We start from the raw sequence: 57,032 nt of genomic DNA on the forward strand, positions 1-57,032 counted from the left end.
GATGCTATGCTAAAATTTCCAAACAGCCTGATTTTATTGTGCTTTCAAGCTTCATCACAAAGTCCCAATGCATAATCCGGGTGGAATTTGCCTTGCGCCCCAAAATATCTATTCCGTAAAAAAGCTTAATTTCAGGGTTAAATTTTAAACTATGAAATCATTATTTACTGTTTTTCTTGCATTGGGATCATTTATCCTTTTGCATGCCCAAAGCGTTCAGCGCAGTTTCGATCACGACAATCTCAACCGGACCTACAGAATTTATGTGTCTGTCAATTATGATGCAAACAAACCGGTTCCACTGGTATTTGCTTTTCACGGTATGGGCGATCAGGCGGCAAATTTCCAGGGAATAGGCTTTAATCAATTGGCCGATCAGGATACTTTTATTGTGATATACCCACAGGCAGAAGTAGATCAGGATTTTAATGCCACTGCCTGGAATGCGGGAGTGGGTATTCCCGGTTTCTATTTAAACAGCGATATCAATGATGTGGATTTTGTTTCCAAATTGATTGATTCTTTATCCAATGAGTTTTCAATAGATACACAGCGGGTTTATGCCACGGGCTTTTCCCTGGGCGGCTATATGTCGCAGCGACTGGCATGTGAACTTGATGCGAGAATTGCTGCCATTGCATCCGTTGCCGGTTTGATTGGTAACGACATCAATTGCAATCCAGGTGCTCCGGTTCCGGTGCTGCATATGCATGGTACTGCCGACAGTACGATTACCTATGGAGGCGAGTTTCCTATTCCAAATTTTGGTTACACCAAAGTGGGACTTTCAGTTGATGAAATGGTGGCCAATTGGACGGGTATTAACAATTGTACTGAGCCGGTTGAGGAAGATTCCATTCCCGATACAGCCAATGACAACCTGACTATTGACCGTTTTACTTACCCCATGTGTGAGGCAGAAAGTGAAGTGATTCTGTACAAAATTAAACATGCGGGACACGAATGGATGAGCAGTCCCGGCAATGATATTGATGCTACCATTGCTATTTGGGAATTTTTCCAAAAGCATTCCCGAAAATCAACTTCAGTAGGTATCGCAAATGCTGAATTTGACAATACCATTCAGGTATATCCCAATCCCGTATCCAATACGCTTTTTGTTAAAATGCGGGAAGCTGCTGATAGAATAATGCTCACAAATCTTTTGGGGCAGGAGCTAAGCCGTATTGAAAATCCAATGAATTTAAATATTGCACTTTCGCTGGCGGATATAAACCCGGGCATGTATTTGCTTACTGTTCAGAAAGGAAGCGGGCAAAGCACTTTTAAGATTTTGAAGGAGTAAAATCTTTATTGTACTTCAAAAGTAGTGCCCAAGACAGGAGTCGAACCTGCACATCCTTTCGGACACATGAACCTGAATCATGCTTGTCTACCAATTCCAACACTTGGGCAAAATAGTTGCTTTGCTGCAACGGAGCACAAAGGTAATTAACTTGTAGGCTTTTTTTTAGAAAATTTTATTGTAAATCTTTTGAGCTGCAATCACAGAAGAAACTAAAATCAAAGAAACAATTTCCTAATCCCCGACATATGTTTTATTTCTTCAAAAGTGCTTGTCAATACAGGCTTTGATAAAAACTTCATCACAAAAGGATTGGTCTCGGCTTTCTTTTTATCAAATTCTGCAATAGAAGAGGTAAGCATAAAAACAAAGGTATTTTCAGGCACGGCAACTTCTTCCAGCTCATCGAGAAATTCCCAGCCGTTCATCACCGGCATATTGATATCGAGAAAGAGAATGTAGGAAGTGTCTTTGTTGTAGGCTTCTTTTAAATAATCGAGGGCAAGGCTACCGTTTTTGAAAACCAAAGGCGCAGTGTGAAACCCGGTTTTTTCAATCATTTTTTTTGACATAAAAATGAATATGTCATCGTCATCAATAAGTAAGAGTTCTGTCTTCATTAATTAGTGTTTGTCTATTAAGTCAGATGTCTGCTTCAGAATGTTCGAGTTCGAGCCCGCCCGAACGTGCCATTCGGTACGGGCGGGGCTTGCGTAGTCCTGAAAATCAAGAGTTTACTTATGTAAATGACTGTTTTCAGGGCAAGCGTAACGAAGAAATCGGACATTATGGACAGACACTAACCATATTCTTTTTTGATATTAAATTCCTTGGTCTTGTTTATCACATCCTTAATAATATCGTCCAATTCTTCTGAAGAGCTCAAGATATGATCGAGAAATTCTATTTTCTCGCCTTTTGAAAGATCAAGAACATCACTTTTAATCATGTTGGCCATACCGATGATTCTTGCCAATGGAGCGCGCACCACATGTGACTGGATCCAGGCTATTTCTCTCAGGCGACTGTTTTGATGTGTAATGGCATTGATATGCTGTATCCGTTCTGTAATATCATTGGCCAATACAATTTTGGCCTTTTTATTGTTATAATTAATGACATTGCTCTGAATGTCAACATCAATAATTTCCCCGAATTTTTTCTTGTGACGGAATTGGTTTTTGAAAAATTTTGCACTTTTGTCCTGTTTTTTTAAAACTTCTTCTAATTGCGGAATATCTTCTTCTGGGTGGATGCCTTTAATGGTCATTTCCCGAAATTCCTCCACCGAATAGCCGTAATGCTTTACCGCGGCATCGTTGACATCCAGAAACTGAAGCGTATCCATATCGTAAACCCACATGGGCTGTGGACTCAGGTGAAAAAGATCAGCATATTTTTGCTCCGATTCCTTGAGCTTAACAAGGTTTTTTTTCCTTTCTATATTATAGATAATGCTTTTGTACAAAATAGCAGCATTGAGTTCATCTTTGAGCAAATAATCGGCAATGCCCATTCCCAGCGACTGAATTGCAAAATCCACATCTGAATAGCCGGTGAGAATTATAATTGGTGTATTGCCTGATATTTCCAGCATTTCTTTTACAAGCGTATCGCCTTCTTTGTCAGGAAGTGTCAGGTCCAGTAAAATGGCATCGAAATCCGTTTTTCCTGCTTCTAAAATTTGTCTGGCATCTTCAAATTTACTGGCATGTATGACTTTGGGTGCATCAATTACATCTTCGAGATAATCCTGTACCAGGAAAAAATCCCCTTCATTGTCTTCTACTACCAGGAAATTGTATTTTCTATTATCTTTTTGCATATCTAAATTACTTGAGTGGCAATCGGGCCGTTTTCATCCAAAAATCTTCTATACTATTCACGACCTTTTCCAGATCATCGGCATCAACAGGCTTGGTGATGTAGCAATTTGCATTTTCCTTGTAAGAAAGGTTTATATCATTTTTTGAAGAAGAAGTAGTGAGTATTATGATGGGGATTTGTTTTACCGAAGCATCGTTTTTCAATACATGTAGTACTTCAAGCCCATTTTTTACCGGAAGGTTAATGTCCAGGAGAATTAAATCCGGTGTCAATGCTTTTTTGAAATTTCCTTTTTGAAACACAAAATCAATGGCTTCTTTACCATTGCGGGCAATGCTGATCTTGTATTTAAATTTACTTTCGCCAAAGGCTTCAGTTGTTAAAAAAATATCGCCCTCGTTGTCTTCCACAAGTAAAATATGTACTGACTTCATAGTTCAATATTTTTAGAAATTGTAAAATAAAATGTGCTGCCATTTTCAGGGTTTGACTCCACCCATATACGCCCATTCATGTGCTCAATTAATTTCTTTACAATGGACAGCCCCATCCCGGCACCTTTGTACTTATCTTCATTATGCAATCTTTGAAAGATAATAAATATTTTATCATGATATTCACTTTCAATGCCAATTCCATTGTCCCGGAAAGTAAACTGCCATTCACTTTCAGATTCTTTTGCCTCTATATTTATTTCAGGGTCAATACCTTCTCGCTTGAATTTAATGGCATTGTTCAGTAAATTTTGAAGCACCACTGTCAATGGTTTTTTGTAAGAATTAATTACAGGAACGCCACTGTAGTTGATGCTTAAATGTGCTTCTATTTTATTGTAATTCTTAAGCTCATTAATCAGTTCCTTTAAGTCAAATTGTTCTAATTCATATTCGTATTTATCAACCAAAGCAAAGTCAAGCAGGCTTAAAATTACACTGCGCATTTTTTTGGATCCTCCTACTGCAAAATCTATATATTTCAGTGCTTTTTCATCCAGTTGGTTTCCGTATTTTTTCTTCAATTGGGTTAGAAAACTTGAGATCATTCTCAATGGTTCCTGTAAATCATGAGAGGTGACATAAGCAAATTGTTCCAACTCCCTGTTTTTGATTTTAAGCGTTTTAAGTGATGTTTCAAGATTTTTTTGATTGACAGAAAGGGCTTCTTTCAATATGCGCTGTTCTTCAAGGCTTTTTTGCATGCCTCCGAACATTTTCGGGATCAATACGGAAAAAACGGCATTGAGAAATATCAGGTTGGTTGAAATGGCCGCCCACTCAATTATTTGCTGTGAATCTGATTGATGTATTTCGAATATTTCAAGATAAATCAATAAGCCATATGCGATACAGAATAGTATATTTATGAATACAGGAAGAAAAGCATACCTGTAGGGAAATATGATGACCATAAAAACAGATACTGCGAGCAGGTAGATCAATCCGGGGCCGTATGACCCCAATGCTGTGAGCATAACTATGGCCAATAAATAGACCATTATTGTAAAGAGTATTTTTCTGGTAAATATGCTGAACCAACTTGTGAATGAAATAACAGCAAGAAATACAGCTGCAAAAACATCAAAAATGGCAATGGAATAGAGCTTTCCTGTAATTGATACAATGACTCCCGGAATAAGTGCGAGCAAACTCAGCGGGACAATATACAGCAGTGTTATTATGAACAGATAATCTCTCCAATATGCTATGCCATCTTCAGGAGATCCCAATTCAGGGAAGCTGCTCATTACAAGGTTTTTGTATTTATTCCAGATTTGCATAGATTTTAGAATTCATAGTGATTTTTCAGAAATAGTGATTTCCCTTGAAATTTGCAGGGTTTAAATCCTGGAAAGCGGGGAGGGGTAATTTATTTTTTGGGTTTTTTTATGGTAAAATAAAATGTACTGCCTTTGCCCGGAGTGGATTTCACCCATATTTTTCCACCGAGGTTTTCTATCGTCTTTTTTACGATTGCAAGCCCCAGGCCGGTGCCACTGTATTCTGTTTTATCATGTAGTCTTTTAAAAATCACGAAGATTTTGTCAAGATTATTCTTCTCAATACCGATACCATTGTCTTTTACAGCTATTTTCCAATGATCCTTAAATTCCTCGCTGCTGATTTTTATTTTCGCTGCAATATTTTTTTTCCTGTACTTCAGCGCATTGTTAATCAAGTTGTGCAATACCTGGCGAAGTGGAGATCTGAATGATTTAACCGAATGGAGTTTTTTGAATTGAATTTCCGCTCCTGATTCCTCAATTGCCTTATCATGTAGCGCAGTTATATTTTTGATCATTTCACCCAATTGAATCTTTTCAAGATTGTCTTCGTGTTTACCCACTCTTGAAAACTCCAGCAAGTCAAGAATTATTTGCCGCATTCGCACAGCACCATCTACTGCAAAATGGATGTATTTGTTGCCTTTTTCGTCTAATTTATCGCTGTATTTTTTTTCAAGCTGGGTGAGGAAATTTGTGATCATCCTGAGTGGTTCCTGCAAATCATGCGAAGCTACATAGGCAAATTGCTCCAGCTCATAGTTGGATTGGGAAAGTGCCAGGGTTTGTTTCTGCAGACTTTCGTTGAGCTGCTTTAAAGAAGCTTCAAATTCTTTTTGGGCGCTAATGTCCGTAACTGCTCCAACCATTCTAATCGCCCTGTTTTTTTCATTGCGGATAATTATACCCCTGTCACTTACATAGGTATAGGAATTGTCGGCCTTTTTGTAGCGGTATTCAGCTTCCCACTTTTCGCAATTGGGGTTTTTAAGCGCTTTGTCTAAGCTGTCTGCTATCTTTTTATAATCTGCTTTGTGAATTTTTTTGCTCCAATTATCAATTGGTTGCTTTTTTTTATATATTTTATACCCAAACAAATCTGTGTATCCGCTGCCCCAATAGATTGTATCGTCCACAATATTATAATCCCAAATGGCATCGCGGGTAGCTTGCGCCACTTTTTCAAAGCGATTGTTACTCGCTTTCAGTTCTTTTTCGGCCTCTATTCGCTCTGTAATATCAATACCTATGCACTGAATTTCATTTGGATTGCCCTTGCCATCAAGGATACATATGAAATCCCAAAGTGTGGTTACTACTCCTCCATTTTTACTTGGTTTGTCAATTTCTATTTTAAAAACCTTTTCAGGTTCTTTCACACATTGCTCTACTGTTTCAAAAACTTTCAAGTGATCGTGTTCACAAATTGAGGTCAAGCTGTTTTTTCCGAGAATTTTACCGTCAGGATATAACCATCCAAAATCCTCTTCAAATTTCTTGTTGAAATAGGAGTAATTCCCTTCCATATCGGTGCGGATCACATAATTGGTCTGTGATTCGTAAAATCCACGATACCTCGATTCGCTTTCTTTGAGTTTTTCCTGTGTTTCAAAAATTTCAGTAATATCCACACTATTGAGTACAATGCCTTTTACTGCATAGTCATCAATCATATTTGTAGCAATGGTTTGTACCCATCTCCATCCGCCATTTTTGTGCTTAAAACGGTGCGGTGATGATTTTACACGGTTTTCTTTTTGAAGTAATTTAAATTCATCTTTTGTTTTCCTTAAATCATCTGGATGGATAAAGTCAAAGGGATTTTTTCCCATAAGTTCACTGTGTGTATAGCCTATATAATTCTTGTGGCTCGGGCTCACATATTTAAACAGGTTTTTTTTATCAAGTACTGAAATAAGGTCGGAACCGTCCTGAACCAGGGATCTGAACCTTTGCTCGCTGAATTTTATTTTTTGCCTTGAAATGATCTGGTCGATGCACATTACCAGGTTATTGGCCACTGAATCAACCATTTGGATTTCTTCTTTCAGAAATGATTCTTTCTCTTTTACTGCAGTTTTTTGTCGGTAGAACACTTCAATGCTCAGTTCTTTTCCATCCGTACTTTTTTTAGCCGATTTCGTAATCCACTTGCTTTTTCTGTGATTATCCGATTTGTAGATTTTTCCATCATAATGGATTTGTGCACTTGTTATGTCGGGATATTGAAATCCGTCAGGCAATAATTTTACTGCTTTACCCAATAATTCATCAATATCGTAATTGTAATTGCCAAGACTTGTGATTTTGTACAGGCAATTTTGCTCTTTGTTCCTTTCTTTAAGTGAATGAAGCACCTGGTCAAGTTCTCTTTGTGCTTGTTTTTGTTTGGTAATATCCCTTATGGAAGTAATCGTGAACTTCCTTCCATCTGCTCTGTGAATGAGCCTGGTCACAACTGCTACATCGATGGTTTTACCATTTTTACCAAGCACTTCATATTCGCCACTTATTTCCTTGCCATAATTTGTAAATGTTTCGTTTTTAATAGATGTCTGGTATTCTTCCAACATCTTTTTCTTCTGACCGGTAAGCACTATTTTGGTGAACTTTTCACCGATCAATTCAGCCTTTTTGTAGCCGTATATTTTGCAGTATTCATCATTTACATCTTCAAAAACTCCATTTTCATCAATAATGCATATGCCAACAGTAACGGCATTAAAAACAGTATTGACCAGTAATTCTGTTTCAATGAGCTTTGACAGGGCAATTTTAAGATCGCTGATATCCAACAAACCAATGGAAATGCCTGCCACACTTCCATCGCTGTAGCTTACGGGAGTATAACTTACCGAATACCAGCATTTTTGTCCTTTGCTATTGGTAAATTCTTTTTCATCCTGAAATTTTTTGCCTGCTACAGCCTTGTTAAAATCCTGCACGAAAGTTTCAATTTGTCCTGAAGGAAACAGGTCTATAATACTTTCTCCCTCAACAATTTCCCTGCTTTTCAGATGCTTAAAGGTTTCCAATGCCTTGGTATTGAATTTCAATATATTGTAGGAAGGATCGACCAGGATAAACGCCTGTAGATCGTTGTTGAGCAGAGCCTGGGTATTGGCCTGGATTTGTTGTAAGAGTTTATCTTTGTGTTGCAGCTCCTCATTTGCCACCCTGAGTTCTGTATAGGTAATTTGAATTTCCTCATTGGCACTTTGCAGTTCTTCATTGCTGGTTTCTAGCTCTTCATTGGTACTTTGCATTTCTTCGTTGGTACTTTGCAGCTCTTCATTCAGCGATTGCAATTCTTCATTGCTGGTTTCTATTTCTTCAATATAAGTCTGTAGGTGTTCTTTGGTTGTGCCCAGTTCATCTTCCAGTTCCTGGATGCGCATATTCACAAGGCCTTCCGTGTTTTCTGCTTTTCCGGTAGATACATATCTTTCTATATCCAACTTTTCGAAAATGACGATAAAGTAATTTTCTGTTGATTCCGTGTAAATAAGTGGTTGGGCAGTGATACGAACAAAATGTAAAGCATCGAAAAGCTTAAAGCGTTTGATATTGCTTTTTATGATATTGCGCTCTTTTATAGCTTTGGAAAGTACGGAACGCAGCTCAATCTGCAATTCAGGATTGGCCATTTTAATCAGGTTCACCTGTATGCTTCCCGGGCTCAGCGTCAGGAAAAGCCTTACATCTCCGTTGACTTCCTGGATGTCGTGGTTTTCGTCAACCACAACATAGGGATGCTCATAGGTATTGAAAAGGGTTTCTTTGACTTTCTCCTGCAGGCTCAGTTGGTTTTCCTCTTTAACTGTTTTTTTATCCGGGTAAATTTCTTGTTTTTGCGCTTTATAGTTTGATAATTTTATTTTGTGGAAACTGCGACCGCTTTTGCGCTTAAAAATTTTGTTTTTAGTGTCCACTGATGAGAAAAGATTATTGAATTGTCCTACTGTTTCTGATTTTCCGAGAAACAGGTAGCTTTCCGGATTTAAGGAATAGTGAAATACGGGAATGATTTGCTTTTGCAATGCCGTGTTGAAATAGATCAACAAATTGCGGCAGGAAATCAGGTCAATTTTAAGGAAGGGCGGGTTTTTGATAACATCATGCCTGGAAAACAACACCATTCCCCTGATTGCTTTGATCAGTTCAAATTCGTTGTTTTTCTTGATGAAATATTTTTCCCGAATGCTTTTGGATAAATTTTCGAGTGAAGCTTCGGGATATATTCCTTTTCGTGCTTTTGAAATGGCGCGTTCGTCAATATCAGTCGCGAAAATCTGGATTTTGTAGTCCTGAATTTTGTCTTTTAATATTTTACTGAGCAGAATGGCAATGGAGTAGGGTTCTTCACCCGTTGAGCAACCCGGCACCCATATTCTTATTGGCTCCTGTTTTCCTTTATTCTTGATGATTTTTTTCAGGTAAGTTTCCAGCGCCTTGAATGCTTCTTTATCCCTGAAAAATGTTGTTACACCAATCAGGATTGTTTTAAACATTTCATCGGCTTCACCCGGTTTTTTTTCTATCAAATTCAGATATTCCTTTATGGACTGAACGCCAAGTGCATTCATTCGCTTTTCCAGCCTGCGGCCAATGGTAGCAGATTTGTAATTTGAAAAATCTGCATCGCTGTATTTTCCGAGCAAATAGAGGATTTTATCTATAGCAGAGGTCTCTTTTTCAATGCTGTCTTTTTTTATTTTCTTTCGCATGTCCGTGTTGAGGTAGCGGTGAATTTCTTCACCCATTTTTTCGGGAGGAAGCACTGCATCCGTCATTCCTGTATTAATTGCGGAAATCGGCATTCCGTCATATTTAGCCGTTTCGGGTTCTTGCACAATGATGTAGCATTCTACCTCTTTTAATGCAGTTATTCCGGCAGCCCCGTCAGAACCTGTTCCCGAAAGCACAATAGCTATGACATTGCTGTTTTTATTTTGTGCCAGCGATTTGAACAGCACATCAACCGAAGGTTTTGGGCCAATTGCAGACCCCGGTTTTTGCAGTATTATTTTGTTGTTCTTCACAGCAATTTCCTTGCCGGGAGGGGTGATATAGACTTTATTGCTTTCTAAAGTCTTATTGTTTTCGGCTTCTGCGACACTTAATTTTGTCTTTTTGCTGAGCAATTGCACAAGCATACTCTTGTGCGTTGGACTTAGATGTTGCGCAACAATTACACAGGTGTTTTTCAGTTCGGGTAAGTGAGACAAAAATTTCTGGAGTGCTTCAAGTCCACCTGCGGAGGCTCCTATGGCAATGATGTGGAGTTTATGGGTGGGATTTGTATTCATGTAATTTCAAAAATCTGTACACTTAAAGGCAAAAAATATTTGTAAATCACAAGTTTTTATAAATGTACAGTACAAATTTTTTTACAAAGTTAAAACAAGTAAAGCGGAAATTTCACAGTACAAGTACCTATGCATTAAGGTACAACTTTTTACTTAGGGCTTAGCTAAGATAAAATACAAGGAAAAAGAGCAGATGTTCTAAAAAAGTTTGCATTTCAAAGAAGGATTATGGTGTATAACAAACATTGTATAGCGTTTTGAGGAAGCCCTACTTACTGCGTTGTTTTATAGACCATGTGAAGTAAAAACGGGCAACCTCTGTACCGTCAGGCATGGTGCCGATGGTTTCCATTTTTATCTGTTGTGCTTCGCCTGTTTCTTCAGCGCGTTTTATAGCCTCAAATAGCTTTGGTCCATCGTGGCAGGTAAAGGTGGTGAGTTGGTCTGCTTTTTTGGTAAATTCTGCTTCCATACCCACAACGAGCATGGCAAAAGCAGGTTTTTTTCCGGCAATGCCAAACATCACCAGGGCACCTGTAGAGAGCTCAGCGGCCATACTTTGCGCTGCAAAATAAATGGATTGAAAGGGATTTTGCGAGCGCCAGCCATAGGGTATGGTGGCTACGCATTCCTCAGGACTGAGTTTTTTCAGTTTTAAACCTGCAAACCAGCCCAGGGGCAATTTCCACAACAGAAAAAACCTGAACAAAAAGGGATTGCTCATTTGCTTGCGCATCTTTTGCTGTGCTGCATTAAGTGTGTAGGATGGAGCTGTACCTGGGGTTGACATGGGCTATACAATTTGAGTGCAAATATAGGGTTAATTGGAATTCTATAATCCATTTGTGGTTAAATTGAAAACGTCATACAGAACGTAGTGAAGGATCTGGTTAAATCAAAACCAGCAGGTAAATCCTTCCAAATTGCCACGGGCAAGGCCCTCGCAATGACGGGCATGATTTTAGGATTTCGGATTTTCTAACCCCCAACTCTAATTCAAACAAGCCACCCAATCCTTTGGGTCTAGTTTTTCTACATTTTTCCAGAGCTCAAAATTGAATTTGCTTTCATTTCCGGAAGCTATATTTCCAATTTCCTGGCTGGTACTGACAAGCGCACCTTTTATAAGTTCGGTATGGTCAATTCCGGCATAAACCGAGTAATAATCCCCGTGCTTGATGATAACAGCATAGCTAAAACGATCATGGTGCACCACAGACATTACTTCACCATTGTAAACAGAAACGATTTTACCTTTATCGGAAGTCAAGGGACAAGTCAGGGCGCCTTTTTCAATCGGGAAATTGTGTGCATCACTTTGCGACCAGGCCAAAGTTACCTGTATGCACAAGAAAAGAATAAGTATGGTTTTCATGGTATTGTGTTTTTGGTTAAAATGAATTTAAGAAATGATTTTGAATATTTCTTACTGTAAACTGATAACCTGAGCTCGAGAATTATTTAAGAGCTCAGGTTGATAAACTCAATCAGGGTTGTCATTGTGGTTCAGAAGATATGCCAAGCGGGAGAGTACCTGGTGGGACGGGTATGGCAAAACCAAATTTTTCTACACTTAAATCAGTAGCGAGGGCGCTACTGATAGGGGTGTTTACAAACAGATAAATTCAGTATTTTAGTTGAATGCTTGATAAATATAAAACTTAGAACACTTTCCATGCGTTACATAAGCTGCTAAGCTACAAGCAAATGGAATAATAGCTGTTTGATAATTTAGTATCTTTGATTTAAATTTAAATAATATGGATTTAGAAGCCAGAAAAATATCATTTGTACAGGAATTTTTAAGACTTCAAAATGAAGATATAATCAGCGGCCTTGAAAAACTTTTGCGCAAAAGAAAAGCTGAACTGATTGAGAAGAACTTAAAACCTATGACTGTAGAGGAGTACAACTCTGAAATAGACCAGGCTATGGATGATTCCAAAAATAAACGAATGATTAAGGCCAGCGATTTAAAAGATAAAATCCAAAAATGGAGTTAGAAGTTTATTGGTTGGAACTTGCAGAAAGCAAACTTGAAGACATCTATAGTTACCATTCAATCAAAGCAAGCAAACGTATTGCTAAAAAATTAATAATCGGAATAATTGACACTACAATTGGGCTCGGAAAACAGCCTGAAATTGGGCAAATTGAAAACAATTTAAACAGCAGAGATCAAGAATTTCGTTATTTAGTATATAAAAATTACAAAATTGTCTATTGGGTAAACTACAAGTTTGCCCGAATTGAAATAGCAAATATATTCGATACAAGGCAAGACCCCGAAAAACTCAAGGAAACTAAATAGCTATTCCATTAGATTGGATGCATTCTATAAGCTTTTGGTTTTGTTTTGGGTACTTATAATCATTAATTATCCGCTAATCAAAAAGCGTTCCCTGCGAACCACTTCCCTTGTTGCTGCTTTTCTTCTCCGTCTTTTTCTCCAAATCCCATTCAATGGAATCTCCACTTTTAAGTTTGTTGGATTTATCTTCTGGTTTTTCTTCGGGCTTTCTGGGCGGTAGCGGTTGCTTTTTAGGGGCTTCCTTTTCTTCGGCTTTTTCCTCCTTTGGTGCTAAATTTTCCTTGGAAGTTTCCTCAGGTGCTTTTTTATCATCTGGCTTTTGTTCCTCTGAACTTTCAGTACTTTCTGCTTCCGGGTTTTGAGTATCCTTAGCGCTTTCCCAATCTTCTTCATGTACCAATTTCAGCTTTCCTTTTACGGTGTTCAAGCTCAAGCGATTGCCCAGTGATTTCCAGCCTTTTACATCAATAAATTCCTCCAAATTAACGATTTCCGTTTCCTTGATCTTTGATTTGCCACGTTCGCTGGAAAATTCCACAGTAGGATTCTTCTTTGTAGAAGCAAAAACCATTTTGGAATTTCTTCCCTCGCTGATAAAACCCAAACGGTGGTTCAAAGAGGTAGTTTCGATTAAAAAACGCTTGACGAAATAATTTTTCTTTTCACTGTCGTAATGCACGACCGAAACAGGATGGTCTGGATTGAATTTCTCCAAAATTTCCACTTCTTCCAATTGATAGCGATTGGTCAATTCATAATTGGTCAATTCATAAGAGCCATCCTTATAAATCAGCAGGATTTTATCATCGCCCTTGAAATTTCCAAGATACTTACCGCGCTCATCCACATTCAATCTTCCCACAGATTCATCTATCCAAATATCAATTCCTCCAAGCGTACTTTCACCTTCGTGCTTAAATTTGATATTGCGCACGGGATATTTGGTCAAAGTATTTCCTTTAGAGCCCTTTCCCTTGATGTCTATTTCTGAAAAATCGAAGTCAAATTGTTTTTTGCGGGCGGAACAACCCTGAGTCAATTGCACTGAAATCACTTCTGCTTCTGCATTGGGGTTGGCACTGAGGTAGAGCACTTTGCTGCCTTTGGCACCGGTAGTCAGGTCGTATTCGCGATCGCGGGTTACGGATTTAACATTGAAGCGTTTTATATAAGTGCGTTTGGATTTTGCATCAAAGTAAACCATGTTATAGACCATCCGTTCATCGCCTCTGTTCCAGACTCCTGCATACAGGATATCTTTGCCAACAAATGCTTTATCATCTACTTTGGTAACCATAAATTTACCGTCCCGTCTGATGGCAATTACATCGTCAATATCGGAGCATTCCTGCACAAATTCATCCTTTTTCAATCCATAGCCCACAAAACCTTCAGCCCTGTTGACGTATAGTTTTTGGTTGTTGACTACCACTTGCTGGCGTTCAATGGTATCGAAAGTAGCAATGGTGGTTTTACGCTCGCGGCCTTTTCCAAATTTATCGATCAGCATTTGAAAATAGGCAATGGCATAATCCGTAAGGTGTGCCAAATCGTGTTTGATCTGTTCCAGGTCTTCTTCCAATTTTTTTATCAGCTCATCTGCTTTGAAAGCATCAAATTTGGAAATTCTCTTGATTTTGATTTCCGTCAATCGCACGATATCCTCTTCGGTAACTTCGCGCATCAATTGCTTTTTGAAGGGGTCCAGGCCTTTGTCAATTGCTTCTATAACTGCTTCCCAGGTTTCACATTCTTCAATATCGCGGTAGATGCGGTTTTCGATGAATATTTTTTCAAGCGATGAAAAATGCCATTTCTCTTCCAGTGCTTTTTTCTTGATCTCCAGTTCCATACGCAGCAACTCAAGCGTGTGCTCTGTAGATTGCTTAAGCACATCATCTACTGCCATAAAGTGGGGCTTGTCAGCAATGATCACGCAAACATTGGGAGAAATGGAAATTTCACAGTCCGTAAAGGCATAAAGTCCATCCACAGCAATATCCGGGGAAATTCCGGCAGGCAATTCAATGAGTATTTCAACATCTTTTGCCGTATTATCCGTAACTCGTTTTATTTTGATTTTGTTCTTGTCATTGGCTTTCAGAATGCTGTCAATCAAGCTGGTGGTAGTTGTTCCAAATGGAATATCCTTGATCACAAGCGTCTTGCGATCTTCGATATCTATTTTTGCGCGCACCTTTATTCTGCCTCCGCGCAAGCCCCCATTGTATTCACTAAAATCAGCTGTGCCACCGGTAGGGAAATCTGGCAAGAGTTTGGTTTTCTTTCCCTTTAATACATCTATAGAGCCTTTGCACAATTCGATAAAATTGTGGGGCATAATTTTAGTTGCCAGTCCAACTGCAATACCTTCCACGCCTTGTGCCAGCAATAAGGGGAATTTCATGGGCAAAGCAATGGGTTCTCTTTTTCTGCCATCATAGGAAAGTTGCCATTCGGTTAGGTCGGCATTGAAAGCTACTTCCAGCGCAAATTTAGAAAGGCGGGCTTCTATATATCTGGGTGCTGCTGCACTGTCTCCTGTACGGATATCCCCCCAGTTTCCCTGGGTTTCGATCATCAGTTCTTTTTGCCCCATATTCACAATGGCATCGCCAATAGCCGCATCTCCGTGTGGGTGGTACTGCATGGTCTGTCCAATGATATTGGCCACCTTGTTGAAACGGCCATCGTCCATTTCCTTCATGGCGTGCATAATCCTGCGCTGCACGGGTTTCAAGCCATCCTCATACTTGGGTACTGCACGCTCCAGGATCACATAGGAAGCATAGTCAATAAACCAATCCTGGTACATGCCAGAAACCGGTTTTTTGCTTTCCAGCCAGCCGCCATCGCCTTTGTCCTCTGGAGTTTGTCCGTTTTCTTTATTTGAATCTTCGGGTTCTTGTGCCATAGTTGGTAATGATTATTCTATACTTATATTCTATTGATATTAAGTGATTATTTAAAATTTGCCTTAGAATGCTATTGCTTTTGGAGTGCCTTATATTGCTTTCTTCTTTTCTTGAAATATTCGAGTACTTCTTTAGCAGATTTACCCTCTGTTTCTTTTGCAATCCTGTCTCTTTCTTTTCTAACTGATTCAACACAGTCGAATTTTTTACTGTTTTTTTCAGCATTCATAAGCTACAATTTCATTTGACCAAAACTCACTAATCAAACCTCCAAAACCTCTTCTTCTTTGTCTTCCTCAATTTTCAAATTTTCAATAATAAACTGCTGTCGTTCCATGGTATTTTTGCCCATAAAGTATTGCAGCAGGTTTTTGATCTTGGTGTCTTTTTGGATAATCACAGGTTCCAGCCTGATTTGTTCACCGATAAATCCGCTGAACTCGTCCGGTGAAATTTCACCCAATCCCTTAAAGCGGGTAATTTCTGGTTTTCCGCCCAGTTCTGTTATTGCATTTATCCTTTCCTCATCAGAATAGCAATAAATGGTTTTCTTTTTGTTGCGCACACGGAACAGAGGTGTTTCCAGAATATACAAATGTCTGGCTTTTACCAATTCGGGGAAAAACTGCAAAAAGAAAGTAAGCAGCAAAAGGCGAATGTGCATACCATCCACATCGGCATCGGTAGCTATTACCACTTTATTGTAGCGCAAACCCTCAATGCCTTCCTCAATATTCAAGGCGTGTTGCAGGAGGTTGAACTCCTCATTTTCATACACCACTTTTTTGGTCAATCCGAAAGAATTCAATGGCTTTCCGCGCAAACTAAATACCGCTTGCGTTTGCACATCACGTGCTTTGGTAATGGATCCACTTGCAGAATCCCCCTCGGTAATAAACAAGGTAGAATCGGCTCTTCTTTCATTGTGCTCCATTGAGAAATGTACCCTGCAATCGCGCAGTTTTTTATTGTGCAGGTTGGCTTTTTTCGCCCTTTGGTTGGCCAGCTTTTTAATACCGGCCATTTCCTTGCGTTCCCGCTCCGATTGCAGTATGCGTTTTTGCAAAGCTTCGGCAGTGTCGGGGTTTTTATGCAAATAATTGTCGAGCTCTGTCCTTAAAAAATCAAGGATAAAAGCTCTTACAGTTGGGCCATCCTGGCCTATGTTCTGTGAGCCGAGCTTGGTTTTGGTCTGCGATTCGAAAACCGGTTCCTGAACCCTGATGGCTACTGCTGCAATTACTGCAGTGCGAATGTCCGTAGCATCAAAATCTTTTTTGTAGAAATCGCGCAGCACTTTCACCAAACTTTCGCGAAAAGCACTGAGGTGTGTGCCGCCCTGTGTAGTGAATTGCCCGTTGACAAATGAATAATATTCTTCTCCGTATTGATTGCCGTGTGTTAGCGCTACCTCAATATCTTCACCGCGCAGGTGAACAATAGGGTAGCGGTTGTTTTCTACATCAGATTTGTTGAGTAAAAGGTCTTTAAGCCCATCATCGGAGTGGTATCTTTCTCCGTTGAATTTTATGGTCAACCCTGAATTCAGATAGGCATAATTCCACATCTGGTCTTCCAGGTAATCGGGAATGAATTTAAAACTCTTGAAAATGGAGGTGTCCGGCCTGAAAGTAATGCGGGTGCCATTGCGTTCATCGGTTTTTTCCAGTTTGGCATCTATTTTCAGCTCACCGCGCTCAAACTCTGCACGTTTTTTTTGTCCATCGCGAATGGATTCCACACAAAAAAAATATGACAGTGCATTTACCGCTTTTGTACCCACACCATTCAGCCCCACTGATTTTTGGAAAGCTTTGCTGTCGTATTTTCCACCGGTATTTATCTTTGAAACACAGTCGATTACTTTGCCCAGCGGAATGCCCCGCCCATAATCGCGGATCACAACCTCGTCATCGGTAATCTTTATTTCAATGCGCTTTCCAAAGCCCATCATGTGTTCGTCAATGGAGTTGTCCAATACTTCCTTTACCAGTACATAAATGCCATCATCCGGGCTGGAACCATCGCCCAGCTTCCCGATGTACATTCCCGGACGCAGACGGATGTGTTCTTTCCAGTCTAATGAGCGGATGTTTTCTTCCGTATAATTCAGTTCAGCCATAAATCTTTTGGGTTAAGAATAGATAAGCTCTTTACAATAATAATGATTCACTTTCCAAGCAAAAAATATTTGCAATAGAGCTTTTGAACAGTGGCGTGTGGATTGTTGGGGGAGAGTCTATCTAAATTCAACAAATCATTCAAAATGCTTTAGAACACAAGCCTGAAAGTAAAAAATTAGTTGTTTTCTAACCATTTATAAAAATACTCTAATGAATATCCCATTGTTTCTAAATTTGTCTTCAAATGAAAGGCAGGAATCTCTTTGTATTGGCTTCTGAAAGTAATTGTCCTGAAACAATTTGGACATTTCCAGTGCTCGTGGGAAGTACTGTTGTGCCTTTTCTTTACGCACTTATGCTTTTTAAGGAATTTAACCCACTTTTTTATTTTGACAGGTCTGATAATTAATCAATTTCAAGCTGGTGTTTCTATTGTAGTTTGAATTACATCTTCAGGGGAATCAAAATTTAATAAAACACCTTTTTCATCAACAGAAGCCTTTGAAAACTTTTTCTTGAAAAATGTATTTCTTTCCCATCCTAACTTTTTCAACTCTTTGTCTATCAAAGATTTATTTAACTCCATTATATCTTTGATAAATACTTTCAGGTTATATTCAGCATCTTCAGTGGATTCTTTAAATGTTTTCCCATAACCAGATACATTTAAAGATGGGAAATAACTCACAAAGTATTCCCCTTGTTTACCGGTAAACATTTTAAGATGTGCTTTAAATCTACTAGTGCCTATTTTTATAGATTCTTTATCCATGTTTATAAAACGCTATTTTATTCAAAAACAGTCTATGTGAAATTATAAAAAAGAAACAAAACAAAGAATGTTTACAAAAACTATCAAAAAATGATTCCGTACCATAATGGTATTCATTAATTGTAAGCATACATAGTTGTATAGTAGGATTTCCACAAATGATTAATTTACTTCAACCTCACCCCATTCTCCACTTTATGCTCAGGCTGTACCAAACTGATGCCTCCATCAGGATGATCAACTCCCAGCACCAATACCTGCGACATAAAATTGGCAATTTGCCTTTCGGTGAAATTGACGACTGCAAACACTTGTTTATTCTGTAAATCTTCAATACTGTAGTGTTCAGTAATCTGTGCAGAACTCTTTTTGATACCGATTTCCCCACCAAAATCAATCCAAAGTTTGTAGGCGGGTTTTTTGGCTTCATTAAAAACTTCGGCTTTAATGACCGTTCCTGTCCTGATGTCGATTTTTTGAAAATCCTCTAAAACAGCCATCTGGTTTATTTAAAAATAGCCTTTGTTTTTAAAAGTAAATCCTTGTGAATTTCCGGGCTCCCGCAAAGCAGTTCCTTTCCAAAAAGGTAATTGTCTTTCCCGGAAAAATCGCTGACTTTACCGCCAGCTTCTCTAATCAGAACGGCACCTGCTGCTACATCCCAGGGCTGCAAGCTGTATTCAAAAAATGCATCGAAGCGGCCGCTTGCCACATAAGCCATATCCAGTGCTGCCGAACCTATGCGCCTGATGCCCCTGCTATTTTGAATGAGTACTTTCAATAGTTCAAAATAAGCATCGCTGCGTGAAAAGTCATAATAGGGGAAACCGGTAGCCAGCAAACTTTCCTCAAGGTTTTTTCTCCTGGAAACCTGCACCTGCTTTCCATTGCAAAATGTGCCGCCACCTTTGTATGCCGAAAACATTTCCTTTTGTCCCAATTCATAGGTAATGCCAATGACCAGCTCATCGCGGTATTGCAGCGCTACACTTACACAATAGGAAGGGAGGCCATACAGAAAATTGGTAGTGCCATCCAGGGGGTCGATGATCCAGGTGAATTCTTTGATATCGTCCTGGATGGTGTCTTCTTCCGTAAGAAAGCCTGAATTTGGAAGTATTTCACCAAGCCCTTTCACCAACTGTTTTTCGGCTTCTTTATCTACAAAACTCACGAGGCTGTTCACCGATTTCTCCTCAACTTTCAATTGGTCAATTTCACTTGATTTTTCAAGTATAAAAGTTCCCGTTTTGCGAATGACTTTTTCAGCCTGTGATGTGATTTTACTCCAATTCATTTTTTGCTGTTTTTACCTTCAACTACCAACACAATTTCGCCTTTCCATTTCTTTTCAGCAAACTGTTCAGCAAGTTCGGCAACAGTTCCCCTGATTTTTTCTTCATACATTTTACTGAGTTCCCTGCAAATTACCGCATAGCGATCTGCACCGAAATATTCTGAGAGTTGTTTCAGGGTCTTATTCAGGCGGTGGGGTGATTCGAGAAACACAATAGTTCGGGGGTCTTCGGCCAGAAATTCAAGCCTTGTTTTGCGTCCTTTCTTGTGGGGTAAAAATCCCTCAAAAACAAACTTGTCGCAGGGCAAACCTGAAACCACCAGTGCGGGGATAATGGAGGTGGCACCGGGTAGGCATTCTACTTCCAGGCCATTTTCTATACAGCTGCGCACCATCAAAAAACCGGGATCGGAAATACCGGGAGTGCCGGCATCGGAGATCAAAGCTGCTTTTTCACCTGTCTTCAGCCGCGCTATTACCTGATCAACTTGTTTGTGCTCATTGAATTTGTGGTGGGCGTAAACCGGTTTGTCAATTTCAAAATGCTTGAGCAGTTTGCCTGAAGTTCTGGAATCTTCGGCCAGTATAAAATCTACGGCCTTCAATGCTTTAATGGCCCTGAAGCTCATATCGTCCAGGTTGCCAATGGGGGTCGGTACTACCACTAAAGCAGTGTCATCAAGCATTTGTTTTCATATTCTTATGAATTAGAGAGCAGGAATTTAACCAATCTCAATTCTCTGAAATTTCAAATTCGTAATATTCAATCACTGGGTTTGAAAGTATTTTTTTACAGGCCAGTTCTACTTTTTCATTGGCTTCTATTTCATTGCTTGCTTCTAATTCCAGGGTAATGTGTTTGCCAATACGCACATCTTTAATTTCGGATAGATCAAGGTTTTTCATTCCTGATGCCACTGCTTTTCCCTGTGGATCCAACAATTCTTTAAGCGGCATTACATTGATTTCTGCTTTAAATTTCATGGTGATAGCTTTTTTTAGTGCAGCAAAGATACAATTATGGAGCTTCAGTACATACCTATAATTGTGGTCGTTAAAAATATCCACTTAAATGTTGAAAAATTAAAGGGAAATTTTTTTATGATAGAATTATTATTGTAGATAATTATCAAAGTTTATTTATTTTCTAATGTTTTTTATCCATAGGTTTCAGGTAAACCTGAATAGATTTTTTTTATTTTGAAACAAGGCTTTATTATAAATCTATAATTGCTCGTTTTAATACTTAAGCATAAGTTTGTAATACTCAAATTGCTACTGAAAGCAAAATAACTTAAGTGATAATGTTTATTTTTGAAAGATCAGATTAAATGATGCAAATAATACGTTAACATATTTTTGAAGCAAGTAATCAAAAATTATAAAGACATTTGCACAACTATAAAATAACGCAAATGCTGAGTTCTAAAATAAGCCAAAAAAAGAGCAGCTATGAATAAAATGCTGGTCATAGATGATGATCCGATGATCCACAAAATGCTGGATTTTTCCCTTAAAGATCAGAAAGTCACTATTGAACATTGTAACAATGCCATTGAAGCGCAGGAGTTTTTAACAAAGAACGGACAGGAATTGAGCGCAATGGTGCTCGACTGGGAAATGCCGGGAATGACTGGGATTGAATTTCTCGAGTGGATAAAATCGGAAAAGCGCTATAAAGACATTCCGGTGATCATGCTCACAAGCAATGATCGAAAGGCAGATGTGAAACGCGGTATTGATGCAGGAGCTTATTATTACCTCATTAAGCCTTTCAATAAAGACCTTTTGATTTCTATTGTAAATGCTGCAATTTTTGATTTCAATAATGTCACTTCATTAAATCACAAGGTAAAAGAAGCACAGAATCCTTTTACCAATCTGGTGAATGGGAAATTTCTGATAAAGCATTTGGAAGATGCCGAGCGCATGTCTGTCTATATTGCCAATTCCTGCCCCAACCCTGAAGAGGCACTTATTATTTCAGAATTGCTGAACAATGCGATTGAACACGGCAACCTGGGGATAACTTATGATGAAAAATCCAAACTGATTGATGATGATAAATTGTTCAGCGAAATTGATCGCAGATTGAAACTAAAAGCATTTGCTGATAAATTTGCAGAAGTATTATACACCAAAAACGATGCGTATATTTTAGTCCGAATTGAGGATCAGGGCAAAGGTTTTGATTACCAAAAATACCTGCATTTTGATGAATCACGTGTGTTTGACAATCACGGCAGGGGTATTGCTATGGTCAATTCAGTGATGAATGTACAGTATCATGGCAAAGGAAATGTTGTAGAAGTGAAAATCCCCTTAAATAGTAAGGCTTAATCCCAATTTAAAATAAAGGGTTATCTTCCTCATCTGAATCGTTATTATTGTCACTTGGTGGTTCGGGGAAATCGTTCTTTTCTTCATTCATGCGCGAGCCCATAGTTTTGAAGTTTCCATCCGGCAGCCCGTCTGGTAAATTATTGGGCATGGAGAAATTTTCTTCATAATCCTCAAACTTGGTGTACATGCCAATAAATTTGGCTTTGATATCAGCAGTAGCTCCGTTTCTGTGTTTGGCTATCATAATTTCCGCCATATCCTTGGTAGGTGTACCGTCTTCAAATTCATCAAGCTTGTAATATTCTGGTCTGTAGAGGAAAATTACCATATCGGCATCCTGCTCGATCGCTCCGGACTCCCTCAAATCTGCCAATTGCGGGCGTTTGGCTCCTGCACGGGTCTCCACAGATCTGTTGAGCTGCGAAAGCCCGATTACTGGTACATTCAACTCTTTGGCTATACCTTTTAGTCCCCGAGAAATATTACTGATTTCTTGCTCTCTGTTGCCAAATTGTTTTCCATTTCCACCCTGTCCCGACATCAGTTGCAAATAATCAATTATTATGAGTTGAATATCGTGCTGAGATTTCAACCTTCTGCATTTGGCCCTCAGTTCAAAAATATTCAGTGCCGGAGAATCATCAATGAAAAGTTTGGCTTCGGAAAGCTTTTTTGTTTTGTGGTGCAGTTGCTGCCATTCGTGTTCTTCGAGGTCCCCTTTTCTTAACTTTTCGGAAGTGAGTTCTGCTTCGGATGAAATCAAACGCGTAGTGAGCTGAACAGCTGACATCTCCAAAGAGAAAAAGGCTACGGGCATATTGAAATCAACTGCTGCATTTCGGGCTACAGTAAGTACAAATGAAGTTTTTCCCATACCGGGACGAGCTGCCAGGATCACCAGGTCGGATTTTTGCCAGCCCGATGTAAGGCGGTCAAAACCACTGAAACCTGTGGGAATGCCGGTGAGCCCATCTTCTTTTTCCCTTAAATTTTGAATGGCCTCAATGGATTTACGCCAGAGGTCACTCATTTTCTTAGTAGAACTGCTCAGGTTTTGTTCGCCAATGGCAAAGAGGTTTTGCTCGGCTTTGTCCAGCAATTCAAACACATCAGTAGTTTCTTCATAAGAATCCTTGATAATAATATTTGAAACCCGGATCAATTCTCTTTGAATGTATTTTTGTGCAACAATGCGGGCGTGAAATTCCACATTGGCTGCTGAAGCAATTTTGCTTGTAAGCTGGGAAATATAATGAGCCCCCCCTGCTTCTTCCAGCACCCCTTGTTTTTTCAGGCGCTGAATTACAGTGAGGATATCTACCGGTTCGGTTTCGGAATAAAGTTCATAAGCTGCTGCGCATATCAACTGGTGTTTGGGCAGGTAAAAACTCTCGGATCTCAACACTTCTACAATGGCAGTAATGGCTTCCTTTTCGAGCATAATGGCACCGAGTACAGCCTCTTCCAGTTCAATGGCCTGTGGCGGTTTTTTGCCGATATCCATTTGTGTTAATTCATTACCGATTGGCATTCTCATTGCACGGCTGCGCAGCTTGTTGCTTAGATCTTTTTCTTCTGACATTGTTGGTCCCTTATTTATTTTGCCTCCACCCAAAAGACAATTTTTAATGATGAAATGGCTTCCAAAGATAGGTGCATGAAATTGGCTTTGAAAGGAAATGAGCGATTAAAAAAATCAACGAATCAATGTGTAAAACAACTTGCTGAAAGCCGCTAATAATTCCCTAAAAATAAATCTTGAAAAAGTATTCCACATTTTCTTAACATCGGGCATTTTAAATAAACTTATTAGCATGAATTAAAAATTATTTTAAGTAATTTTTTGTGTTCTTGAAATCCATTGCAGTGTTTGTTTTTTTTGTTTTAAAATAAAAAAAGGCAATGCCCTGAAAAACTATATTTTCAGCATTGCCTTTAAATTAAATGCAGTCTGCTATTTAGGACAGTACAACTACTGCATCGGGATCCAGTACTTCAAAAGTAAATGATTCTGTAAAGAATAAATCCACTTTTTTACCATCGTGGTTATCGTAGCCGATAGAAATATCACTGCCCAGTGTTAGTCGAAAATCTCCACCGCGTTGCGACACCAAAAAAGCTTCTTTTGTATTTGGGGCAAAGATCACATCGCCTTCTATCAGTTTTAGGATTTGCTTTTTCAGCGGATATCCGTTTACAAGTTCACCGGCCAATTGCTGCCATTTTTCACGGTTCAGTACTAGCGAGAAAGGACCTTCCACACCTTTTTCTTTAAACAGACTCAATGCCTGTGTTACTGATTTCAGCAAGCCCTCGCCTTTTTCGAATTTCACTTGTTTTTGATCACTGGCATTTTTCAAGCCCGGCACACCGGCTTCTTTCAATCCGTAATAGATCACTTTTTCCTCAAAAGCTGCAATTTCATGGGCAGCTTCTTCAAGGTTATCGAGATCAATTACATTTGCACCCCGCACTGCATTGTCCAATTCCCAGATATTGAGCGAAAAATTTGCCCGGGATTCTACAAGGGGCTGTACCTGATGTACTCCGTATTTTAAATTGCCTTTTTGTCCTTTGGGAATATCGAGCCTGCCTTTGTTTACTGCGGCAAAATCCCAGCCTTTGGGGCCATCTACATCAACAAATTTTCTTGCAGACAGTGCAGCGGTTAAAATTTCTTCTGCCCGGTGATTGATCTCATTCCAGGCTTCTTTTGATATTGGGGCTAAATTTTTTCTTAATAAATCCATATTCTCTTTCCTTTTTATTTTTTGATTTTTCCAATTTTCAAACTTCCGTCATCATCTTTTTTGTTTGATGCAGCACTACTTTCTGGTTTTAAATCATCTGATGTGATGTCTCCCTCGGTAAAGAGGTAAGTGCGCAATTGCTTGTCCCAACCAGGTTGGTTGCGTCTGAGCCATTCAATGGTCATAGAGGCATGTTCCATTTCCTCATTGCGGTTGTGTTCCAATATTTTGAACAACTGCTCATCGTCACAAGCATCCATTCTTTGCTGGTACCAGTCAATGGCCTCCACTTCTTCCTGAAGTGTATTCAGTGCTCTTCTGTAATTTCTTGTTTCTTTACTCAGCTCTTCGGCTGGTTCGTGAAATTCTGACATATTCTTTGCTTTTTGGTTATTAAATAGACAATCTAAATATTTAAGATTTGGTATTAACCTGAATTCGGAAATTATTTATTGCTCAGAATGCCAAAAAATAGTGAGATTCGACTGGAAATATTGATGGAATAGCGGGCTATTTTGAGATATTTCCAGGAAGAAGATTGCTGTTTTCTGGCATTTGAAATCCATAAAACGCAATTTGCTGCGTTGCATTTGCTTGGTTTATCTCGATAGACCTTCTCAAATGCGCCTTGCCTATTGCATTTTAGTGAATTTCCCCGCCTGCATGAAGCATTCGGACAGGTGAGCTCTTAAATAATTATCGAACTCAGGTTATTATAATAATTGAAGCGAAGCAGAATTGTTTAAAGAAAAGTGAGGAAATCAAAAACACAAGCTTTTGAAATTAATCTCTACAAACTTTGTTTCACAAGCTTAAAGCCTATATTTTTATTAAATCTGAAACATGCATCAAAATGTATTCGCGCAAGAAAAAGTTGGAGATGATGAAAGGCCTGATGTGGGATTACAATATTCCTTCCGAACATTGCCTGGAAGTTTTAGAGGGCAAGCGCAAAAATGCAGGACATTATACGGAAGCCACTCTGTTCAGAAAATTGTTGGAATCTTATCGCTGGTTTACGGTTTTGAAAATACTTGATATTCAGAGAATTACAGAACTTCTAACCAAAGAACTTACTCATTCCCTCAGGTTTAAATCACTCACAAAGAATTATGAGTTTATCCGAAAACGATTACAAAAATCTGTATAAACTGCAGGACAAGGTATTCGATGAAATATCAGAACATACAGGCCCACTTTATCTCACAGGTGGTACAGCTCTGGGCAGGTTTTTTCTAAATCACAGGTACAGTGATGATATTGATTTTTTCGCAAATTCAGATCAATTATTTAAAAAAACAGTTTCAAAAATCAGGCTTATTCTTGAGCAAAATTTTGAAACAAATCCTGATAAACTTATTCTTTATGATGATTTTATCAGAGTTTGGGTGATGAACAGCGAGAGTGAGCTTAAAGTAGAGTTTGTAAATGATGTACCATACAGGTGGGGCAAATCAATTGTAAGCAGCACTAAAAAAATCAACATTGATAATCCCGGTAATATTTTATCAAATAAACTAGGAGCTGTTGTGGGCAGGGGTGAACCAAAGGATGTATTTGATGTCATCCACTTATCGCTCAATTATTCCTTTAACTGGGCTGAAATCTTTGAGCATACCATCCGAAAATCTGTTGTGGCAGAACAAGACGTGGCCATGCGACTAAACACTTTCCCCGTTGATCTTTTTGCAACCCAGCCCTGGCTTAAGAATTCAGTGGATATTGATCAAATGCGCGAAAAGTTGGAAACCATTTCCGATGATTTTCTTTTTGCAAGGGATAATTCGCTGGGAAAAGACAAAACGCCCATTACAAAAGCGAAAATCATTGAATAAGGGTCTGTAACAAACACTAAAAAAACCGCAGCCTGAAAATTTCAAACTGCGGTTTTTTTGTGTGCCCAGAACAGGAGTCGAACCTGCACGCCCTAAAACGAGCACAAGGCCCTCAACCTTGCGTGTCTACCAATTCCACCACCTGGGCATATTTAAAACCCTGCAAAGCTAAGCATTTCTCCATTTGTTGAAACAATAAATCTTGTGAATAATTTTAGTACCCTGTGGTATTGCAGAACAGACTTAAAACAATACCTTTCATTAAAAAAGATTTAATCACGTTTTATTCCCGTTTTATTTACAATTTATTTTCCTTTTAATCCCGGTATATCATACTATTGGTGTAAATTAGCATGATGTCATTTAAACCCAGATTCACAATTACACCTGCAATAACAAAGGCTCTCCTTGAAATAGAAAGGCACAAGGAAGCTATAGAGCACCTTCCGTTTTCTGCTTCAATGCTTGCTTCCCTAAGGGAGTCCGCAAGGTTAATGTCCACTCATTACTCCACACAAATTGAGGGCAACCAATTAAGCCCAAAAGAGGTAGAAAAAGTTGTTAAAAAAAACATAGGTGGTTTTCCGGGTAGGGAGCGAGACGAAATGGAGGTAAAGAACTACTATAAGGCTCTGGAAGTGGTAGAAAGTCTTGCAAGTTCTAATGACCCTATCAAAGAAAAAGATATACAGTGCATACATAGTCTGATTCTTAAGGGTAAAACAAATCCTACTCCTTATAGGGATGGACAAAATGTAATACAGGACAGCATGTCGGGAGCAGTAGTATATATGCCGCCTGAATATACTGATGTTCCTCAACTTATGGAGGAGCTGGTACGATGGATCAACCAACAAGTAAAAGAAGAAATACTACCTGTTGCCATAATTGGCGCAATCGCACATTACCAATATGCGACCATCCACCCATATTATGACGGGAATGGCCGTACAGCCAGGTTGCTTACTACACTGATCCTCCACAAATGTGGTTATGATTTAAAGGGCATATACTCACTTGAGGAATATTATGCTAAAAATCTAAAAGCTTATTACAATGCTTTAGATACAGACAATATCCCCAATTATTATATGGGGAGAAAAGAGGCTAATATTACTCCCTTTCTGGAATATTTTTGTTCAGGCATGGCCATTTCATTTAGAAGGATAAGAACAAAAGCTGAACAGGAGAAAGCTCCTGACCAATCGAAAATACTTAGGCAGCTCAGTGCCAGGCAGAAACAGGCACTGTCACTTTTCAATAAACAAGCAGAGATAAAATCCTCTGAACTGGCAAGTCATTTAGGGATTCCCGACAGAAGTTCAGCTGAACTTTGTATAAAATGGGTAGAGGATGGTTTTCTAAAGATTACAAACCCATCAAAAAAGGCTCGTGCCTACGGACTAAGTGATATCTATGAAAAACTGATCTAAAAAGTCCATCCCAAATAGTGAAATTTTAAAACAACCCTTGCTTTAACAAGGTTTTTCATTCTACGGGAATTATTCTATTATCAAGCCATTGGCTAAACTATACTATGCCTCTCCCTTTTTAATATGGTACAAAGCCAAATCATATATTGGTTTGCGAATGACTTTCCCTACCTGTAAGCCTTTTTCATTCAGGCATTCCAGCAAAATATTTTTAAAAATAAAAGCTATGGAACCTACAAAATGTACCGGTACTTCTTTGGCTTTTTTAAAGGGCAAGACATGGAAATCCAGAAAATCATTGAATGATTTTTTCAGCAATTGCTGTACAAATGGATCTTCTTGCCTATCGCCAAGCACTCGGGTAAACTGCGCCAAATATTGATTGGGATTTTTGGGCTTTAAATACACTTCGTCCAACAGTTTTTCTCTGTCAAGATCAAACTCCTTGTATATTCTCAATTTGAGCCATTTCGGTATGCGATCGTAAAAGTAAAGCCTGATCAGGTCGCGCCCGATTTGACTGGCACCACCCTCATCGCCAAGAATATAGCCCAGGGAAGGTGTGCCCTCATCGAGTTTTTCGCCATCATAATAGCAAGCATTGGAACCTGTGCCCAAAATGCAACTGATGCCTGGTTGATCGCCACAAGTGGCATATACAGAAGCCAACAGATCGTGTTGTACATTTACTGCTGCATTGCGAAAGAAAGCAGAAAGCCCTTTTTCAATAATGGCATTGCGTTCTTTGTTGGAACACCAGGCACCATAAAACTGAATTTTAAGGATTTGATTTTTGAAAAGCGCTATGTCTTCTATTTTGCTCAATTCTACACCTATGCTCAACGTGTCGTGATAGAGCGGGCTAAGCCCATTGGTGCTGAATTCCTTCACCACCTTGCCTTTGCTTATCAGCAGCCAGTCAGCTTTTGTAGATCCACTTTCAGCGAGTAAAAACATAGAATTTTTATTTCAAGTCCGAAAATAGAAAAATTAGAAAGTGCAAAAGAGCAAAGCCCTAAGAGTTTTCAAAGTATTGCTGCATTTTTTCTACTACCATATATGCTGCGGGACAAATCTGTGTGTTTTTTGCAGTCAGCTTTGTGATTTTGTGAAAATCCCGAAAGTCAGTATGCGGATATTCCCTGCATGCTTTTGGCCGAACTTCATAAACCGAGCAATAATTGTCTGTCCCGAGAAAAGGGCAGGGGACTGTTTGCAAAACATAATCTCCGTCTTCATCGATGCGCAGGTATTTTTCTGTGAAATCTGCCGGTCGCATTTGCAGGTGTGCCGCAAGTCGTTCTATGTCTTTTTGTTTGAATAATGGCCCTGTTGTTTTACAACAATTGGCACAATCCAGGCAATTAATTGTTTCAAAAGCTTCATCGTGGCAACTATGCGCCATTTGATTGACTTTTCCGGATTTTTCTTTCGCCAGCGAATTGAGGAATTTCCGGCTTTGCTTTTTTCGGGAAGCGGATTTTTCGAGGATTTTTTGGAGTTCGGGAGTCAAACTTGCAGTTTAATTTTGAATGGCACGGCTTTCTTTATAGAGCATTTCCATCAGTCCGAAAGATTTTTCATCAGATCTTTTGGCACCGGCTTCTACATAAATAAAAACCTCTTCGTTGCGGGTCTTCTCGTATTTTTCTTCTTTTCTGAAAACGGACAATTTTGCTGCCAGTGATTTCTGAACACTGTTGATGAAATCCTTTAGTTGTTCAGGATCACGGAAATCCATATCAGTTTTCGGATCAGCAGTGAGTCCAACTTCTATGTAAGTATTGTCTTTAAAGTAGAGTTGGCGGTATTTTTTCTCTTCTCTGAGCTCCAGATATTCAACTTTGGTCAATACCTGATCGAAAACCTGTTCGCTGAAAGCTTCAATCAGTTCCAGAGCGCGCTCCTGCTTTTTAATACGAATATGCGCCCACTCTTCAGGTGCAATAGATCGCTTTGACAAAAAACCCATAAATTCTTTGTCCAAACTTTGTAATTCTTCAAATGAAAGCAATCTAAATTTCATGCAGTGCTTAATTTTATGCAAAGCTATGAATAAAGCGGTCAATCTTTCAATGTGTAGTAACCTGAGCTCTTAAATAATTATCGAATTCAGGTTGTGCTAATGCAATGTATATTTGCGGCTCATGCAGCAATTGATTTTATTGTTTCTATTTCTCGGAGCTGGACTGGCATTTCAAAAAGTAAAATGGCTGCCTCAACAATCAGCGCATTGGCTGAATGCTTTTGTTATCAATATCAGTCTTCCGGCACTGGCGCTGCTGCATATTCCTGCAATTTCATTTTCGGCAAAGCTTATTTTTCCGGTAGCCACGGCATGGATCGTATTTTTACTTGCAGTACTGCTTTTCAAATTGTTGCAATCCTATATGAGCTGGGACAAAGCGACTGTGGGCTGCCTGATCCTTACTTGCGGATTGTGCAATACTTCATTTATCGGTTTCCCGATTGTCAAGGCGCTTTATGGTGCTGAAGGTATGCAGACGGCCATCCTGGTAGATCAACCGGGGTCATTTTTAGTGTTGAGCACTTTGGGTGTTATTGTCGGAATTGTGTTTTCCGGAAGTAGTGCCGGACCCGGGATTATCTTTAAAAAGATATTGTTTTTTCCGCCTTTTATTGCTTTTTTATCTGCGCTGCTTTTAAAAACCATCAATTTTGAATGGCCCGAAATGGCGGAAAGTGCATTAAGCATTATTGGTGCTACTATAACCCCTGCCGCGCTGCTGTCTGTGGGTTTACAATTGAAAATTAAGGGTGCAGGCTTGTCCAAAAAGACTGCTGCCATAGGTTTGTTTTATAAATTGATTCTGGCACCACTGAGTATTTATCTTTTGTATGTGCTGCTTTTTAATCAGGGCGGAATATCTACACAGGTGAGTATTCTGCTTGCAGCAATGGCTCCTATGATCTCGGGCGGTATTTTAGCCATACATTTTAATTTAAAGCCGCAATTGGCCAATTTCATTGTTGGCGTGGGCATTCCCATTGCCTTTGTTACCGTATCTTTTTGGTATTTAATCATTTCAGGCCTATGAATTTCAGTTATTGGGAAAAGACAGAATTTCTAAATTATGATCATATCATTATTGGTAGTGGTATTACTGGATTGAGCACTGCCATTCGACTCAGGGAATTAGAGCCAAAAAGCAAAGTTTTAATTTTAGAACGGGGTATTTTGCCCAGCGGAGCCAGTACCAAAAATGCAGGTTTTGCCTGCTTTGGCAGCCTAACGGAAATTATTGATGATCTGGAAAACATGTCTGAGTCCGAGTGTTTGGGTTTGATAGAAAGGCGTTGGAAAGGTTTGAGCAAATTGCGCAAAAACCTGGGCGATGATAGTATCGGTTACCAGGCTTGTAAAGGCTATGAACTGATTGAAACAGAACAGGAAAAATACCTTGATCAATTGGGCGGCATAAATAAAATGTTGCAGCCCATTTTCAAAAAAAATGTGCTTGAGCTATGCAATCATAAAATCAAAGATTTTGGTTTTTCCCAAAAGCATATAAAGCATTTACTGGTCAATGAATTTGAGGGCTCGGTAAATACCGGAATGCTGATGCAAAGCCTTTTGCAAAAAGCCGCTGAAATTGGTATTCGCATCATATCAGGAGCAGAAGTAGCGCATTGGCAGCGTGAAGGAAATGGCGTAGAAGTTCATTGTGAAAATGGTACTGTTTTTAGGGCACAGCAACTAGGGATTTGTACCAATGCCTTTGCCAAAAAGCTTTTGCCTGAATTGGACATCCGTCCTGGGCGGGGTTTGGTATTGGTAACAAAGCCATTGAAACAATTGCCTTTTGAAGGTATTTTCCACTACGATTTGGGCTATTATTATTTCAGGAATATTGATGACAGAGTTTTACTGGGTGGTGGCCGCAATAAGGATTTTGAAACCGAAAATACCGTTCAGTTTGGCTTAAACCCTTTGATCAAAAAAGATTTAGCTGATAAACTCCATCAAATTATCGCCCCTGGATCAAAGCCAGAGATTGATTATTATTGGTCGGGAATTATGGCTTTTGGAGCCAATAGAACCACTCTACAGGGCAGGGCCAATAAACATGTAGCCTACGCTCTGCGCCTGGGAGGAATGGGCATTGCTATTGGCACTTTAATGGGGGAGGAATTGGCAGAAAGGATGCTTTGTTGAAATTATTTAACCTGAAAATTTTAAATACAGTTTGAGATTTTAAGGATGAATCAATAATAATTTCTACTGCTCAAATAATTCTTTAAATAATCAGCCACACCTTCTTCTAAAGTAAAAGTAGCACTTGAATACCCAACTGCATTCAACTTTTGCATATCCGCTTCGGTAAAATACTGGTATTTGTCTCGAATATCTTCAGGGGTGTCTATAAATTCTATTTGCGGCTCTTTTTCCAAAACAGAAAATACAGCATGTGCCAAATCCAGGAAAGTACGAGCTGTTCCTGTGCCAATATTGTACAAGCCTGAAGGGGGACGTTCTTGCATAAAAAAGTAAATCATTTCCAGCACATCCATCACATAAATGAAATCGCGCAATTGCTCCCCATCTTTATATTCAGGATGGTGCGAACGGAAAAGACGCATTTTACCCTCCTTTTGGATTTGCTGGTAAAAATGAAAAATAACGGATGCCATACGCCCTTTGTGGTATTCGTTTGGGCCGTAAACATTGAAGAATTTCAATCCATACCAATTTGCCGGAGCTTTGTCCTGCTCCAATGCCCACAAATCAAATTCTTGCTTTGAGTTTCCGTAAGGATTGAGCGGTTGCAATGGGCGAATATCCATCTGATCGGAAAAACCCAACTTTCCATCGCCATAAGTAGCTGCTGAGGAAGCATAAATAAATGGAATATTTTGTTCAGCAGCTTGTTTCCAGAGAAATTTGGAATAATCTACATTTAAATTGTCAAAAGTTTTTTTGTCAAATAAAGTGGTATCAGTTCGTGCGCCTATGTGTATGATCAATTCAATGTCAGTGGGTAGTTCTTTTGCTAAATACGCTGAGCGATTGAGCAACTGTTTGTACTTTTTGCCTGCCCAGTTCTGCTTTTTTTCAGGATGTGAAAAATCATCGAGCAGATAAATATTGGCAAAGCCTTTCTGATTTAAATAGGAGAGTAGGCAACTGCCAATGAATCCGGCTGCTCCTGTCAATAAAATTCCGCTTTCTTTTTGTAGAGGGTTATTTTTTTTCATGGTTCTATTAACAAAATGATGCTTTCACTCATTATTGTTTAAATTTGACACTTCTAAATTCAAAAATTAAAATAAAATGCAAAACTACTTTATTTCAGACGATAAAAAAGACGATAAGAAAAAGCAAAGTTCAATAGCTGAACGTTTTGAAAACCAGTTTTTAAAAGAGCGCAAAGTGTTTCTCTGGGGACAGGTAGATGATAAATCTGCTGAAAAAGTGGTGAACCGCTTACTCTTTTTAGAAGCCCAGGATCCGGGTAAGGAAATTAAATTCTTCATCAACAGCCCCGGTGGTATTGTCACCAGTGGAATGGTGATGATGGATACAATAGAACTGATCACTTCTCCGGTTAGTACTATTTGTATGGGCATGTCTGCATCTATGGGTTCATTGCTTTTATCACAAGGCGAGAAAGGCAAAAGGTTTATTTGGCCAAGTGGCAGGGTAATGATCCATCAGCCGAGTATGGGCGGTGCGCAGGGCAGTGCTTCTGATTTGGAAATTACCGCTCGAGAGATTAAACGCATAAAAGAACAAAGTGCACAAATCCTGGCCGATAATTGCGGGAAAAGCTTTGAACAAATTATGAAGGATTTTGACCGTGATTTCTGGATGGATGCCAATGAAGCTGTTAAATATGGCATTGCAGATGCGGTGGCCAAAGAATTATAAACATTATTAAATGTTTTCCGTAATAATGAGCGGTGCTACTGTAGCACCGCTCTTTTTTTTCAAACATTCGATTATGAACAAGTATTATCTCATAGCTTTTTTGGTGTTGAATTTGATTTTTCTTTATGCTTGCAATAAAGAAGATGAAAGTCTGACAAAAACCTGTCCTGTTGATTACGAATACACAGAAGTGAATTTTAAGAAAGAAATGAGCATAGAACAGCGCTGGCGTTTTGTTGGTTTTGAAGACAAGTCAAGTAAAGAAATTCAAGATCCGCCATGCCGCACAACCCCGATAACTATTGCTTTTGCAGATACCATCCACGACAATTCAAACAGTGAATTCTACTTGCCTTATTTGATGAAAGGCACTATGCTGATCAACAAGTTTACAAGCTCTTATGAAGTCGCTGAAGAGGGGCGTGCCATAGAAGTTTCACGCGTGATTGCTTCACAGGTAAAGGGACAGAATTATGTCAGTGCGTTTGAGGAAAAATTTATTGATGGCATTCAAAGAATGAACAGTTTTGAGATAGAAGGAAACACCCTGCGCTTGAAAAATGAATCCAAAGCCTATGATTTGCTTTTTTATGCTTATTGACATCAACAAATAATTGAGTGTAAATATTAAGCCGTTTCTTCAAAAACGGCTTTTGTTTTTTACAAAAATCAAATATTTACAGAATAATCTATAGTTTTGAACAATGTCGAATAGAACAATCAGATATATATCAGGAGCTGTCTTAAGTACATTGTTATTAATGATTCCTGCATTTTTTAATGGCTTTCCCCTTGTGTACTCTGATACTGGTACCTACATCATTTCTGGAATGGAAATGGCAATTCCAAAAGACAGACCTGTTATTTATGGTTTGTTTATTAAATATTTCAGTTTGAATTTCAGTTTGTGGTTTGTTTTGTTTTTTCAATCGGCTATTGCTTCTTATGTGATTTGGGAATTCAGCAAGCTTTTTTTCAAAGGCTTTAAGTTTAGGTATTATATTTTACTTGTTTTCTTACTGAGTAGTTTTACGGGATTATCCTGGTATTCCAGTCAAATTATGCCGGATATTTTCACCCTAGTTTCAATAATGCTTATTGTTTTACTGCTTTTCGAAAACAAACATAGTCAGACAAAAAATGCGGTATTCTACTTGTTTTTATTGCTTAGTGTAAGTGTACATTTTTCCAATATTCTTATTGCAGCAATTGTACTCATCGGGTTATTTGTTATTTCTAAAAGTAGTGTTTTAAGCAAATCCTTAAATGACAGCTTACGATACAGATTGCCGATTTTGGGCTTGATCGGTTCAATTGTATTTGTTTCACTTGTGAATTTCAGTATTGGACGCACTTTTAAAATAAACCAGGGCAGTCATGTATACCTTATGGGGCGAATGCTTGACAGCGGTGTTTTGGTTTCCTTTTTACAGAAAGAATGCAATAATTATGATTATGCACTATGTCCTTATAAAGATAGAATACCAGAACACAGTCGAAAACTTTTGTGGGACCAGGACAGCCCACTGTATGATTTGGGTGGATGGGAAAATAGTCGGGCTGCGTTTAATGAAGTCTTGTTTGGTATTTTGACCAATCCCAAACATCTGAGTTTATTTGTTTTCAATTCATTTACGTCAACGATTGCTCAGTTATTTCAAAATGATATTGGATCCGGAATTAAAAGCGATTGGTACGCAACTCCTTCAAGTCCACCTTACGCTGCCATTTCCAAACATTTTAACAAAGACCTGAATCAGTATATCCAGTCAAGGCAGAATACAAATATTTGGGGGCAGGGACTTGATTTTGATTGCTTGAATATAATAAATCACCTGCTTTTGATATTCAGTGTGCTGGTTTTATTGGCAGCAACTTTTTTTGAGTCCTTAAAATCAAAAATGCCTGATTTAACCAGGTTTTTAATTATAGCACTGGTTTTAGGAGTTTTGTCAAATGCCCTGGTTACTGCAAGCTTTGCAAATGTTTATGATCGATTGCAGGCAAGAATCAGTTGGGTGCTGATTTATTTGGGTATAATATTATCCCTTTACTTTGTCAGGGTTTGGAGTAATGGGAATTTTAAGTTCAAAAGATAGTGAGTGTGCCTTAAAATTCAAATTCTACCATTTTTTGGCAGAAAATTTATGTATTATTCTGAAACACTTGTAAATATTGATGGTTTAGAGGGGAATATTTTATCCAACTTTAAATTTTAGGTCTGTTGAGGTAGCCAATGTAGCCACAAGGCATGCCTTGTGGCTACATTGGCTATTGCGGGGTTATGGTTGACAATTCTTTTGATTTTATCTCTTTGGTTCTGACTTGTCCAGGTTAGGGATTAGCGGGTTTTAAATTTAAGTGCTCACCTTTTCTTTCTTTAATGCTGTTTCATACTCCTCAACCAGCGTTTTTACCACTTCTTCCACAGGACGGATTGCATTTACAAATTCAATTGATGGACCTGCACACCAAAGGGTTTTATAGGTAGCAGAAAAAGCCGCATTTTCCAGTGCTTTCATACCGCGATAGAAAGTGAGCATTTTCATCCACTTTTTGAGTTTTTTGTTTTTGTTGAGCAGTTTCTCCAGCCAATTTTGTTCCGTCCCGATTTCCTGCACATAAGGCGTATTGATTACTGTGCAAGGCGTGCCTGAAAGTTTTGTTGTAAGCACAATATCATCCTTGCCGTAATCCACGCAAGCTTGTTTGTATTCCTCAGATACATCAGCTTCCACGGTGGCTATAAAAGGAGAACCAATTGAAGCCCCGCAGGCTCCGAGTTCGAGTTTTTCCAATAGTTGATCGCCTTTGCCAACCCCTCCGGCTGAAATTACCGGTATGGAACAGGCGTTTACCAACTCGGGAATCAGCTCTTCGGCAGGCTTCGGCCCTGCATGTCCGCCTGCACCACTGTTAACTGCAATCAATGCATCAGCCCCCAGTGCTTCCACTTTTTTGGCGAATTTCACATCAGTGACATCACAAAAGACTTTGATGCCTTTTTCCTTGCAGGCATTTATGGTTTTTTCAGGACTGCCCAGTGATGTAATAATGTAGTCTACACCCATTTCCACACAGGTATTGAGCTGTTCATCAAGGCGAATATTCGATTTGTTAACTATAAGATTGATGCCAATAGGAGCATCTGTTTCGGCCCTGATTTCATCCAGTGCTGTGCGAAATTCCTTGTCGGTTCTGTAATTAAGCGCTGGAATGGCACCTGTGATACCGGCCTTTCCGGCAGCAATGCACATTTTGGCATTCGATACCAAAAACATGGGCGCCATAATAATAGGGTAGCGAATATTCAACATTCGCGTCAGTTCCGTTTCTATTCTTTCCATTATGATTTTTTTGTAAAAATAGCAAAAGCAGTCATCATTCCTTTGGATTCAATTTGTTGTGGTATAAAAGAAAGCTGCTTCTCAATATAATTGTAAGTAAAACTGGAATTACAGCCGGGTGGAAGTTTTGAGGTAAAATCAAATCATCAGCAAGCGAAATCAGGCATAGGAAAATGGTTAGCATCAAATAAAGGCTGATAAATTTCCCTTGCTTTTTACGCAGTAAAACAAAAGCAAAGACCAGGTGTGTGGGTAAATTCCAGAGTAAATTGAAATTTTCGGTGGCTGTATGGTCGGTGAAAAAACTTATAAAAAACAGCACTGAGCCATTGAGTCCCAAAATTAAAAAGAACAGAAAATCAATGCCTTTGAACGCATTTCGGGTTTTAAAACCCCAGAGTGTCAGCAATGCAAGCAGTCCGAAAAAGAGCCAGAAAACAGTAATGGGTCCCGGGCTGATATTTTCCTTCATATAATCCACATCTGATTGATAATGTATGAGCGTCTTTTGAACCAGGGGTTTTTTCTTCCCATTTGCCATGATTGTAGCTGAAGCAAAAGCATCCATCAGGTATTCCGGCAAATAAAGGTATTCATGAAAAGTAGCTTTCTCGTCAATTTCAGCGCCCAAAGCGATGTCAATTCCGAAATTGCCCCAGGAATTGTGAATAATGTATTCATCTACCAGCTGACGAATGCTTTTTCCGGCTTTGAATTTTTCTCCTTTGTAACTGTACTCAATTGTATGTCCGCTGGCCAATTCAATAATATCGCGCGGAATAGTGGAGCAGTTGTGAAAAAAGTAGTTGTAGAGATAATAGCGATTTTCAGGCAGCCGGTTGCGTTCTAATGTATCGAAAAGCGCCTGTTTTTGTTCCTGATCGAAATTTAAAACCTGCTCATATACCGAACGTTTGTGGTATTCGTAGGAATAAACAAAACGATCAAAATCGTTGACTCCCAAGCGATACCAAAGATGTCCCATTGCAAAATTGGCGTAGAAATTTGCTTGGTTGAAGCTGAATATACCGTAGTTGTATGCATTGTTGATGCCATTCTCAGGATCATAAACCCTGATGGCTGTATGGCCAAATGCCTCATATAGATCGGGACCCTGCCCACAGGTGATAAGACTTACACGTGCTTTCCCAGATAGTTTTTGTGCGGCATTTGCATTTATTCCAGTAAAGATAAGCAGGCATGAAACAATCAGGGCCAACAATAAAGGTCTTAAATACATGAGGTGAAAATAAAAAGTATTTGCAAAGGTATTGCTGCTATTAATCCACATTTATACAATTCATTAGCCCTGCTTAGCGCAGCATTTCAAGCCAGTAGTGCAATCCCAAACTGACTCCAATTCCGAGCATTGCGCCCACAAAGACTTCTATGGGAGTATGGCCCAAAAATTCCTTGAGCCGTTCGGGCTGTAGTCCTTTGTGTTCAGTAAAAATCTCGATCATCATTTTGTTGAGCACTTTGGCTTGTTTACTGGCCGATCTGCGCAATCCGGCAGCATCTACCATTACCACCGAAGCGAAGCAAGCCGCAATTGCAAAAAAGGTAGAATCAAATCCTTCAACCAACCCTACACTAGAGGCCATAGCTGTCACGGTAGCGCTGTGGCTCGATGGCATTCCTCCTGTGGCAAAAAGCAATTTGAGATTGAATTTCCTTTTGCTGAAGGCTACCCTTATGGTCTTGAATATCTGGGCGAGTTGATTGGCCGCGAGCAATGCTACAATTACTTCAAAGCCATTGCCATCTATTTTTCTGAGAAATTCCTGCATACGGAATTAAAATAAAAATTAATTTCTGAAGCAAGATACTTTTGATGTTATTTTTTTGTGATTATTTGCTCGAAGCAATTGTCATAATTTTCTATAATCTCGTTCCAATCGTATTTTTTGACAAATTTTTGGGTGTTCTGGTTTCGCAGCACATTCACATCCATGATCATGCGCTGTAGTTTATTTACAAATTGTCCTTCTTCATAAAACAAACTTTTGTGCATGATTTCGGGAAAATGTTCGGGATAGGCCAATCGCTTTGGCAAAAGGGGAATGCAATTGCAATAGGCCGCCTCTATCACACTTCCGCCAAAAAAATCCTGATTGGAAGTGACCGGTAAAATATCCGCTTTCCACAGCAGGTTTTTATAGGTTTCAAAGTCTTTGGCATATCCCCAGTGGATGATCTCATTATTGAGTTGTTTTTTTGCACGATCAAAAATTTCAGGGTATTTTCCCCTTGCCTCACCCAATACGATCAACTGAAACTCAATGCCCCGATCCTGCAATTCAAACAGTGCCTTGAAAAAATCATCTGGATTTTTGTCGTATTCCCAGCGGTGGTTCCACAACAGAATGGCGCGTTCTTTTTTCTCCTTTTTGGGAACATGATCAATATCCAGGGATTTCAAATCCATACCGAGATGAAGCACTTTAGATTTTTGTGCGATGGTATCTATAGTATTGAGATTTTGGTGATCGGGAAATTTTTCAAGAAATCCAGGGAGTGCATCTAAAAAACCTTCTTTGTGAAACCGTGAATTGAAGAAAACTTTGTCAGCCGCCAAAGCCGAGGCATAATTGATAAAGGAAAAATTATTGTTGAAATTTCGCATCTTATCCCTTTCCGATAAAGGGTAAGTCAGTTGATTTTCGTGAAAATAAAGGGCTACGGGTATTGTATTAATTTCTTTTCTGCAAAGTGATAGAAATACATTGAGATCAAGCATATCTGACGCTAAAATAAGATCGCTCTGTATCCTTGAGTTTATAAATTCATTAGCCAGGGTAACAGCTCCGCCATACATGCGCCATTTCCAGAATTTTCCGGGAAGTCCCAGGATTTCAATTTTATGTTTGGAATGCTTTTGAAATCCTTCGGCCCATTTCTTGTGCGATTGTCCCATGAATGGGTCTATTATTGTGATATTCATTTTTCAGCTTTTGCATCAATTTAGTAATTCGCCTGCTGCTAATTCAAAAATAGTAAACTACCTTTGCAGCAATATTCAAATAACAGCTGTCATTTGCAGCTAAAATTAATTATATGGCTTTACAATGTGGAATAGTAGGCTTGCCCAATGTAGGAAAATCTACTCTTTTCAATGCACTTTCAAATGCAAAGGCACAGTCTGCAAATTTCCCCTTTTGCACCATCGAGCCAAATATTGGAACCATCACCGTGCCCGACCACAGATTGGTAGAGCTGGAAAAATTGGTAAAGCCACAGCAGGTTGTTCCCACAACTATTGAAATAGTGGATATTGCTGGTCTGGTAAAAGGTGCGAGCAAAGGAGAAGGTTTGGGCAATCAGTTTTTGTCAAACATCCGGAATACCGATGCCATTATTCATGTATTGCGCTGCTTTGAAGATGACAATGTAACACATGTTGACGGAGCTGTTGATCCTATCCGGGACAAGGAAACAATTGATCTGGAACTTATTTTTAAAGATTTAGACAGCATTGACAAGCGCATTGACAAGTACAAAAAAATGTCTAAAACAGGAGATAAAGATGCCCTGAAAGCAAGCAATTTCCTGATCGATTTGAAAGCACATTTAGAAGACGGCAATCCTGCAAGAAGTTTGGAAATGAGCAAAGATGAATTTGCCCTGATAGCCGATCTCAATTTACTGACAATGAAACCGGTACTCTATGTTTGCAATGTAGATGAAAATTCGGTTGTAAGTGGCAATGAACACACCAAAAGGGTGGAAGAAGCTGTAAAAGAGGAAAATGCTGAAATTTTGCTGATCTCTGCAGCTATGGAAGCTGATATTGCTTCATTGGACAGTTTTGAAGACAGGCAAATGTTTCTGGAGGAAATGGGACTTCAGGAACCCGGGGTACACCGTTTGATTCAAAGTTCCTATAAGTTATTAAACCTGATCACTTATTTCACAGCCGGAGAAAAGGAGTTGCGCGCCTGGACCATTAAAAGAGGATTTACAGCGCCACAGGCAGCCGGAGTGATTCACACAGATTTTGAAAAAGGATTTATCCGGGCAGAAGTAATAAAATATGATGATTATATTGAAATGGGATCGGAAACTGCTGTAAAAGAAGCCGGAAAGATGAATGTTGAGGGAAAAGAATATGTTGTTCAGGATGGCAATATTATGCACTTCCGCCATAATGTTTAAGCAATTGATTTAAAAATTAAAAGCTTCTGAATAACTGATTTTCAATAGCTTGTGTTTTTTATATAGATGCATACCGTTGTGAAATTTTCTTTTTTCAGTGCTTGAATCCTGCATTTTAATTTCCTATTTTGAGTGAATCAAAGGATTTTTTTAGGTTTAAAATTCCTCCCTATGGCTCAACTTCTACTCGTAACTCAAAGTGGTATTTACTGTCCTCAAGGTGATTTTTATATTGATCCCTGGATTCCTGTAGAATATGCAATAATTACCCATGCACATCCCGATCATGCAAGGATAGGACACAGAAACTACCTGGTGCATAAAGACTCAGTGGGTATGCTGCAACATCAGATAGGCCCCTATTTACAATGCCATACTGTTGATTATGGTGAATGCATTGTTCGCAATGGGGTTAAAATTACATTGCATCCTGCCGGACATATTCCCGGCTCTGCACAGGTAAGGCTCGAATATAAAGGAGAAGTTTGGGTTTTTACCAGTGATTTTAAACTCAGTTCTGATGGCATTTCTACTGATTATGAAAGTATAAAATGCCATGTATTGGTTAGTGAGGGAACATTTGGCCTGCCTTTGTTCAAATGGGAATCACAGGAAATTATTTTCGACCAGATCAATCAGTGGTGGAGCAAAAATAAAGCGCAGAAAAAACAAAGTGTGCTCGTTTGCAATGCTATTGGAAAGGCACAGCGAATATTGAGAAATATCGACCCGAATATTGGGTCACTTTATGCGCATCGCAGTATTTACAATATAAACCGGGTATTGAATAGACAAGGCATTCTGGTTCCGGACACAAAAAGACTGGAACTTTCCGATAATGAGAACTGTGAAGGCGCACTGCATATAATTCCTCAAAATGTATTGAATACACCCTGGATCAAAAGTATTCCCAATTATTCTCTTGGCATTGTGTCTGCATGGATGACACTAAAAGAACAGCGCAAGAAAAGACTGTTCGACAATCATTTTATTTTATCCGACCATGCCGATTGGAATCAGTTGAAAAAAGCAATAATCAATTCGGAAGCAGAAAAGGTTTACCTAACGCACGGTTATTCTTCATCGCTATACCGTTGGTTGAGAGAAGAAGGAGTAGATGTGCATGAATTTCAAACCAAATTTAAAGGGGAAATGGATGAACTCAATGGGAAATATGATTTGATCTCCGCATAAGAAAATAGATGCCTTCCTCCTTTATTTTTTGTTCTTGGCTTTTTCAGCTGCACTGATCTTATCTGCCAGTGATTCACAAAATTTTCTCATTTCTGGCATTACAATTTCGCTTTTAGTTGCCCTTTGGTATGTATCGGCAATTGTCAGCAATGTTTGAAAGAAATGTGCATCCATTTCATCGAGTCGCATATCATTTGTCCAAAGGTCAATGTGCATCGCATTTTTATCTTCATGATCCCACATCGAAAGCATGATGGATTTGGTTTCTTTGTAATCCTTTCCCGAATCGCTGGCTTTCCATTCTATTTTTTCGGGAATTTGCTTGTCGTCCAGGCTTATTTTAAAATTGATCTCTGAAGTTTTGCCCATAAGTTTTTTGATTTTTGGCAAAGTTAGTTCAATTCTTTGGATTAGGCTGAGGGGGGGAGGGCAGAATCTGTCAGGGATTTAGGAAAAGCTTAGTTTTCAGCAATCAGTTCTTTAATCATTTCAATATTTTTTGGAGCATTCCACTCTATGCTGCCAATTTTTTTAAAAATCACTTCACCTTTGGAATTGAAAATATAAGTAGTTGGAATCGTTCTGATGCCGAGTTTTTCCCGCTTTTCCTGCATTTGCAGGTAGGTATAAGAATAGGGAAATCGCTGTTTAAATTTTTGCAGCAAAGGGAGGTTTTCATCAGAGACAATAAGGAATTCGATATTTTCTCCCTCCAACGCTTTTTTTGCATTTTCAATACTGGGCAGTTCCGCTATGCAAGGGCCGCACCAAGTTGCCATTACATTCAAAAAAACTGTTTTTCCTTCTAATTCGGTTTTAGAAAAAGTACTGCCGTCCAGGTTTTTAAAAGTCAATTCCTCTAAAGTGATGCCAGGAGCCACACGGTACATATTATAATAGACCAAAAAGGCAAAAATTAACAGCAGCGGAATCAACCATTTTTTAAAAGATAGAACCATTTTTTTGTTTTGTCGTATTGTAATGTTAACTTAATGTTAATAAACTATGAAGACACTATTATCCATATTGTTTTTTAGCCTGATTTTTCTTACAGCAATATCCCTTCATGCAAAGGATATTTACACTGTGTATAATGAAAAAGGAAATAAGGTAAAAGAAGTTGTGCAAATAGACGAAAAAAATCACAAAGTGGTAAAATACCATGAAAATGGCGCTATAGAAGAACAGGGCTATTATAAAAACGGTGAAAAAAATGCCTGTTGGTTGCGTTACGATGAAAAGGGAAATTGTATCTCAAGAGTATATTTTGACAAGGGTGTGCGAACAGGTGTTTGGAATATTCAGGCATATAATGGTACGTATTCTTATCAAATTGCCTATGAAGATGACAAGGCAATACAGATCAAAAAAATAGCTGTTTCCGGTAAAGTTCTTGAAGAGATTGAGCCATAGAAATTTTATTTAGAATTAATTTCCCCTTTCCAACTGCTCCAAATAAGCTTTGCTTTTGCTGATTTGCGCCTTAAAATCATTGGCAATTTCTTCAATTTTCTCTTTCTCCTGTTCTAAATATTGCATGGCTTCTTGCTCAGTTTTTTCCTTTGGTTCTCTATAGTTTTTCATCCATTTCATCATTGAAGCAGCAGTGGCGTCCAGGCTGAGTTTTTTCATTTTTAATTCTTCAATTACTTCAGTAGGAACATTATCCAAACTCGATAAGCTGTCGGTCTTTCTTTTAATTTTTTCCTGCAAGCTTGAAATTTCCTGCATACGTGGCATCACTTCATCGTGAATACGAATAACTTCCTTGTGCATATAATCCACCTGGCTGGGGCTTTTCTTTTGTTTGTCATTTTTCTTTTCTACCGAATTGCATGCAGCAAAAATCAGTAATAAAGCTAAAATGATCAGTGCAAAATATTTTTTATTGTAAAACATGCTTTTTTATTTTTGTTACTATTGAAAGGTTAAAGATACCAAGTCTTTTAGAATTGTTCTAAACTGCAATCTTTTGGAACCAAAGCAAGGTGAAATTAATTGAAAGATTGTCATTTATAGCAGAATGCTCTATGGATTAAATAGAGTTTTATTATTATTGCAATGGAAAAACGAACCCCAATGTCTGAAACACAAATTTCTTCTGAAAAAGTATCAACTGAAAAATCAAGTCAGGAAGTTGATATTCCCAAATTGATCAAAACTAAATTTTCTAAGAAAAATCCTTGTCCAGAGTTTGTTGAAAATCTGAGAAACCAGGTGATCAATAGCGAGGTGGAGAATTAAAGCAAAAGTTTTTTTCAGTCCTTTGTCCTGGTTAGGTTTATCAGGTTGCATGATTTATTTATGCTGTTCCTAAGCGTCCTTCCCCTCAATTTTTGAAGCAATATACTTTTCTACATTCTCTTCCAGAATATCCAACGGCACTGCACCATTGGCAATAACTACTTCATGGAATTCACGAATGTCGAATAGTTTGCCCATTTCCCGCATTGCTTTCTTGCGCAGCTCCAGAATTTTCAATTGCCCTACTTTATAAGCAGTAGCCTGTCCGGGTAGTACAATATGCCTTTCCACCATTTTCACACAGTCATCATAAGGGTTGGGCGTGTTTTCAGAATAAAAGGCAATGCCTTCTTCACGTGTCCATTTTTTGGAGTGAATACCGGCATCTACTACCATGCGGCAGGCGCGCCACAATTCCATGGCCAGTCGACCGAAATCTGAGTAAGGGTCGGAATAAAAACCCATTTCCCTGGGAATGTATTCTGAGTATAGTCCCCAGCCTTCAATATAAGCTGTGTAATTTCCGCCCAGGGTCCTGAACTTAGGCAGCCCCTCTAATTCCTGAGCAATGCTCAGCTGCATGTGGTGGCCGGGAATCCCTTCGTGATAGGCCAGGGCTTCCATTTGATAAACCGGCATTTGGCTCATGTCATAGAGATTGACATAATAAGTGCCAGGCCTTGAACCGTCTGGTGCGGGTCTTTGATAAAATGCCTTACCGGCAGTTTTTTCTCGAAATGCTTCCACTCTTTTTACTGTGAGTTTAGCTTCTGGCTTGGTGATGAAAAGTTCATCCAATCGGGTACGCATTGTATCTATCAGCGCAATGGATTCATGCAGGTATTTTGCTTTTCCACTTGAATCATTGGAATAATAGAATTGCTCATCTTCTCTCATGAATTTGAAAAAAGCCTGCAAATCTCCCTCAAAATCAACCTGACCTTTGATATTGCGCATTTCATTGTGGATGCGCTCCACTTCTTCCATGCCTTTATTGAAAATGTCATCAGCACTAAGCTCGGTAGTTGTGATCTTTTGAAGTTGGGAATCGTAAAATTCATTGCCATTCTCAAATTTCCATACACCAGCTTCTTCAGTGGCTTTGCGCTCAATTCTGACTATTTCAGCAATTAATTCCCTGTATGCTGGAAGCATAATGGTTTTCAAACTCTTTTCAGCATTATTAAGCATTGTCTTTTTATCAGCATCAGAAAGGCTGTCGAGTGCTGAAATTTTTGATTTAAAATCTGCATACACAGCATTCGTATCTGCTGAATTGTCCAATGGATAACCGGAAATGATATTTTTGCAATCGTCAAGCACGTGTGGAAACACAAATTTTGGAGCGATGATGTTTTTCTCAGCTCTGAGTTCTAAATTATCGATCAATTGTTCGATAGGATAGTCCACGGTGGACAGTCGCGTAAGATAATCCTCGGCATCTTTGATTGTGCTGATCCGGTGGATATTGATGAAAAAAGAAGGAATCCATGAGTGGGTGCCATGCATTTGGTTCACAGGGTAGGAGTAGTGTCTGAATTTGAATCGCTCTATACCTTGTTCGAGGCTTTTAATTTTCATGCGGTAGCTGAGCTCGCCTTGGGGAGTCATTTTAGCTGGGTCAAATTTCATTTTAAGTGTATCGAGTAAAGCTTTATCCAACTTATGTTCAACAATTTCCATAGAATCAGAACGGTCGCTCCATTTATCGTAATCTTTTTTTATGCCGAGGTACGATTGCCAGGTAGGGTAGCGGTCAACTTGTTCGTCCCATTTTTCATCCAGGAATTCAAAAAAATCTTTGGTGTAAGTTTCCGGGTCAGTCTTTTCCACTTTTTTATCTGAAGCGGAATTGTTACAGGCTGCAATTAAAAACAGAGTAATGGCAAATACAATCGAGTATTGAAATTTCATTTGGAATATTTTTTTGCAAAGTTAATTTTTTGGAGAATTAATTGGACTGTCTCAAGTTAATCAATTTGATATCCACATAAACCGGCAGGTGATCGCTGTAGCCACCGTTGTATCGCGGGCCGAGATAGGTTCTGTTGGGTTTTACACCCTGGTGAGTAGGATCTTCTTCAAGCAACCAATCCTGGGAAAACACATGCGCGCGCTGGTTTTTCACTTTTAAATTCCGCTTGCCGTACCAGAGGGCTTTAGAAATAATAATATGGTCCAGCACGCTCCATTGCCCCTGGTATTTATGGGTGCCGATATTCCAGCCTAAATTGGCTGTAAGGTTTATTAAGTGCCCATCCTCGGGTTTCTTATGCGCATTTAAAACTTCTTTTACACTAATGTCTTCTGGTTCATCATTTAAGTCTCCTGTGATGAAAATATTGGCATTTGCATCTCTTTTTTCAATTTCATCCATTTTGTTTACAATTACCTGGGCTGCCAGCATTCGTTTTGGCTCAGTAGCCACTTGCCCGCCATAGCGCGATGGCCAGTGATTTACAAAAGTATGCAGTGTATCTTTTTCAAAAACCAGAAATTTAGCATAAAGCACATCCCTTGTGGGCCATGCATTTTCTTCCGGAAATTTTACTTCAAGGGCTTCCCATTCCAGTAGTTTCAGTTTGTCTTTTAAATAGATCAGACCAACATCAATACCGCGGTTGTCGGGCGATTCCTCATGCACAATTTCATAGCCTGAATTGATAAGTGGCGTTTTATTGAGCAATTCTTCCAGTACAAAACGGTTTTCAATTTCAGCAAATCCTACTATATCAACTGTTCCCCATTCCCCAACAGCCATTATTATTTTAGAGGTTTTCTGCAATTTGTCATTGTAGCGCCACCAGTTCCAGCGGTTGTTGCCCTCGGGCGTAAAATCATCATCGCGCTTCAGGCTGTCGTTGTAGGTGTCAAACAGGTTTTCTACGTTGTAGAACATCAGGCGCAGTGATTGCTCATCTGAATTGTTCTGTGCAAATGAGGGCTGAATGGCAATAAACAGCAGCAAACAGAATATGATGTGTTTTAGGTGTTTTTTCATCCTGCTGTTAAAGTTAGTTTTTTTCGGGTTTTAAGCTGTTAGCATAGAAGATAAATTGTGGAGTCACTGATTTTGATTTGATCAATGTAAGGATATATCTGTTGGTATCCGTAGCGAGGCGCTACGGATAGTGGGAGTATAATTTGGCCTATCCGACTATTTGTATTTAAAATGGCACTAAAGATTATATTTGAATCAGCGATTAGCTTAGTCATCTAATCCAATCTCTTTTTTTATTTTATCCCAACGATTGGTTTTTGCCTTTTTAGTTAAGTTTTCTACATCTTTCTCCGTTGCTCTAGATTTTGAAGTGAGTTCTTCATATCTTAAATAATCTAAGATGGATTGGATTTCAGAAGCCTTTGTGCCTACTGAAATCCTTACTAATATTTCATCGTCTTGACGTTCAACTATCATTTTCCTGTTTTTCTTAAAGTTAACTATAAATTTTATTTTTAGGTTTTGATAGGTATGTATTTTTCTGGCTTAATGTCAGCTATAAATGTGCAACGATTGGTCTGCATTATGTTAATATAGCTTAGCCTTTGCAGCATAGCGTTTATTTTTTGAGGGCAGGCTTTTATTCTTTTTCTTTCGGGCGGCTCCTGGAACACTCTTTTGACAAATTGAAGCATAGGGTAGGAGGGGAATTGAAAACTGGGACTGGGCATCCGTAGCGTGGGACTGGGCGATTATTTTATTTTTTTAACTTTAGAAATATATGAGACTACATTTCCTGGAGCAGTTAATTCTGCTTCAGTAAGATTAAGATTTTGTCCTCTCAGTGAAACTAATGCTTTGAAAGCAGAACTGTAGTTTGATGTTTTTAAACTCATAACAATTTCAGGGATTGCAGTGATAACAGTTGAAATTATTCCAAAGCTGTATTTTTTATGCTGAATTTCCATATACTTTTCATATTCATATAGGAGTTGTTGTAGTTCTTCCAGTAATAAATTTGGTGGTGTTTCGATAGATGCTTGTTTTTGAAGCCATATTCTTAATTTACGTAATTTTGCTTTGTTTTCTTCATCATTTCTAAATTGGATTAAGTCGTCCCAAGGAATGTTTTCAGGTGGAAGGGGAACTTGGTTAAGAATTACTTCTAATGAATTTAAACAATTGTTGTTTTTGTTAAATAAATTTACTGGATCTACGTGAGCAGCAATTTGGACGTCATTGTAAAATAAATTTTTAGCGTAATAACGGAGTTGAGCATCAACTGGATTCTCGTCTAAAACATCTTTATTATCTTTCTTATTACTATAAGCTAGCCCAATTGGAATTATAATATCTTTATCTTCCATGAACGCTTTAGCAGGACTCCAATTTCCAAAGTGGATAATATCAGGAACTTCAACACCGAAATTTTTAATAACATTTTTTTCTCTTAGAAATGATATATCAGCATTAACTCTATCTCTTTCATCTGTAGGAATTTCTTTCCTTTCAAGGGAGAGAATTAAAATTTGATCAAAAAATAATGCCATTCTTTGTGCTTCTGTTACATTTAATAATAAATCTTTTGAAGCTATAATTGCCCTACTTATCATTTTGATACTGTTTTATTGTTTAATTATTATGTCATAAAATTAAATTTATTTTTTAACTTACTGAAAGTTTTGTATAATAACCCAATCTTTCTGCATTATTTTAACTTGTGGCAATTAGTAGCAGCTTAAATACATTAAGTATTCTGTTCAATCCCAGTAAACAATCAATAGAACACAACCTTACTTTTTAACCAACCTTGCCAAATAATCAAAATGCTCCCCGTTGGCAATAAACTCGCATTTAAATCCATAGGCCTCTGCCCATTCTTTCATGGTTTGGTAATCGATAAAAAGCCAGGGGAAGGGCCGGGTTCGTTGGTCTTTATATTCCATTTGGTAAATCACTTCTCCATAATAATGGGGAGACAAGGCTTCTAAAATCTTTTCATTGGTTTCGTGGAAAATATATTGCAGATCGGAGGAATCAAAAATAAGTTGGCCACCGGGTTTTAGCAGTTCGTCTGCTTTTAGGAAAAAACGCCCCAGTTCGTAAATTTCACCGCAAATGCCAATTCCGTTCATCAACATCAGAATGCTATCAAATTGGCCGGGATAGGTGAAATCAAAAAAATCGGTCTGTTGTGCTTTTAAACCAAAATGCTGAAGCCAGGCTACCGCACCAGGTGAAATATCTATGCATTCGACATCTTTTCCTTTGCTGTGCAAATTTATACTGTGGCAGCCCGATGCAGCACCAACATCCAGGATTTTTCCCTCAGCAAGCTCCAAAGCCTTTTGTTCGAGCTTAGGCATTTCCTTATAATTCCTGAATAAATGTTTGCCGGTGATATAATCGGGATCGGATAAATTGGCATAGACCTCTATGCGGGCGTCTTTTTCTCCCTGCTGATAATCCCAGATTAATTTTCCGATAGGATCTTTGCCGTTAAATTTCAACATCGAATGGCTTTTGCTTAATTTTACACAAAAATCACCAATAAAATTTAGAATAATGAGCTACGAAGTAAGTGGAAGAATAGTTAAGATTTTTGATACCCAGGTTTTTAACAGTGGATTTCAAAAAAGAGAATTTGTGGTAGAAACCCAGGAACAGTATCCACAGCCCATTAAGCTTGAATTTTTTAAAGACAAATGCAGTGTGCTCGATAAATACAATGAAGGAGACCAGGTGAATGTTTCTTTCAATTTGAGAGGGAATGAATACAATGAGAAGTTCTTTGTCAATCTACAGGCCTGGAAAATGGAAAAAACCGGGCAGGCACAAGGCCATTCAGATTTTAGCGATGCGCCCATACCTTCTGCCAGTGATGCCCCTCCAGAGGAAGATCAGGAATTCAATGATTTGCCTTTTTAAAATGTAATTGAATGCTGCTAAGTTGCGAAGGCACGCAATTCAGATTTGAAAAAAGTTTAGGGGCGCACGGCCGTGCGCCCCTAAAATTTTTGAGTTCGACAACTAATTTATAATACCTCAACTTCACAATTATCTTTTAGTTACTACTGAGCCCAGACCGGTAGCAAGTTCTGACCAGTTTTTATGCAATTCTTTTTTAAATTTCAATTGCTCAATCAGTTCTTCTTCTGTACCACTGTGGTTTTTTATTTCCTGGTCTAATTCTTCAATCATGGTTTCAATTTTTCTTTGCAAAAAGCGCTGTAAAGAGGTTTTGACATCTTGCCTTAGAATTACCTGTCTGTCGGTACTATAGATTTCATGTTTTTTCTCCCAATTTTCACTCAATTCATAAGGATAATGCATAAAATTGACAATGCAGTTGCGCAATTTTTCATCTTCGTGATTGATCAATGATTTTGGATCCAGCAGTTCTTCTTTTTCAAAAGCAGTTTTGTATTCCTGCAAAATGGCGGCATATACAGGGTTTTGAAATTCCAGTTCCTGCTCTTCTAATGTGGCCAGAACGAATTGAACCACACTTATATCTTCTTCGATTTCATCAGCCCCGTATTCTACCAGGAGGCGGATCACATTTTTTTCCAGCAGGTCATGAATGTTTTCCGCTTCTATAAATTCCTGTTGCGGAGATTTCTTTGCAATATTTGTTTCTTCGGGATCAACGGATTTTTCAGCTTCAGCTTCTTGTCTGCCCAATTTTTTCCGCTGCGCATTTCTGCGCAATTTATTTATGGCATCTATCAACAGTGCTTCTTCCATATCAAGAATCAAGGCGCAGTCTTTGGTGTAGATAGAGCGCTTGAGCGCATCCTTGATCAGCGCAAGACTTTGCACTACTTCGCGCAGTACTTCAGCTCTTTTAGAAGGATTATTTCCCGCCTCTTTTTTTAGATATTTGGCTTTGAAGTGCAGAAAATCATCGCTTTGTTCCTGTACATAATCTCTAAATCCCTGTCCCCCATTGGCTTTTACAAATGAATCGGGGTCTTCAGATTCGGGCAGCAAAAGCATATTGACATTGATGTCTTCTTCCAGGCAAATATCAAGGCCTCTGAATGCAGCTTTAATTCCAGCAGCATCACCATCGTAAAGCATAGTGATGTTGTTGCTTAGTCTTTTTATCAGACGTACTTGCTCTACTGTGAGCGCAGTTCCTGCAGAAGCCACTACATTTTCTATGCCTGCTTGAGAAAGTGATACCACATCGGTATAACCCTCTACCATATAGCAATTGTCTTCTTTTCGAATGGCTTGTTTGGCCTGAAAAAGTCCGTAGAGCAGTTTGCTTTTATTATAAACTTCTGATTCAGGAGTATTGAGGTATTTTGGTATGGACTTTTCTGTTTTTAGGGCACGACCGCCAAAGCCCACAACTTTTCCAATATAGTTGTGAATGGTAAAAAGCACCCGATGTCTGAAAAAATCTATATTGCCTTTTTCTCTTTCCTTAACCAGTCCTGCTTTTGTTAACACTTCTTCTTTGAACTGCTGTTTCAACATAGTTTTGTAGAGGTGATCCCACCCTTCAGCAGCATAGCCCAATTCAAATCTCTTGATGGTCTCATCATTAAACCCGCGTTCTTTGAGGTAGGAGAGGCCTATGTTTTTTCCTTCTTCTGTTTCAAACAATTGTTTTTTATAATAATCGCAGGCAAAATTATTGGCAATTAATATCGCGGCCTTTAAATCCTGCTGCTTGTCGTATTCTTCATCGGGCTCAGTATCTTCTTCAAGTTCAATATTGTAGCGTTTAGCGAGATAGCGCAACGCTTCAGGATAGGAAAAACCTTCCATTTCCATTATAAAAGTGACGACACTACCGCCTTTTCCCGAACTAAAATCCTTGAAAATATTTTTGGCAGGAGATACGTGAAATGAAGGTGTTTTCTCATTTGTCCATGGACTAAGCCCTACATAGCCGCTACCGCGCTTTTTCAAACGCACATAATCGCCCACTACTTCTTCAATTACTGCGGTATTAAAAATTTTATCTATGCTGGCTTTTGAGATCATGCTTTAAAATTACAAAATTAAGCATGCAAGTGCTTTAAATTTTTGGCACAGAATTGGTAAATCTGAAATAAAACCAATAAAAAAAGGGAGGCTATTATGAAAACTTCAATTTTGATTTTCTGCACAGTATTGATCAGTCAGGCCGCAATGTTTGCAAATGTAATTATGAGCGAGCTGCGCATTGTCGATCCGCAAAACGAATTTTTTGCCGTTCAGCTCAACAATGCTGCTTTTACCAATGTAGCCAATGAACATGTTTTTGAAAATATCCGCCCGGGAAATCACAATATTAAACTGGCGAATATGCAGCAAGATCGATTTGGAAATAGACAGTTTAGCATATTTGCTAATCAACAAATACATATTCGCCCTGCCACGCGCAATATTGCGGTAATCAATGCTTTTAATGAATTGGTAATCGTTTTCAGCGAGCAAATTCGCACGAGATTGCATGTCCCTGTAAATTATGAGCCTGTAGCTACTCAGCCTATTCACCCCGTTGGCGTATCCGATTACGATTTCAGTCAGTTTTTGGCAATAGTTGAGCGTCAGAGTTTTGAGTCCACCAAGCTGAATATGATGCGCAATTTTATTCGCCAAAATGATTTGAATTCTTATCAGGTAAAAAGCCTGATGCATGTCCTGACTTTTGAAAGTTCCCGGTTGGAAATTGCAAAATTGGCTTTTGGAAATGTACTGGATCCGAATAATTACTATGTGGTAAATGACGCTTTTCAGTTCGAAAGCAGTATTCGGCAACTGAACCGGGCTTTGTATGGGTAGTTTTCATGCCTACAAAATCCGATTTCTAAAGGGTAGAAAAACCAATAGCAACACTACGGGCCTTATAATCTAAGCTTCGTATCATCACTTTAAGCAATTATTTTTTAATGAAGCATTCCCTTATGCTTATATTGTAGCAATGGACTGGTTACAATGGGGGTATTGGGGATTATTTCTATCGAGTTTTTTATCTGCTACGGTCTTACTTTTTTCTTCTGAGGCTGTATTGGCGGGGATTCTTGCTGCGGGAGCAAACCCTTTTATTTCTGTTACTGTAGCTACTTTGGGAAATTGGCTCGGAGGTATGACCTCTTATGGCTTGGGGTACTTGGGTAAGTGGAATTGGATAGAGAAATACTTGCGCATCAAGCAGGAAAAGGTAATGAAATGGCAACCTAAAATTGCCCGCTATGGTAGCTTTTTTGCAATATTTAGTTTTTTACCAATTATAGGAGATGTGATTGTATTGGCATTGGGCTTTTTTAAAGCACATATTTGGTTAACCGCTTTTTGGATGTTCCTCGGTAAACTGCTCCGCTACCTTTTGATCTTGGGAGGATTTCAACTTTTTTAAAAAATTATCTAACTCAAGTAAAAGCTTTCTAAGGTTTGAAAGAATTGAAGGATCTAGACCTATTGAGCTATGTTTAGGCTACATTTGTTTAAATAACCAAGCCCCACTGTTTATTCATGCGACTACTAACCCAAGAAGATATTAGGGATGTTTTTGTCAAAGGCATTCAAAGAGGACTGCCCTTTATTCTTTCAAAATTCAACTTTTCAAGTCTGGAAAGAACCAAAAGTGCTTTTAACACTACAGCTTCGGTGGGTTCCAATTGGTGGGATATTCCTTATGTGAAAAGGCGTTGGAATGAAAAAATCAGTGGGGATCTAGAAGTGGATTATGAAACCTATCTCACAAAGACCGTTTTTTCAAATTCCCAACATTTAAAACTCGTTTCTATTGGCTCGGGCATTTGCAGCCATGAAATGCGATTGGCGGAACTCAATCCCAATTGGGAAATCCATTGCGTGGATATTGCAGATAATTTGCTTCAAAAAGCTGCTGAAATTTCCCGTGAAAAGGGACTGAATAATATGCAATTTCTGCATCAGGATATTTACCAATCCGATTTGCAAAAAGAATTTTATGATGTAGTGCTTTTTCATTCTTCACTGCATCATTTTGATGATATCGAACATTTTCTAAAAAACAAGATCATGCCCGTTTTAAAGGAAAATGGCAAATTGATCATCAATGAATTTGTGGGCAAAAACCGTTTGCAATTTGACAAGGAGCAAATAAAAGCCATTAATCAATGCATAAAATTGATTGACGAAGAATATCGGGTTATATACAAGACCAATTTGCTGAAAAACAAGTTTTATGGTTCTGGTTTGTTGCGAATGATCATTGCCGATCCTTCTGAATGCATAGATTCTGAAAGCATTATGCCCAATATCCACCAGCATTTTAATACCATTGTAGAAAAGCCCTATGGGGGAAATTTACTGATGAGTGCGTTGAAAAGTATCGCCCATCATTTTATTGAACTTGATGCCAGAAAACAGGATCTTTTGGATCAACTGTTTGCTTTTGAAGATGAATATCTGAAAAGCCACCAAAGTGATTTTGTATTTGGGGTGTATGAGAAAAAGACTCTTTAATCACCAATCGATTGGGCGGTAATCTTTTAGGAATTTTCCGCACCAATGTTTGCCCGTATTGATGCCATCAAATAAAGGATCGAGTACTCGTGCTGCGCCATCCACAATATCCAGGGGAGGCTGAAAATCGTGCACTTCTTGTTTTTTCTTTGCCAATTCAGCAGGATCTTCATCCGTTACCCAACCGGTATCTACCGCATTCATATAAATTCCGTATTTCGCCAGATCCGAAGCAGAAGTATGTGTCATCATGTTAAGGGCGGCCTTTGCCATATTGGTATGCGGATGTCGCGCTTCTTTGTGCCAGCGGTGGAATTTACCCTCCATTGCCGATACGTTAATGATGTGCTTCATCCCGGTATTGTCTTTTTTCATCAAATTCGCCAATCGATTGCACAATACAAATGGCGCCACTGAATTGACCAATTGCACTTCCAGCATCTCTGTGGTATTGACTTCTCCCAATTTCAATCGCCAACTGTTGGTTTTTCTCAAATCCACTTGTTGTAGATCTGCATCCAGTTTTCCTTCGGGAAATACCTCCTCTGGACTGAGGGAATTATCAATACTGTAGGGTATTTGCGAAAGTTTGGCCGAGGCACTCAAGCCAATGCCCAGTTGCTTGCCATGCCAGCTTACGGGCAGATTTTTTTGTTCTCCTTTGGCAAATCCGCTGCTCAAGCTTCTCAATTCCTGAATACACGCTTCGTGATCGCTCAGTAGTTGTTGGGCGAATTTCGGCAATGCATCAAATGAGCGCTCTTCATTGGGCATTAAATGCTGATAAAATCCGGCAGGTCGCCTCACGGTTTGTGCGGCATTATTGATCAATACATCCAATCGTTCGTATTCCTGCTCAATGAAATTGCAAAAAATCTCAACGCTGGGAATATGCCTTAGATCCAAACCGTGAATTTTCAGTCGATTGGCCCAATCTGGATAATCAGCTTCTTTGGAAAAACGCAAAGCGGAATCGACCGGAAAACGGGTGGTGGCAATAACGGTAGCACCTGCTCGCAACAACATTAAAGTAATGTGATAGCCTATTTTTAACCTTGATCCGGTTACCAATGCCACTTGTCCCCGCAAATCGGCACTTTGAAATCGTTTGGCGTAATTGAAATCGCCACATTCCTTGCACATGGTATCGTAAAAGTGGTGCAGCTTATTGAATGTGGCTTTGCACACGTAGCAATTTCTGGGAGAGTTCAACTCCACTTCTTCCTTTGCTTCCGAGCCATTCAGCGCAATCATTTCCGGTGCTTCGAAAATTGTGGCTTCACGGGCAGATCTTATCCCGGTTTTGTTGCGGGAGTGTTTGTCCTTTTCCTTGAGTTTCCTTTTGGCAGCCTTCTTAGCATCTTTCACCCGCCTGGAAAATTCTTCCCGGCTCGGCCTTGAAATCAATCCGGCTGCTTTTAAAAGTGCAATGCGTTTTTCCTTGGGAATTTCAAATATTTGATTGGTATCTGCATTGAGTTGCTCTAAAATGGAAATACACTGATCTATCTGATCTTGGGTCAAGCTATTGGGCTTCTTCTCATCATTATTCTGCTCTTGTGGCATATTGCTGCATTGAAATGCAAAAGTACTCAGATATTTATTAGGGAATAGCAAGAAATTTACTCGATAATCGAGATTTAAACCTGTCCGACTAAGCAGGCGGGTGCTTCGAGGCTTGCCTCGTAATCAAAAGTATTTTTTCCAAATAAATGCCCCGTGGGCTTGCCCCGAGGTTGTTTATTTGCTCACAAACTGTCCTTTAGTATTGCAGTGAAGTAAAAATGGAAACATAGTTATTATCACCA

General features: G+C 38.9%; 57 protein-coding genes and 2 tRNA genes. 21 read left to right on the top strand and 38 right to left on the bottom strand.

Annotated elements, in window-relative coordinates; translation table 11 throughout:
• Positions 1-151 precede the first annotated feature (151 nt).
• Positions 152-1,306: a T9SS type A sorting domain-containing protein gene (locus WD048_14355; protein MEX0813398.1), complete on the top strand. Its 1,155-nt coding sequence runs from the start codon at positions 152-154 to the stop codon at positions 1,304-1,306.
• Between the two features lie 25 nt (positions 1,307-1,331).
• Here the strand turns inward: WD048_14355 and WD048_14360 are convergent.
• The 8 genes from WD048_14360 to WD048_14395 form a co-directional block, all read right to left on the bottom strand.
• Positions 1,332-1,415 (bottom strand) — tRNA-Leu (locus tag WD048_14360).
• Positions 1,416-1,524: 109 nt separating this feature from the next.
• The gene (locus WD048_14365; GenBank protein ID MEX0813399.1) at positions 1,525-1,926 is read right to left on the bottom strand and encodes a response regulator; all 402 of its coding nucleotides are present in this window, start codon (positions 1,924-1,926) and stop codon (positions 1,525-1,527) included.
• Between the two features lie 179 nt (positions 1,927-2,105).
• Entirely contained in the window at positions 2,106-3,131 is a 1,026-nt protein-coding gene (locus WD048_14370) for a PAS domain S-box protein (GenBank protein MEX0813400.1), read from the bottom strand.
• A gap of 7 nt (positions 3,132-3,138) precedes the next feature.
• Positions 3,139-3,567 (bottom strand): response regulator, encoded by a 429-nt coding sequence (locus tag WD048_14375; protein MEX0813401.1) that lies wholly within the window; start codon positions 3,565-3,567, stop codon positions 3,139-3,141.
• Entirely contained in the window at positions 3,564-4,877 is a 1,314-nt protein-coding gene (locus WD048_14380; GenBank protein MEX0813402.1) for an ATP-binding protein, read from the bottom strand. Before WD048_14380 ends, WD048_14375 begins: the two co-directional genes overlap by 4 nt.
• Before the next feature lie 122 nt (positions 4,878-4,999).
• Entirely contained in the window at positions 5,000-10,222 is a 5,223-nt protein-coding gene (locus WD048_14385; protein ID MEX0813403.1) for a PAS domain S-box protein, read from the bottom strand.
• 268 nt (positions 10,223-10,490) lie between these two features.
• A complete protein-coding gene (locus tag WD048_14390; GenBank protein ID MEX0813404.1) occupies positions 10,491-11,012 on the bottom strand; it encodes a DUF4442 domain-containing protein in 522 nt (173 codons plus the stop codon).
• Between the two features lie 201 nt (positions 11,013-11,213).
• Positions 11,214-11,597 (bottom strand): M23 family metallopeptidase, encoded by a 384-nt coding sequence (locus tag WD048_14395; protein MEX0813405.1) that lies wholly within the window; start codon positions 11,595-11,597, stop codon positions 11,214-11,216.
• Positions 11,598-11,982: 385 nt separating this feature from the next.
• Between WD048_14395 and WD048_14400 the strand changes: the two genes are divergently transcribed.
• Both WD048_14400 and WD048_14405 read left to right on the top strand, forming a co-directional pair.
• Positions 11,983-12,225 carry a hypothetical protein gene (locus WD048_14400; protein MEX0813406.1) on the top strand — a complete coding sequence of 81 codons (243 nt, stop codon included), beginning with the start codon at positions 11,983-11,985 and terminating at the stop codon, positions 12,223-12,225.
• On the top strand, positions 12,216-12,533 hold the full coding sequence (locus tag WD048_14405) for a type II toxin-antitoxin system RelE/ParE family toxin (protein ID MEX0813407.1): 318 nt from the start codon (positions 12,216-12,218) through the stop codon (positions 12,531-12,533). Before WD048_14400 ends, WD048_14405 begins: the two co-directional genes overlap by 10 nt.
• A 73-nt stretch (positions 12,534-12,606) precedes the next feature.
• Here WD048_14405 and WD048_14410 read toward each other — a convergent pair whose 3' ends face one another.
• The 3 genes from WD048_14410 to WD048_14420 all read right to left on the bottom strand — a co-directional run bounded on the left by WD048_14410 (position 12,607) and on the right by WD048_14420 (position 17,570).
• Positions 12,607-15,447: a DNA gyrase/topoisomerase IV subunit A gene (locus WD048_14410; protein ID MEX0813408.1), complete on the bottom strand. Its 2,841-nt coding sequence runs from the start codon at positions 15,445-15,447 to the stop codon at positions 12,607-12,609.
• Between the two features lie 71 nt (positions 15,448-15,518).
• Entirely contained in the window at positions 15,519-15,677 is a 159-nt protein-coding gene (locus WD048_14415) for a hypothetical protein (protein MEX0813409.1), read from the bottom strand.
• 33 nt (positions 15,678-15,710) lie between these two features.
• Positions 15,711-17,570, bottom strand: a complete 1,860-nt coding sequence (locus WD048_14420) for a DNA topoisomerase IV subunit B (GenBank protein ID MEX0813410.1) — start codon at positions 17,568-17,570, stop codon at positions 15,711-15,713.
• 245 nt (positions 17,571-17,815) lie between these two features.
• Between WD048_14420 and WD048_14425 the strand changes: the two genes are divergently transcribed.
• Positions 17,816-17,980 carry a hypothetical protein gene (locus WD048_14425; GenBank protein ID MEX0813411.1) on the top strand — a complete coding sequence of 55 codons (165 nt, stop codon included), beginning with the start codon at positions 17,816-17,818 and terminating at the stop codon, positions 17,978-17,980.
• 6 nt (positions 17,981-17,986) lie between these two features.
• Here the strand turns inward: WD048_14425 and WD048_14430 are convergent, their stop codons facing one another.
• The 5 genes from WD048_14430 to purS form a co-directional block, all read right to left on the bottom strand.
• A complete protein-coding gene (locus tag WD048_14430) occupies positions 17,987-18,343 on the bottom strand; it encodes a hypothetical protein (protein MEX0813412.1) in 357 nt (118 codons plus the stop codon).
• Positions 18,344-18,510: 167 nt separating this feature from the next.
• Positions 18,511-18,843, bottom strand: coding sequence for a tRNA-binding protein (locus WD048_14435; protein MEX0813413.1), 333 nt, complete (start codon positions 18,841-18,843; stop codon positions 18,511-18,513).
• Between the two features lie 5 nt (positions 18,844-18,848).
• Positions 18,849-19,640 carry an inositol monophosphatase family protein gene (locus tag WD048_14440; protein MEX0813414.1) on the bottom strand — a complete coding sequence of 264 codons (792 nt, stop codon included), beginning with the start codon at positions 19,638-19,640 and terminating at the stop codon, positions 18,849-18,851.
• Entirely contained in the window at positions 19,637-20,326 is a 690-nt protein-coding gene (rsmI, locus tag WD048_14445; protein MEX0813415.1) for a 16S rRNA (cytidine(1402)-2'-O)-methyltransferase, read from the bottom strand. Before rsmI ends, WD048_14440 begins: the two co-directional genes overlap by 4 nt.
• A 46-nt stretch (positions 20,327-20,372) precedes the next feature.
• A complete protein-coding gene (purS, locus tag WD048_14450; protein MEX0813416.1) occupies positions 20,373-20,624 on the bottom strand; it encodes a phosphoribosylformylglycinamidine synthase subunit PurS in 252 nt (83 codons plus the stop codon).
• Positions 20,625-21,092: 468 nt separating this feature from the next.
• On the opposite strand from purS, the gene WD048_14455 reads away from it, so the two are divergent.
• Positions 21,093-21,980, top strand: a complete 888-nt coding sequence (locus tag WD048_14455) for a response regulator (protein MEX0813417.1) — start codon at positions 21,093-21,095, stop codon at positions 21,978-21,980.
• Positions 21,981-21,987: 7 nt separating this feature from the next.
• Here WD048_14455 and dnaB read toward each other — a convergent pair whose 3' ends face one another.
• The 3 genes from dnaB to WD048_14470 all read right to left on the bottom strand — a co-directional run bounded on the left by dnaB (position 21,988) and on the right by WD048_14470 (position 25,107).
• Positions 21,988-23,565 (bottom strand): replicative DNA helicase, encoded by a 1,578-nt coding sequence (gene dnaB, locus WD048_14460; protein ID MEX0813418.1) that lies wholly within the window; start codon positions 23,563-23,565, stop codon positions 21,988-21,990.
• Between the two features lie 376 nt (positions 23,566-23,941).
• The gene (locus WD048_14465) at positions 23,942-24,733 is read right to left on the bottom strand and encodes a family 1 encapsulin nanocompartment shell protein (protein ID MEX0813419.1); all 792 of its coding nucleotides are present in this window, start codon (positions 24,731-24,733) and stop codon (positions 23,942-23,944) included.
• A 14-nt stretch (positions 24,734-24,747) separates the two neighbouring features.
• Positions 24,748-25,107: a ferritin-like domain-containing protein gene (locus WD048_14470; GenBank protein MEX0813420.1), complete on the bottom strand. Its 360-nt coding sequence runs from the start codon at positions 25,105-25,107 to the stop codon at positions 24,748-24,750.
• A gap of 479 nt (positions 25,108-25,586) precedes the next feature.
• Between WD048_14470 and WD048_14475 the strand changes: the two genes are divergently transcribed.
• Complete coding sequence (locus WD048_14475) at positions 25,587-25,883, top strand: hypothetical protein (GenBank protein ID MEX0813421.1); 297 nt, start codon at positions 25,587-25,589, stop codon at positions 25,881-25,883.
• Positions 25,846-26,568, top strand: a complete 723-nt coding sequence (locus WD048_14480; protein ID MEX0813422.1) for a nucleotidyl transferase AbiEii/AbiGii toxin family protein — start codon at positions 25,846-25,848, stop codon at positions 26,566-26,568. Before WD048_14475 ends, WD048_14480 begins: the two co-directional genes overlap by 38 nt.
• Before the next feature lie 62 nt (positions 26,569-26,630).
• On the opposite strand, the gene WD048_14485 is transcribed toward WD048_14480, so the two are convergent.
• Positions 26,631-26,716 (bottom strand) — tRNA-Leu (locus WD048_14485).
• Positions 26,717-26,924: 208 nt separating this feature from the next.
• Between WD048_14485 and WD048_14490 the strand changes: the two genes are divergently transcribed.
• The gene (locus WD048_14490) at positions 26,925-28,001 is read left to right on the top strand and encodes a Fic family protein (GenBank protein ID MEX0813423.1); all 1,077 of its coding nucleotides are present in this window, start codon (positions 26,925-26,927) and stop codon (positions 27,999-28,001) included.
• Positions 28,002-28,103: 102 nt separating this feature from the next.
• Here the strand turns inward: WD048_14490 and WD048_14495 are convergent, their stop codons facing one another.
• From WD048_14495 to WD048_14505, 3 genes are read right to left on the bottom strand one after another with little or no spacing between them, the layout of a single operon-like run.
• Positions 28,104-28,958, bottom strand: a complete 855-nt coding sequence (locus WD048_14495) for a hypothetical protein (protein MEX0813424.1) — start codon at positions 28,956-28,958, stop codon at positions 28,104-28,106.
• A 58-nt stretch (positions 28,959-29,016) separates the two neighbouring features.
• Positions 29,017-29,514 (bottom strand): YkgJ family cysteine cluster protein, encoded by a 498-nt coding sequence (locus WD048_14500; protein MEX0813425.1) that lies wholly within the window; start codon positions 29,512-29,514, stop codon positions 29,017-29,019.
• Between the two features lie 9 nt (positions 29,515-29,523).
• Positions 29,524-30,027, bottom strand: coding sequence for a DUF6495 family protein (locus tag WD048_14505; GenBank protein MEX0813426.1), 504 nt, complete (start codon positions 30,025-30,027; stop codon positions 29,524-29,526).
• A gap of 121 nt (positions 30,028-30,148) precedes the next feature.
• On the opposite strand from WD048_14505, the gene WD048_14510 reads away from it, so the two are divergent.
• Positions 30,149-31,060: an AEC family transporter gene (locus tag WD048_14510; protein MEX0813427.1), complete on the top strand. Its 912-nt coding sequence runs from the start codon at positions 30,149-30,151 to the stop codon at positions 31,058-31,060.
• Entirely contained in the window at positions 31,057-32,178 is a 1,122-nt protein-coding gene (locus WD048_14515; protein MEX0813428.1) for an FAD-dependent oxidoreductase, read from the top strand. Before WD048_14510 ends, WD048_14515 begins: the two co-directional genes overlap by 4 nt.
• A 50-nt stretch (positions 32,179-32,228) precedes the next feature.
• Here the strand turns inward: WD048_14515 and rfaD are convergent, their stop codons facing one another.
• On the bottom strand, positions 32,229-33,218 hold the full coding sequence (gene rfaD, locus WD048_14520; protein MEX0813429.1) for an ADP-glyceromanno-heptose 6-epimerase: 990 nt from the start codon (positions 33,216-33,218) through the stop codon (positions 32,229-32,231).
• A gap of 76 nt (positions 33,219-33,294) precedes the next feature.
• Here rfaD and WD048_14525 point away from each other — a divergent pair, with 76 nt between their 5' ends.
• The 3 genes from WD048_14525 to WD048_14535 all read left to right on the top strand — a co-directional run bounded on the left by WD048_14525 (position 33,295) and on the right by WD048_14535 (position 35,990).
• On the top strand, positions 33,295-33,891 hold the full coding sequence (locus WD048_14525) for an ATP-dependent Clp protease proteolytic subunit (GenBank protein ID MEX0813430.1): 597 nt from the start codon (positions 33,295-33,297) through the stop codon (positions 33,889-33,891).
• 10 nt (positions 33,892-33,901) lie between these two features.
• Positions 33,902-34,492, top strand: coding sequence for an META domain-containing protein (locus tag WD048_14530; GenBank protein ID MEX0813431.1), 591 nt, complete (start codon positions 33,902-33,904; stop codon positions 34,490-34,492).
• A gap of 103 nt (positions 34,493-34,595) precedes the next feature.
• Positions 34,596-35,990: a hypothetical protein gene (locus tag WD048_14535; GenBank protein ID MEX0813432.1), complete on the top strand. Its 1,395-nt coding sequence runs from the start codon at positions 34,596-34,598 to the stop codon at positions 35,988-35,990.
• Positions 35,991-36,248: 258 nt separating this feature from the next.
• Here the strand turns inward: WD048_14535 and WD048_14540 are convergent, their stop codons facing one another.
• The 4 genes from WD048_14540 to WD048_14555 are packed head-to-tail and all read right to left on the bottom strand — an operon-like array spanning position 36,249 to position 40,182.
• Entirely contained in the window at positions 36,249-37,238 is a 990-nt protein-coding gene (locus tag WD048_14540) for a nitronate monooxygenase (GenBank protein ID MEX0813433.1), read from the bottom strand.
• Between the two features lie 34 nt (positions 37,239-37,272).
• Positions 37,273-38,529, bottom strand: a complete 1,257-nt coding sequence (locus WD048_14545; GenBank protein MEX0813434.1) for a DUF4105 domain-containing protein — start codon at positions 38,527-38,529, stop codon at positions 37,273-37,275.
• A 22-nt stretch (positions 38,530-38,551) separates the two neighbouring features.
• The gene (locus WD048_14550) at positions 38,552-39,028 is read right to left on the bottom strand and encodes a divergent PAP2 family protein (protein MEX0813435.1); all 477 of its coding nucleotides are present in this window, start codon (positions 39,026-39,028) and stop codon (positions 38,552-38,554) included.
• A 47-nt stretch (positions 39,029-39,075) separates the two neighbouring features.
• On the bottom strand, positions 39,076-40,182 hold the full coding sequence (locus tag WD048_14555; protein MEX0813436.1) for a DUF3524 domain-containing protein: 1,107 nt from the start codon (positions 40,180-40,182) through the stop codon (positions 39,076-39,078).
• 113 nt (positions 40,183-40,295) lie between these two features.
• Between WD048_14555 and ychF the strand changes: the two genes are divergently transcribed.
• The gene (ychF, locus tag WD048_14560; GenBank protein MEX0813437.1) at positions 40,296-41,393 is read left to right on the top strand and encodes a redox-regulated ATPase YchF; all 1,098 of its coding nucleotides are present in this window, start codon (positions 40,296-40,298) and stop codon (positions 41,391-41,393) included.
• 171 nt (positions 41,394-41,564) lie between these two features.
• Positions 41,565-42,587: a ligase-associated DNA damage response exonuclease gene (locus tag WD048_14565; protein MEX0813438.1), complete on the top strand. Its 1,023-nt coding sequence runs from the start codon at positions 41,565-41,567 to the stop codon at positions 42,585-42,587.
• A gap of 21 nt (positions 42,588-42,608) precedes the next feature.
• Here WD048_14565 and gldC read toward each other — a convergent pair whose 3' ends face one another.
• Both gldC and WD048_14575 read right to left on the bottom strand, forming a co-directional pair.
• Positions 42,609-42,956, bottom strand: a complete 348-nt coding sequence (gene gldC, locus WD048_14570) for a gliding motility protein GldC (protein MEX0813439.1) — start codon at positions 42,954-42,956, stop codon at positions 42,609-42,611.
• An 89-nt stretch (positions 42,957-43,045) separates the two neighbouring features.
• Positions 43,046-43,546 (bottom strand): TlpA disulfide reductase family protein, encoded by a 501-nt coding sequence (locus tag WD048_14575; protein ID MEX0813440.1) that lies wholly within the window; start codon positions 43,544-43,546, stop codon positions 43,046-43,048.
• A 46-nt stretch (positions 43,547-43,592) separates the two neighbouring features.
• On the opposite strand from WD048_14575, the gene WD048_14580 reads away from it, so the two are divergent.
• Positions 43,593-44,000, top strand: a complete 408-nt coding sequence (locus WD048_14580; protein MEX0813441.1) for a hypothetical protein — start codon at positions 43,593-43,595, stop codon at positions 43,998-44,000.
• Between the two features lie 15 nt (positions 44,001-44,015).
• On the opposite strand, the gene WD048_14585 is transcribed toward WD048_14580, so the two are convergent.
• Complete coding sequence (locus tag WD048_14585; GenBank protein MEX0813442.1) at positions 44,016-44,486, bottom strand: hypothetical protein; 471 nt, start codon at positions 44,484-44,486, stop codon at positions 44,016-44,018.
• A 180-nt stretch (positions 44,487-44,666) separates the two neighbouring features.
• Between WD048_14585 and WD048_14590 the strand changes: the two genes are divergently transcribed.
• On the top strand, positions 44,667-44,831 hold the full coding sequence (locus tag WD048_14590) for a hypothetical protein (protein MEX0813443.1): 165 nt from the start codon (positions 44,667-44,669) through the stop codon (positions 44,829-44,831).
• A 69-nt stretch (positions 44,832-44,900) separates the two neighbouring features.
• Here WD048_14590 and WD048_14595 read toward each other — a convergent pair whose 3' ends face one another.
• The 5 genes from WD048_14595 to WD048_14615 all read right to left on the bottom strand — a co-directional run bounded on the left by WD048_14595 (position 44,901) and on the right by WD048_14615 (position 50,285).
• Positions 44,901-46,745, bottom strand: a complete 1,845-nt coding sequence (locus WD048_14595) for a DUF885 domain-containing protein (protein ID MEX0813444.1) — start codon at positions 46,743-46,745, stop codon at positions 44,901-44,903.
• Positions 46,746-46,782: 37 nt separating this feature from the next.
• Positions 46,783-47,832, bottom strand: a complete 1,050-nt coding sequence (locus WD048_14600) for an endonuclease/exonuclease/phosphatase family protein (GenBank protein ID MEX0813445.1) — start codon at positions 47,830-47,832, stop codon at positions 46,783-46,785.
• Between the two features lie 207 nt (positions 47,833-48,039).
• The gene (locus WD048_14605; protein MEX0813446.1) at positions 48,040-48,249 is read right to left on the bottom strand and encodes a hypothetical protein; all 210 of its coding nucleotides are present in this window, start codon (positions 48,247-48,249) and stop codon (positions 48,040-48,042) included.
• Between the two features lie 275 nt (positions 48,250-48,524).
• The gene (locus WD048_14610) at positions 48,525-49,385 is read right to left on the bottom strand and encodes a hypothetical protein (GenBank protein MEX0813447.1); all 861 of its coding nucleotides are present in this window, start codon (positions 49,383-49,385) and stop codon (positions 48,525-48,527) included.
• Between the two features lie 180 nt (positions 49,386-49,565).
• A complete protein-coding gene (locus WD048_14615; GenBank protein MEX0813448.1) occupies positions 49,566-50,285 on the bottom strand; it encodes a class I SAM-dependent methyltransferase in 720 nt (239 codons plus the stop codon).
• Between the two features lie 52 nt (positions 50,286-50,337).
• On the opposite strand from WD048_14615, the gene WD048_14620 reads away from it, so the two are divergent.
• On the top strand, positions 50,338-50,700 hold the full coding sequence (locus tag WD048_14620) for a DUF3127 domain-containing protein (protein ID MEX0813449.1): 363 nt from the start codon (positions 50,338-50,340) through the stop codon (positions 50,698-50,700).
• A gap of 129 nt (positions 50,701-50,829) precedes the next feature.
• Here WD048_14620 and dnaG read toward each other — a convergent pair whose 3' ends face one another.
• Complete coding sequence (gene dnaG, locus WD048_14625; protein MEX0813450.1) at positions 50,830-52,773, bottom strand: DNA primase; 1,944 nt, start codon at positions 52,771-52,773, stop codon at positions 50,830-50,832.
• Positions 52,774-52,869: 96 nt separating this feature from the next.
• On the opposite strand from dnaG, the gene WD048_14630 reads away from it, so the two are divergent.
• The 3 genes from WD048_14630 (at position 52,870) to WD048_14640 (ending at position 55,224) form a co-directional block, all read left to right on the top strand.
• A complete protein-coding gene (locus WD048_14630; GenBank protein MEX0813451.1) occupies positions 52,870-53,556 on the top strand; it encodes a DUF4476 domain-containing protein in 687 nt (228 codons plus the stop codon).
• Between the two features lie 139 nt (positions 53,557-53,695).
• Entirely contained in the window at positions 53,696-54,130 is a 435-nt protein-coding gene (locus WD048_14635; GenBank protein MEX0813452.1) for a YqaA family protein, read from the top strand.
• 116 nt (positions 54,131-54,246) lie between these two features.
• Positions 54,247-55,224 carry a class I SAM-dependent methyltransferase gene (locus WD048_14640; GenBank protein ID MEX0813453.1) on the top strand — a complete coding sequence of 326 codons (978 nt, stop codon included), beginning with the start codon at positions 54,247-54,249 and terminating at the stop codon, positions 55,222-55,224.
• Here WD048_14640 and WD048_14645 read toward each other — a convergent pair whose 3' ends face one another.
• A complete protein-coding gene (locus WD048_14645; GenBank protein MEX0813454.1) occupies positions 55,225-56,790 on the bottom strand; it encodes an SDR family oxidoreductase in 1,566 nt (521 codons plus the stop codon).
• Between the last annotated feature and the right edge of the window lie 242 nt (positions 56,791-57,032).

It is taken from the genome of Chitinophagales bacterium (assembly GCA_040877935.1).
In the GTDB taxonomy this organism is placed as follows: domain Bacteria; phylum Bacteroidota; class Bacteroidia; order Chitinophagales; family CAIOSU01; genus JBBDNB01.

Bases quoted from the DNA above. Each gene is read 5' to 3' on its own strand.
- WD048_14355 (MEX0813398.1), top strand. From the start codon at position 152: ATGAAATCATTATTTACTGTTTTTCTTGCATTGGGATCATTTATCCTT.
- WD048_14365 (MEX0813399.1), bottom strand. From the start codon at position 1,926: ATGAAGACAGAACTCTTACTTATTGATGACGATGACATATTCATTTTT.
- WD048_14370 (MEX0813400.1), bottom strand. From the start codon at position 3,131: ATGCAAAAAGATAATAGAAAATACAATTTCCTGGTAGTAGAAGACAAT.
- WD048_14375 (MEX0813401.1), bottom strand. From the start codon at position 3,567: ATGAAGTCAGTACATATTTTACTTGTGGAAGACAACGAGGGCGATATT.
- WD048_14380 (MEX0813402.1), bottom strand. From the start codon at position 4,877: ATGAGCAGCTTCCCTGAATTGGGATCTCCTGAAGATGGCATAGCATAT.
- WD048_14385 (MEX0813403.1), bottom strand. From the start codon at position 10,222: ATGAATACAAATCCCACCCATAAACTCCACATCATTGCCATAGGAGCC.
- WD048_14390 (MEX0813404.1), bottom strand. From the start codon at position 11,012: ATGTCAACCCCAGGTACAGCTCCATCCTACACACTTAATGCAGCACAG.
- WD048_14395 (MEX0813405.1), bottom strand. From the start codon at position 11,597: ATGAAAACCATACTTATTCTTTTCTTGTGCATACAGGTAACTTTGGCC.
- WD048_14400 (MEX0813406.1), top strand. From the start codon at position 11,983: ATGGATTTAGAAGCCAGAAAAATATCATTTGTACAGGAATTTTTAAGA.
- WD048_14405 (MEX0813407.1), top strand. From the start codon at position 12,216: ATGGAGTTAGAAGTTTATTGGTTGGAACTTGCAGAAAGCAAACTTGAA.
- WD048_14410 (MEX0813408.1), bottom strand. From the start codon at position 15,447: ATGGCACAAGAACCCGAAGATTCAAATAAAGAAAACGGACAAACTCCA.
- WD048_14415 (MEX0813409.1), bottom strand. From the start codon at position 15,677: ATGAATGCTGAAAAAAACAGTAAAAAATTCGACTGTGTTGAATCAGTT.
- WD048_14420 (MEX0813410.1), bottom strand. From the start codon at position 17,570: ATGGCTGAACTGAATTATACGGAAGAAAACATCCGCTCATTAGACTGG.
- WD048_14425 (MEX0813411.1), top strand. From the start codon at position 17,816: ATGAAAGGCAGGAATCTCTTTGTATTGGCTTCTGAAAGTAATTGTCCT.
- WD048_14430 (MEX0813412.1), bottom strand. From the start codon at position 18,343: ATGGATAAAGAATCTATAAAAATAGGCACTAGTAGATTTAAAGCACAT.
- WD048_14435 (MEX0813413.1), bottom strand. From the start codon at position 18,843: ATGGCTGTTTTAGAGGATTTTCAAAAAATCGACATCAGGACAGGAACG.
- WD048_14440 (MEX0813414.1), bottom strand. From the start codon at position 19,640: ATGAATTGGAGTAAAATCACATCACAGGCTGAAAAAGTCATTCGCAAA.
- rsmI (MEX0813415.1), bottom strand. From the start codon at position 20,326: ATGCTTGATGACACTGCTTTAGTGGTAGTACCGACCCCCATTGGCAAC.
- purS (MEX0813416.1), bottom strand. From the start codon at position 20,624: ATGAAATTTAAAGCAGAAATCAATGTAATGCCGCTTAAAGAATTGTTG.
- WD048_14455 (MEX0813417.1), top strand. From the start codon at position 21,093: ATGAATAAAATGCTGGTCATAGATGATGATCCGATGATCCACAAAATG.
- dnaB (MEX0813418.1), bottom strand. From the start codon at position 23,565: ATGTCAGAAGAAAAAGATCTAAGCAACAAGCTGCGCAGCCGTGCAATG.
- WD048_14465 (MEX0813419.1), bottom strand. From the start codon at position 24,733: ATGGATTTATTAAGAAAAAATTTAGCCCCAATATCAAAAGAAGCCTGG.
- WD048_14470 (MEX0813420.1), bottom strand. From the start codon at position 25,107: ATGTCAGAATTTCACGAACCAGCCGAAGAGCTGAGTAAAGAAACAAGA.
- WD048_14475 (MEX0813421.1), top strand. From the start codon at position 25,587: ATGTATTCGCGCAAGAAAAAGTTGGAGATGATGAAAGGCCTGATGTGG.
- WD048_14480 (MEX0813422.1), top strand. From the start codon at position 25,846: ATGAGTTTATCCGAAAACGATTACAAAAATCTGTATAAACTGCAGGAC.
- WD048_14490 (MEX0813423.1), top strand. From the start codon at position 26,925: ATGTCATTTAAACCCAGATTCACAATTACACCTGCAATAACAAAGGCT.
- WD048_14495 (MEX0813424.1), bottom strand. From the start codon at position 28,958: ATGTTTTTACTCGCTGAAAGTGGATCTACAAAAGCTGACTGGCTGCTG.
- WD048_14505 (MEX0813426.1), bottom strand. From the start codon at position 30,027: ATGAAATTTAGATTGCTTTCATTTGAAGAATTACAAAGTTTGGACAAA.
- WD048_14510 (MEX0813427.1), top strand. From the start codon at position 30,149: ATGCAGCAATTGATTTTATTGTTTCTATTTCTCGGAGCTGGACTGGCA.
- WD048_14515 (MEX0813428.1), top strand. From the start codon at position 31,057: ATGAATTTCAGTTATTGGGAAAAGACAGAATTTCTAAATTATGATCAT.
- rfaD (MEX0813429.1), bottom strand. From the start codon at position 33,218: ATGAAAAAAAATAACCCTCTACAAAAAGAAAGCGGAATTTTATTGACA.
- WD048_14525 (MEX0813430.1), top strand. From the start codon at position 33,295: ATGCAAAACTACTTTATTTCAGACGATAAAAAAGACGATAAGAAAAAG.
- WD048_14530 (MEX0813431.1), top strand. From the start codon at position 33,902: ATGTTTTCCGTAATAATGAGCGGTGCTACTGTAGCACCGCTCTTTTTT.
- WD048_14535 (MEX0813432.1), top strand. From the start codon at position 34,596: ATGTCGAATAGAACAATCAGATATATATCAGGAGCTGTCTTAAGTACA.
- WD048_14540 (MEX0813433.1), bottom strand. From the start codon at position 37,238: ATGGAAAGAATAGAAACGGAACTGACGCGAATGTTGAATATTCGCTAC.
- WD048_14545 (MEX0813434.1), bottom strand. From the start codon at position 38,529: ATGTGGATTAATAGCAGCAATACCTTTGCAAATACTTTTTATTTTCAC.
- WD048_14550 (MEX0813435.1), bottom strand. From the start codon at position 39,028: ATGCAGGAATTTCTCAGAAAAATAGATGGCAATGGCTTTGAAGTAATT.
- WD048_14555 (MEX0813436.1), bottom strand. From the start codon at position 40,182: ATGAATATCACAATAATAGACCCATTCATGGGACAATCGCACAAGAAA.
- ychF (MEX0813437.1), top strand. From the start codon at position 40,296: ATGGCTTTACAATGTGGAATAGTAGGCTTGCCCAATGTAGGAAAATCT.
- WD048_14565 (MEX0813438.1), top strand. From the start codon at position 41,565: ATGGCTCAACTTCTACTCGTAACTCAAAGTGGTATTTACTGTCCTCAA.
- gldC (MEX0813439.1), bottom strand. From the start codon at position 42,956: ATGGGCAAAACTTCAGAGATCAATTTTAAAATAAGCCTGGACGACAAG.
- WD048_14575 (MEX0813440.1), bottom strand. From the start codon at position 43,546: ATGGTTCTATCTTTTAAAAAATGGTTGATTCCGCTGCTGTTAATTTTT.
- WD048_14580 (MEX0813441.1), top strand. From the start codon at position 43,593: ATGAAGACACTATTATCCATATTGTTTTTTAGCCTGATTTTTCTTACA.
- WD048_14585 (MEX0813442.1), bottom strand. From the start codon at position 44,486: ATGTTTTACAATAAAAAATATTTTGCACTGATCATTTTAGCTTTATTA.
- WD048_14590 (MEX0813443.1), top strand. From the start codon at position 44,667: ATGTCTGAAACACAAATTTCTTCTGAAAAAGTATCAACTGAAAAATCA.
- WD048_14595 (MEX0813444.1), bottom strand. From the start codon at position 46,745: ATGAAATTTCAATACTCGATTGTATTTGCCATTACTCTGTTTTTAATT.
- WD048_14600 (MEX0813445.1), bottom strand. From the start codon at position 47,832: ATGAAAAAACACCTAAAACACATCATATTCTGTTTGCTGCTGTTTATT.
- WD048_14605 (MEX0813446.1), bottom strand. From the start codon at position 48,249: ATGATAGTTGAACGTCAAGACGATGAAATATTAGTAAGGATTTCAGTA.
- WD048_14610 (MEX0813447.1), bottom strand. From the start codon at position 49,385: ATGATAAGTAGGGCAATTATAGCTTCAAAAGATTTATTATTAAATGTA.
- WD048_14615 (MEX0813448.1), bottom strand. From the start codon at position 50,285: ATGTTGAAATTTAACGGCAAAGATCCTATCGGAAAATTAATCTGGGAT.
- WD048_14620 (MEX0813449.1), top strand. From the start codon at position 50,338: ATGAGCTACGAAGTAAGTGGAAGAATAGTTAAGATTTTTGATACCCAG.
- dnaG (MEX0813450.1), bottom strand. From the start codon at position 52,773: ATGATCTCAAAAGCCAGCATAGATAAAATTTTTAATACCGCAGTAATT.
- WD048_14630 (MEX0813451.1), top strand. From the start codon at position 52,870: ATGAAAACTTCAATTTTGATTTTCTGCACAGTATTGATCAGTCAGGCC.
- WD048_14635 (MEX0813452.1), top strand. From the start codon at position 53,696: ATGGACTGGTTACAATGGGGGTATTGGGGATTATTTCTATCGAGTTTT.
- WD048_14640 (MEX0813453.1), top strand. From the start codon at position 54,247: ATGCGACTACTAACCCAAGAAGATATTAGGGATGTTTTTGTCAAAGGC.
- WD048_14645 (MEX0813454.1), bottom strand. From the start codon at position 56,790: ATGCCACAAGAGCAGAATAATGATGAGAAGAAGCCCAATAGCTTGACC.